The organism is Pseudomonas capeferrum, assembly GCF_013523055.1.
GTDB lineage: Bacteria > Pseudomonadota > Gammaproteobacteria > Pseudomonadales > Pseudomonadaceae > Aquipseudomonas > Aquipseudomonas capeferrum_A.
The window spans coordinates 228,070-285,740 of the sequence record NZ_JAAMQM010000004.1 but is presented as its reverse complement, the minus strand read 5'-3'; the positions used below and the strand labels follow the sequence as shown (position 1 = coordinate 285,740).

Annotated in this window: 50 protein-coding genes, 1 tRNA gene and 3 pseudogenes (2 of these 54 only partly in view); 27 read left to right on the top strand and 27 right to left on the bottom strand. The window is 61.7% G+C overall.

The genetic code is table 11. The annotated features are described in order from the left end of the window. From G7009_RS06940 to G7009_RS06930, 4 genes are all read right to left on the bottom strand, one after another. Positions 1–285, bottom strand: the 5' end (the start) of a protein-coding gene (locus G7009_RS06940) for a tRNA-uridine aminocarboxypropyltransferase (protein WP_181129170.1). Its footprint begins 324 nt before the window's first position; the window shows 285 of its 609 coding nt (coding positions 1–285); its start codon is at positions 283–285; the stop codon falls past the left edge of the window. 207 nt (positions 286–492) lie between these two features. Continuing rightward, on the bottom strand, positions 493–621 hold the full coding sequence (locus tag G7009_RS28020) for a PA1414 family protein (protein WP_308813316.1): 129 nt from the start codon (positions 619–621) through the stop codon (positions 493–495). Positions 622–882: 261 nt separating this feature from the next. After that, entirely contained in the window at positions 883–1,809 is a 927-nt protein-coding gene (locus tag G7009_RS06935; RefSeq protein ID WP_181129180.1) for a DMT family transporter, read from the bottom strand. Between the two features lie 97 nt (positions 1,810–1,906). Continuing rightward, complete coding sequence (locus tag G7009_RS06930; RefSeq protein ID WP_181129169.1) at positions 1,907–2,311, bottom strand: transcriptional regulator; 405 nt, start codon at positions 2,309–2,311, stop codon at positions 1,907–1,909. Between the two features lie 242 nt (positions 2,312–2,553). Between G7009_RS06930 and G7009_RS06925 the strand changes: the two genes are divergently transcribed. Further along, positions 2,554–2,823 (top strand): hypothetical protein, encoded by a 270-nt coding sequence (locus G7009_RS06925; RefSeq protein WP_181129168.1) that lies wholly within the window; start codon positions 2,554–2,556, stop codon positions 2,821–2,823. 360 nt (positions 2,824–3,183) lie between these two features. Here the strand turns inward: G7009_RS06925 and G7009_RS06920 are convergent, their stop codons facing one another. After that, on the bottom strand, positions 3,184–4,503 hold the full coding sequence (locus G7009_RS06920; RefSeq protein WP_181129167.1) for a DEAD/DEAH box helicase: 1,320 nt from the start codon (positions 4,501–4,503) through the stop codon (positions 3,184–3,186). Between the two features lie 140 nt (positions 4,504–4,643). Here G7009_RS06920 and G7009_RS06915 point away from each other — a divergent pair, with 140 nt between their 5' ends. Continuing rightward, complete coding sequence (locus G7009_RS06915) at positions 4,644–5,945, top strand: mechanosensitive ion channel family protein (protein WP_181129166.1); 1,302 nt, start codon at positions 4,644–4,646, stop codon at positions 5,943–5,945. Between the two features lie 111 nt (positions 5,946–6,056). Here G7009_RS06915 and G7009_RS06910 read toward each other — a convergent pair whose 3' ends face one another. The 3 genes from G7009_RS06910 to G7009_RS06900 form a co-directional block, all read right to left on the bottom strand. Next, complete coding sequence (locus tag G7009_RS06910; protein ID WP_181129165.1) at positions 6,057–6,932, bottom strand: carboxylate/amino acid/amine transporter; 876 nt, start codon at positions 6,930–6,932, stop codon at positions 6,057–6,059. Positions 6,933–7,838: 906 nt separating this feature from the next. Continuing rightward, a complete protein-coding gene (locus G7009_RS06905) occupies positions 7,839–8,438 on the bottom strand; it encodes an FMN-dependent NADH-azoreductase (RefSeq protein ID WP_181129164.1) in 600 nt (199 codons plus the stop codon). A gap of 110 nt (positions 8,439–8,548) precedes the next feature. After that, positions 8,549–8,863 (bottom strand): 3-phosphoglycerate kinase, encoded by a 315-nt coding sequence (locus G7009_RS06900; RefSeq protein WP_181129163.1) that lies wholly within the window; start codon positions 8,861–8,863, stop codon positions 8,549–8,551. Between the two features lie 48 nt (positions 8,864–8,911). Here G7009_RS06900 and G7009_RS06895 point away from each other — a divergent pair, with 48 nt between their 5' ends. From G7009_RS06895 to G7009_RS06880, 4 genes are all read left to right on the top strand, one after another. Beyond that, positions 8,912–9,835, top strand: coding sequence for a LysR family transcriptional regulator (locus G7009_RS06895; RefSeq protein ID WP_181129162.1), 924 nt, complete (start codon positions 8,912–8,914; stop codon positions 9,833–9,835). A 13-nt stretch (positions 9,836–9,848) separates the two neighbouring features. Then, positions 9,849–10,661: an alpha/beta fold hydrolase gene (locus G7009_RS06890; protein ID WP_181129161.1), complete on the top strand. Its 813-nt coding sequence runs from the start codon at positions 9,849–9,851 to the stop codon at positions 10,659–10,661. Further along, positions 10,655–11,212 (top strand): peptidylprolyl isomerase, encoded by a 558-nt coding sequence (locus G7009_RS06885; RefSeq protein WP_181129160.1) that lies wholly within the window; start codon positions 10,655–10,657, stop codon positions 11,210–11,212. Before G7009_RS06890 ends, G7009_RS06885 begins: the two co-directional genes overlap by 7 nt. A 62-nt stretch (positions 11,213–11,274) precedes the next feature. Continuing rightward, positions 11,275–13,107, top strand: coding sequence for an ABC transporter ATP-binding protein (locus tag G7009_RS06880; protein ID WP_181129159.1), 1,833 nt, complete (start codon positions 11,275–11,277; stop codon positions 13,105–13,107). 69 nt (positions 13,108–13,176) lie between these two features. On the opposite strand, the gene G7009_RS06875 is transcribed toward G7009_RS06880, so the two are convergent. Further along, positions 13,177–14,310, bottom strand: a complete 1,134-nt coding sequence (locus G7009_RS06875) for a GNAT family N-acetyltransferase (protein ID WP_181129158.1) — start codon at positions 14,308–14,310, stop codon at positions 13,177–13,179. A gap of 235 nt (positions 14,311–14,545) precedes the next feature. Here G7009_RS06875 and G7009_RS06870 point away from each other — a divergent pair, with 235 nt between their 5' ends. After that, complete coding sequence (locus G7009_RS06870; protein WP_181129157.1) at positions 14,546–15,793, top strand: putative porin; 1,248 nt, start codon at positions 14,546–14,548, stop codon at positions 15,791–15,793. A gap of 725 nt (positions 15,794–16,518) precedes the next feature. Here the strand turns inward: G7009_RS06870 and G7009_RS06865 are convergent. The 3 genes from G7009_RS06865 to G7009_RS06855 all read right to left on the bottom strand — a co-directional run bounded on the left by G7009_RS06865 (position 16,519) and on the right by G7009_RS06855 (position 22,851). After that, positions 16,519–17,640 carry a beta-ketoacyl-ACP synthase III gene (locus tag G7009_RS06865; protein ID WP_181129156.1) on the bottom strand — a complete coding sequence of 374 codons (1,122 nt, stop codon included), beginning with the start codon at positions 17,638–17,640 and terminating at the stop codon, positions 16,519–16,521. Between the two features lie 293 nt (positions 17,641–17,933). After that, on the bottom strand, positions 17,934–21,839 hold the full coding sequence (hrpA, locus tag G7009_RS06860; protein ID WP_181129155.1) for an ATP-dependent RNA helicase HrpA: 3,906 nt from the start codon (positions 21,837–21,839) through the stop codon (positions 17,934–17,936). A 133-nt stretch (positions 21,840–21,972) separates the two neighbouring features. Then, positions 21,973–22,851 (bottom strand): LysR family transcriptional regulator, encoded by an 879-nt coding sequence (locus G7009_RS06855; RefSeq protein WP_181129154.1) that lies wholly within the window; start codon positions 22,849–22,851, stop codon positions 21,973–21,975. Between the two features lie 105 nt (positions 22,852–22,956). Here G7009_RS06855 and G7009_RS06850 point away from each other — a divergent pair, with 105 nt between their 5' ends. From G7009_RS06850 to G7009_RS06830, 5 genes are all read left to right on the top strand, one after another. Further along, the gene (locus G7009_RS06850) at positions 22,957–24,147 is read left to right on the top strand and encodes an MFS transporter (RefSeq protein WP_181129153.1); all 1,191 of its coding nucleotides are present in this window, start codon (positions 22,957–22,959) and stop codon (positions 24,145–24,147) included. A 97-nt stretch (positions 24,148–24,244) separates the two neighbouring features. Then, positions 24,245–26,404 carry a TonB-dependent siderophore receptor gene (locus tag G7009_RS06845; protein ID WP_181129152.1) on the top strand — a complete coding sequence of 720 codons (2,160 nt, stop codon included), beginning with the start codon at positions 24,245–24,247 and terminating at the stop codon, positions 26,402–26,404. A 78-nt stretch (positions 26,405–26,482) separates the two neighbouring features. Then, positions 26,483–26,623, top strand: coding sequence for a hypothetical protein (locus tag G7009_RS06840; RefSeq protein ID WP_181129151.1), 141 nt, complete (start codon positions 26,483–26,485; stop codon positions 26,621–26,623). Positions 26,624–26,823: 200 nt separating this feature from the next. After that, a complete protein-coding gene (locus tag G7009_RS06835; protein WP_181129150.1) occupies positions 26,824–26,994 on the top strand; it encodes a hypothetical protein in 171 nt (56 codons plus the stop codon). A 229-nt stretch (positions 26,995–27,223) separates the two neighbouring features. Next, positions 27,224–28,120: a serine hydrolase domain-containing protein gene (locus G7009_RS06830; RefSeq protein WP_181129149.1), complete on the top strand. Its 897-nt coding sequence runs from the start codon at positions 27,224–27,226 to the stop codon at positions 28,118–28,120. A gap of 310 nt (positions 28,121–28,430) precedes the next feature. On the opposite strand, the gene G7009_RS06825 is transcribed toward G7009_RS06830, so the two are convergent. The 3 genes from G7009_RS06825 to G7009_RS06815 are packed head-to-tail and all read right to left on the bottom strand — an operon-like array spanning position 28,431 to position 34,175. Further along, entirely contained in the window at positions 28,431–29,840 is a 1,410-nt protein-coding gene (locus G7009_RS06825) for an efflux transporter outer membrane subunit (protein WP_181129148.1), read from the bottom strand. Further along, positions 29,837–32,986, bottom strand: a complete 3,150-nt coding sequence (locus tag G7009_RS06820; protein ID WP_181129147.1) for an efflux RND transporter permease subunit — start codon at positions 32,984–32,986, stop codon at positions 29,837–29,839. Before G7009_RS06820 ends, G7009_RS06825 begins: the two co-directional genes overlap by 4 nt. A gap of 58 nt (positions 32,987–33,044) precedes the next feature. Continuing rightward, positions 33,045–34,175: an efflux RND transporter periplasmic adaptor subunit gene (locus G7009_RS06815; protein WP_181129146.1), complete on the bottom strand. Its 1,131-nt coding sequence runs from the start codon at positions 34,173–34,175 to the stop codon at positions 33,045–33,047. 237 nt (positions 34,176–34,412) lie between these two features. Between G7009_RS06815 and G7009_RS06810 the strand changes: the two genes are divergently transcribed. Continuing rightward, entirely contained in the window at positions 34,413–35,189 is a 777-nt protein-coding gene (locus tag G7009_RS06810; RefSeq protein WP_181129145.1) for an IclR family transcriptional regulator, read from the top strand. A 34-nt stretch (positions 35,190–35,223) separates the two neighbouring features. Then, positions 35,224–35,853, top strand: a complete 630-nt coding sequence (locus G7009_RS06805; RefSeq protein ID WP_181129144.1) for a TetR family transcriptional regulator — start codon at positions 35,224–35,226, stop codon at positions 35,851–35,853. A 56-nt stretch (positions 35,854–35,909) separates the two neighbouring features. Here G7009_RS06805 and G7009_RS06800 read toward each other — a convergent pair whose 3' ends face one another. The 3 genes from G7009_RS06800 to G7009_RS06795 all read right to left on the bottom strand — a co-directional run bounded on the left by G7009_RS06800 (position 35,910) and on the right by G7009_RS06795 (position 37,975). Beyond that, the gene (locus G7009_RS06800; protein ID WP_308813315.1) at positions 35,910–36,395 is read right to left on the bottom strand and encodes an MFS transporter; all 486 of its coding nucleotides are present in this window, start codon (positions 36,393–36,395) and stop codon (positions 35,910–35,912) included. After that, on the bottom strand, positions 36,386–36,829 hold the full coding sequence (locus G7009_RS27480; RefSeq protein ID WP_219856460.1) for a hypothetical protein: 444 nt from the start codon (positions 36,827–36,829) through the stop codon (positions 36,386–36,388). Before G7009_RS27480 ends, G7009_RS06800 begins: the two co-directional genes overlap by 10 nt. Positions 36,830–37,885: 1,056 nt before the next feature. Then, positions 37,886–37,975 (bottom strand) — tRNA-Ser (locus tag G7009_RS06795). A gap of 290 nt (positions 37,976–38,265) precedes the next feature. Between G7009_RS06795 and G7009_RS06790 the strand changes: the two genes are divergently transcribed. The 3 genes and pseudogenes from G7009_RS06790 to G7009_RS06780 all read left to right on the top strand — a co-directional run bounded on the left by G7009_RS06790 (position 38,266) and on the right by G7009_RS06780 (position 40,257). After that, on the top strand, positions 38,266–38,955 hold the full coding sequence (locus G7009_RS06790; RefSeq protein WP_181129143.1) for a crotonase/enoyl-CoA hydratase family protein: 690 nt from the start codon (positions 38,266–38,268) through the stop codon (positions 38,953–38,955). A gap of 113 nt (positions 38,956–39,068) precedes the next feature. Beyond that, positions 39,069–39,786, top strand: a pseudogene (locus tag G7009_RS06785) (lysophospholipid acyltransferase family protein). A gap of 90 nt (positions 39,787–39,876) precedes the next feature. Further along, positions 39,877–40,257 carry a hypothetical protein gene (locus G7009_RS06780; RefSeq protein WP_181129142.1) on the top strand — a complete coding sequence of 127 codons (381 nt, stop codon included), beginning with the start codon at positions 39,877–39,879 and terminating at the stop codon, positions 40,255–40,257. On the opposite strand, the gene G7009_RS06775 is transcribed toward G7009_RS06780, so the two are convergent. Beyond that, complete coding sequence (locus tag G7009_RS06775; protein WP_181129141.1) at positions 40,258–41,094, bottom strand: CvfB family protein; 837 nt, start codon at positions 41,092–41,094, stop codon at positions 40,258–40,260. Positions 41,095–41,419: 325 nt separating this feature from the next. Between G7009_RS06775 and G7009_RS28175 the strand changes: the two are divergent. The 4 genes and pseudogenes from G7009_RS28175 to G7009_RS06760 all read left to right on the top strand — a co-directional run. Beyond that, a pseudogene (locus G7009_RS28175) lies at positions 41,420–42,193 on the top strand (PAS domain-containing protein); the annotation flags it as partial. 114 nt (positions 42,194–42,307) lie between these two features. Beyond that, positions 42,308–42,739 carry a methyl-accepting chemotaxis protein gene (locus G7009_RS28170; protein WP_375139542.1) on the top strand — a complete coding sequence of 144 codons (432 nt, stop codon included), beginning with the start codon at positions 42,308–42,310 and terminating at the stop codon, positions 42,737–42,739. Positions 42,740–42,844: 105 nt separating this feature from the next. Next, positions 42,845–43,714: a DUF6279 family lipoprotein gene (locus G7009_RS06765; RefSeq protein WP_181129139.1), complete on the top strand. Its 870-nt coding sequence runs from the start codon at positions 42,845–42,847 to the stop codon at positions 43,712–43,714. Positions 43,715–44,050: 336 nt separating this feature from the next. Then, the gene (locus G7009_RS06760) at positions 44,051–44,926 is read left to right on the top strand and encodes a DMT family transporter (RefSeq protein WP_181129138.1); all 876 of its coding nucleotides are present in this window, start codon (positions 44,051–44,053) and stop codon (positions 44,924–44,926) included. A 139-nt stretch (positions 44,927–45,065) separates the two neighbouring features. Here the strand turns inward: G7009_RS06760 and G7009_RS06755 are convergent, their stop codons facing one another. Then, positions 45,066–46,001, bottom strand: a complete 936-nt coding sequence (locus tag G7009_RS06755) for an aspartyl/asparaginyl beta-hydroxylase domain-containing protein (RefSeq protein ID WP_181129137.1) — start codon at positions 45,999–46,001, stop codon at positions 45,066–45,068. Between the two features lie 171 nt (positions 46,002–46,172). Beyond that, on the bottom strand, positions 46,173–47,147 hold the full coding sequence (gene cysK / locus G7009_RS06750) for a cysteine synthase A (RefSeq protein WP_181129136.1): 975 nt from the start codon (positions 47,145–47,147) through the stop codon (positions 46,173–46,175). 127 nt (positions 47,148–47,274) lie between these two features. Between cysK and G7009_RS06745 the strand changes: the two genes are divergently transcribed. The 3 genes from G7009_RS06745 (at position 47,275) to G7009_RS06735 (ending at position 50,521) form a co-directional block, all read left to right on the top strand. Beyond that, positions 47,275–48,348 carry a DUF748 domain-containing protein gene (locus G7009_RS06745; protein ID WP_181129135.1) on the top strand — a complete coding sequence of 358 codons (1,074 nt, stop codon included), beginning with the start codon at positions 47,275–47,277 and terminating at the stop codon, positions 48,346–48,348. A gap of 136 nt (positions 48,349–48,484) precedes the next feature. Further along, positions 48,485–49,330: an AAA family ATPase gene (locus G7009_RS06740; protein ID WP_181129134.1), complete on the top strand. Its 846-nt coding sequence runs from the start codon at positions 48,485–48,487 to the stop codon at positions 49,328–49,330. 12 nt (positions 49,331–49,342) lie between these two features. Beyond that, positions 49,343–50,521 (top strand): vWA domain-containing protein, encoded by a 1,179-nt coding sequence (locus G7009_RS06735; protein WP_181129133.1) that lies wholly within the window; start codon positions 49,343–49,345, stop codon positions 50,519–50,521. A gap of 77 nt (positions 50,522–50,598) precedes the next feature. Here the strand turns inward: G7009_RS06735 and G7009_RS06730 are convergent, their stop codons facing one another. Genes G7009_RS06730 through G7009_RS06720 form a run of 3 tightly spaced genes read right to left on the bottom strand, consistent with a single transcriptional unit; the run spans position 50,599 to position 52,410 of the window. Then, positions 50,599–51,120 (bottom strand): DUF2937 family protein, encoded by a 522-nt coding sequence (locus tag G7009_RS06730; RefSeq protein ID WP_181129132.1) that lies wholly within the window; start codon positions 51,118–51,120, stop codon positions 50,599–50,601. An 18-nt stretch (positions 51,121–51,138) separates the two neighbouring features. After that, entirely contained in the window at positions 51,139–51,912 is a 774-nt protein-coding gene (locus G7009_RS06725; RefSeq protein WP_181129131.1) for a class II glutamine amidotransferase, read from the bottom strand. A gap of 15 nt (positions 51,913–51,927) precedes the next feature. Beyond that, a complete protein-coding gene (locus G7009_RS06720) occupies positions 51,928–52,410 on the bottom strand; it encodes an MFS transporter (RefSeq protein WP_181129130.1) in 483 nt (160 codons plus the stop codon). Between the two features lie 83 nt (positions 52,411–52,493). On the opposite strand from G7009_RS06720, the gene G7009_RS06715 reads away from it, so the two are divergent. Next, positions 52,494–54,545 (top strand): S9 family peptidase, encoded by a 2,052-nt coding sequence (locus G7009_RS06715; protein ID WP_181129129.1) that lies wholly within the window; start codon positions 52,494–52,496, stop codon positions 54,543–54,545. 365 nt (positions 54,546–54,910) lie between these two features. Here the strand turns inward: G7009_RS06715 and G7009_RS06710 are convergent, their stop codons facing one another. Continuing rightward, positions 54,911–55,189, bottom strand: coding sequence for a hypothetical protein (locus G7009_RS06710; protein ID WP_181129128.1), 279 nt, complete (start codon positions 55,187–55,189; stop codon positions 54,911–54,913). Between the two features lie 132 nt (positions 55,190–55,321). Here G7009_RS06710 and G7009_RS06705 point away from each other — a divergent pair, with 132 nt between their 5' ends. Further along, complete coding sequence (locus G7009_RS06705) at positions 55,322–55,690, top strand: YajD family HNH nuclease (protein WP_181129127.1); 369 nt, start codon at positions 55,322–55,324, stop codon at positions 55,688–55,690. A 202-nt stretch (positions 55,691–55,892) separates the two neighbouring features. On the opposite strand, the pseudogene G7009_RS06700 reads toward G7009_RS06705, so the two are convergent. After that, positions 55,893–56,093, bottom strand: a pseudogene (locus tag G7009_RS06700) (GABA permease); the annotation flags it as partial. Positions 56,094–56,387: 294 nt separating this feature from the next. On the opposite strand from G7009_RS06700, the gene G7009_RS06695 reads away from it, so the two are divergent. Further along, positions 56,388–56,735, top strand: a complete 348-nt coding sequence (locus tag G7009_RS06695; protein ID WP_181129126.1) for a YgaP family membrane protein — start codon at positions 56,388–56,390, stop codon at positions 56,733–56,735. Positions 56,736–56,894: 159 nt separating this feature from the next. Here G7009_RS06695 and G7009_RS06690 read toward each other — a convergent pair whose 3' ends face one another. Then, positions 56,895–57,671: the 3' portion of a hypothetical protein gene (locus G7009_RS06690; RefSeq protein ID WP_181129125.1), read on the bottom strand. Its footprint extends 441 nt past the window's final position; only the last 777 of its 1,218 coding nucleotides appear in the window; its start codon lies beyond the right edge, outside the window — the gene reads right to left on this strand; its stop codon occupies positions 56,895–56,897.

Genomic DNA, 57,671 nt, shown 5'->3' with positions numbered 1-57,671 from the left:
CGGCGAATAAGCCTCCAGCGCCCGTGCCTCTTCTCCTGGGAACAGCAGCGCGGCCCGATAGCCAGGCGTTGCCAGTAACGCCGGCAGGTCATCGAAGACTTCGCCGATGCGCAGCTCCGCGTTGACCAACCCCAAGGCGGCCAGACGCGCGGTATTCAAGGCATGGCCGGTTTCACTGGGATGCTGCAGCAGCAGCACACGAGTGCGGCTGCATAGCGTGGGAATCAACGGGCAAAGGCAGTGGTCTTGCGGGCGCTGGCAACGCTCGCAGCGGGGTCTGGACATCGGGTTCTCCTGGCTGGCGCCAGTTTGCCACAGCCTCCGTGGCGGGCCACCTTCCTTGTGTAGTGGTCAAGGTGGTGAATACCAAAAAATGGTAGCCAGCAGGTTCGACAAATGTCGGAAACCGCACCAATCCGCCTGCTCTTCAGGCGAAAAGGCGACCAGACTTCCAGGAAGCCCGGCCAGGATCAACGAAAGACCCTGTGCGACTCAGCGACGCCGAGGTTGGCGCTTGCGCTGCTCCTCATCGGTTGGAATCGGAACCGGCTGTAGCGGAGGTGGGATCAATCCCAAGGCGACAGCGAGGTCATGGAGCCAGTTGTGCATGGAGTTCTTCATAGTGCCCCCTTTACGGGTAAGCCTCACGGCAAATCAATCCTGCGATGCTTCATACAGATCATAGTCCGATGTCCTGCATTGCGCATACGCCTATTCCTACAGATGGGGTAGAGTCTGACTCGTATCAAGCGAAAACAGGAAGCTCCGACGACCGGTTAACTGTTTCACCTTATTGCTAATAAGGACAGGCTCCGGAATCCGGATCATGTCTGACGATACCGGGTAAGCGGACAGCGCCCCCGCCAACGCCCTGCAACCGCTCTATCCCAGTACTCTGCGCAGGTGCTTGCGCACCCAGGGTTCCGCGCTGACCAATACCACGCCCAGCAAGACCAGGAGCGCGCCCAACACGAAGTTCAGGGTCAGCGGCTCTCCCAGCAACAGCACCCCGAACGTCACGCCGAACAGAGGCGTGATGAACGAGAACACGGCCAGGTTCGACGCCAGGTACTGGCGCAGTAGCCAGAACCATGTCAGGTAGCTGATGAAGGAGATCACTATGCCCTGGAACAGGACGCTGCCGATGGCCAACGGAGTCAACGAGACCATGCCGAGCTGCCCGCTGAACAGCGCAACCAGCAGCAGGCCGATGAAGCCGACCATCAACTGGTACCACAAGGTCAGGGTGGCGGGCGCCTCGGACAGCCGCGAGCCCCGTACCACTACCGTGGTCGCCCCCCAGGCCAGCCCTGCCAGCACCCCGAAGGCATCCCCGAGCAAGGTACGGCCATCCAGATGTTCCAGCGAAAGCCCCCCGGCAAACGCCACGGCGATCCCGACGAATGCCAGCAGGATGCCCAACCATTGCAACAGTCGCAGACGCTCGCTGGGCAGCATGAAGTGCAGGCCCAGTGCGGTGAAGACCGGAGCGGTATAGAGGAAGACCGACATGTGCGCCGCCGAGGTCAGCTTCAACCCTTCGGCAATGAACAGGAATTCCACCCCGAACAGCGCGCCTGCCAGCAGCCCGGCGCGCCAGGTGGTGCCGACCTGCCCCCAGCCCTCGCGCCAGCAGATCATCAGCCCCACCAGCAGCGCGGCGATCCCGGAACGAAATGCCGCCTGCATCACCGGAGCGATGTCGACGGCGGCCCATTTGATCAGGACCTGCTGGCTACCCCAGATGAGGCACAGCCCCAGCATGACTTGCAGCGCGAAAGCGTCCGTGTTCTTGCGCGCCATGCTCATTGGCGGGCCTTTGAGGTACTCGATTTCATTGGCAATGCTCGGCAGTGGAGAAGAATCCAATGCCGATTATCGGATTGCCGGGGTCGGTCTTGCCAGCCTAAATTGCGCCGCTGGTGATCTGCGGCTTGGACGAGACCCTTTCGAACGTGGCTTCGTCCAGCGCGTCTTCCTGCTGGTTCAGCTTTTCACGCGCCGGTGCGTCGCCAGGGATGCTGCTGTCGATCAGGCTCAACAAGCGTGAACCGCGCTCGGTCAGGATGAAGTTTTCGCCATTGCCGCCTTCATCTTCGGGTCGGGTTTCGATAAAACCGCGCTCGAGCAGCAACTTCTCGTATTCGCAGGCGCGGCTCTTGAGGTGGTCAAGATCAGGCACGGGATCGCCTTGCGCGGCCTGGGCGGCAGCGTGCTGCTCGGCGTAAGGGCGTGGAGTGAAGCTGTGACCGGCGCTGTTCTGTACCTCGTGCAACAGGCGTTCGATCAGGTCCCAATCGTAAGTGATCATGGTGGCGCGACCTCAGGCTGTGAAGGAGTGGATACACAGCATAGACCGGTACCTTGTCGGGGGTGTTCAGTCAGATTCGTTGCCCACCCTTGCCCGCTCGCCGTACGGGGTCGAAATAGGCGCTAGCCGGCTTGGGAGCGGACGTGGAAATTCGCGGCATGGGCAAGCAACGGGGTGACGCCGCATGAACTTCGCCGCATGGCAGGTATCCATCGAGTATCTCACCGTATCGAGGCCGATCCATGAAGCACTTGTCCCGCATCACCATTGCCGCCACCCTCTTCTGCGCTCTGCCCACCTGGGCGTGCACATTGGAAGAGGCCACGCAAAAGCGCGAGGAACTGGCCAAGCTGGTAACCCACCTGACCGAACAGGACCCGCAGAAAGCCAAGGAGATAAACGAGGAGCTGCAAGGAATGAAGCTGGACACGGCAAGCAAGGACCTGCCGGACAAGTGCCAGCTGATCGATCGTCGCGTGCAGGAGTTGAAGGCGGCAGAAAAGAAAGTCTGAGAAGCCTCGATGGCAGTCACTTGAGCCATCGCCAGGAGATCGCCCAGCCTGCCGGGCTGTGCACTCGCGTAGAGAACAAAGCCCTCAAGGACGGTTATACCTTGGGGGAGCAACTGTCTTGTTCAAAATTCGAAATTCACGCGCTCCCACAGGGTCGTGCTGAATCAATGAATTAGCGTTTCTTCTATAAGAGTGGCGCGATAGGGCCAGAGGCCGCTACGCAGGCTTTACGTCTGATCCGCTAACGTCATGCTAGACCTCCGCCCTGAGAAGGATCGATCTCAAGACCGCTGGAAGCCTGAAAACATCTTGCAGCGGTCATGACATTACTCCGCCCTCACGGCGTCACCACAACCCGCCTCACTCCGCCACAGGCTTGCGGCGCTTGAGCGGCGCCATGCCGTCGGCGCTGGCCAACGGCGCATTGGCCTTGGGCTTGGCCGTCGGCTTGCGCTTGGCGACAGCCTTCTTGTCACCCTTCTTCTCGACCTTTTTCTTCTTGACCCCGGCAGCCTTGCCCGACGCCTTCACCTTCTTCGGACCACTGTAGGTACCCTTGACCTCCTTGATCACCCGACGCTCGAACTGCTGCTTGAGGTAGCGCTCGACGCTCGACATCAGGTTCCAGTCGTTATGGCAGATCAGCGAGATGGCCAGGCCTTCGCTGCCCGCGCGACCGGTACGACCGATGCGGTGCACGTACTCGTCGCCGCTACGCGGCATGTCGAAGTTGATGACCAGGTCGAGGCCTTCGATGTCCAGGCCACGCGCGGCGACGTCGGTCGCCACCAGTACCTTGGAGCCGCCTTGCTTGAAGCGCTCGATGGCCAGCTTGCGATCCTTCTGGTCCTTCTCGCCATGCAGGACGAACGCCTTGACGTCACGCGCGACCAGGTGCCCGTAGACACGGTCGGCCAAAGCCCGGGTATTGGTGAAGATGATCGCCTTCTGATAGGTCTCGTTGGCCAGCAGCCACTGGACGATGGCTTCCTTGTGCTGGTCATGGTCGGCGGTAATGATCTGCTGGCGAGTGCCTTCGGACAGCTGCGAAACGCTGTTGAGCATCAGGTGCTCGGGGTCCTTGAGGACCTTGGCGATCATATCGCGCAGGCCCGCGCCGCCCGTGGTGGCGGAGAACAGCAGGGTCTGTTCGCGGTTGACGCATTCCTTGCACAGCCGCTCCATGTCTTCGGCAAAGCCCATGTCGAGCATGCGATCGGCTTCGTCGAGGATCATGACCTCGACATGGCTCAGGTCCAGGTTGCCGGCGTTGAGCTGCTCCATCAGGCGACCCGGAGTGCCGATCAGCACGTCCGGCACCTTGCGCAGCATCGCCGCCTGCTCCTTGAAGTCCTCACCACCGGTCACCAGGCCCGACTTGATGTAGGTGAACTGGGAAAAGCGTTGCACTTCCTTCAGCGTCTGCTGCGCCAGCTCGCGGGTCGGCAGCAGGATCAGGGCACGGATTTCCACCCGTGGCCCGCCCAGGTCGACCAGGCGATTGAGCATCGGCAGGACGAAGGCCGCGGTCTTGCCGCTGCCGGTCTGTGCCGTGACCCGCAGATCCCGCCCTTGCAGGGCCAAGGGAATGGCCGCTGCCTGCACCGGGGTCGGCTCGACAAAGTTCAGCTCGGCCACGGCTTTGAGCAGGCGTTCGTGCAGGGCGAATTGGGAAAACACGGGTGTACCTCGGACAAGTGCGGAAATTCAGTTGCATAGGGTAACGTTTTCCGTCGCCGGAGCCGAATTTCTTTTGGCCAGCGGCCACTCATACGCGTTCTAATGCCCGCTCTTTACGCAACTGGCTTGTTTCGATCGTCATGGACATGCAACAACTCTGGTACAACGCCCTGGACGCCTGGGGCACACTCGACCAGCATCCCGCGCTGCACGCCGCCCTCGGCCTGGCCGTGCTGCTGGTCATCTCGCTGGTCTTGGGACGCGTCGTCCGCTTTCTGGTCCTGCAGGGCACACGCCTGCTCGCTCGCCAGCAAGCCCTGAAATGGCTCGATGATCTGCGTCATGACAAGGTCTTCCACCGCCTCGCGCAGACCACGCCCTCGCTGGTCGTGCAGTTCGGCCTCAAGCTGGTGCCGGAGCTGAGCGATACCGCCCAGCATTTTCTCGGCAACCTGGCCCTGGCCTTTACCCTCCTGTTCCTCACCCTGGCGCTGTCCTGCCTGCTCGACGCGCTGCTGGACATCTACGCTCGCACGGAGCATGCGCGCACCCGCTCGATCAAGGGTTACGTGCAGTTGGCCAAGATGGCTCTCTTAGTGTTCGGGGCAATCGTCATCGTGGCGACCCTCATCGACCGTTCGCCCTTGCTGCTATTGTCGGGTCTGGGCGCAATGTCGGCGGTGATCCTGTTGGTCTACAAGGACACCTTGCTGTCGTTCGTCGCCAGCGTGCAGCTGACCAGCAACGACATGCTGCGGGTGGGCGACTGGATCGAGATGCCGCAAGTCGGCGCCGACGGCGATGTCGTGGACATCACCTTGCACACGGTGAAGGTGCAGAACTTCGACAAGACCATTGTCTCCATCCCCACCTGGCGCCTGATGAGCGAGTCGTTCCGCAACTGGCGCGGCATGCAGCAATCGGGCGGGCGGCGGATCAAGCGCAGCCTGTCCCTGGACGCGAGCAGTGTCCGTTTCCTCACGCCCGAGGAAGAGCAACGCCTGGGCCAGGTGCGTTTGCTCGGGGACTACCTGGCGCTCAAGCGACAGGAGCTGCACAGCTGGAACCAGGCGCAGGGCGCGAGCGCGGAGTTGTCGGCGAACCGTCGCAGACTGACCAACGTAGGCACCTTCCGCGCCTTCGCCCTCGCCTATCTGCGCGATCACCCCGATGTGCAGCAGAACATGACGTGCATGGTTCGCCAGATGCAGACCAGCGCCCAGGGCGTGCCGCTGGAGATCTATTGCTTCACCCGCACCACCGTGTGGGCCGAATACGAGCGTATCCAGGGGGATATCTTCGACTACCTGCTGGCGGTGCTTCCGGAGTTCGACCTGAGCCTGTACCAGCAGCCGAGCGGGAGCGATCTGCGTGCTGGGTTGTTCTCGGCAAGGGCTACCGAGGTTGAGCGAGCACAGGCCGCCGAGCCCCTCGAGGCCTGAGTATCCTTCCCTTGCTTGCCGAGTCGCTCGGCAAGCAAGGGGCCGCTCCGAGCCATGCAGACCTGGCGATCATGCCGAAGGCCGAGCAGGGACAACTGAAGCTACCCGCCGCTATGCCCTGCCACCCACGGCAACTTCCTTGCGATCACCCAGCCGACTCAACCACACCGAGCCGAGGATCACGGCCCCGCCCAGCAACAACCGTCCGAGCGGCTCATTCTGATTCCAGATCAACAGGTTCAGTACCAGGCCAACCGGCACGTGCAGGTTGTTCATCACCGCCAGGGTCGCCCCAGGGACCAAGCAGGCGCCCTTGTTCCACCAGTACAGGCCCAGCGCGGTCGGGCACAGCCCTAGGAACAGCAGGACCAGCCATTGCACGTCGGTACTGGGCAGATGCTGGCTGTTGCCGAACAGGAGGAACGCCGGCAGCACCACGAGCAACGCGCCTAGGTAGAAATGACCAAACCGCTTGTAGTGCGGCAGGTCGCTGGGGTGGCGGGCGACCAGATGGCGGTACAGCACCTGGCCTGCGGCATAGGTGAAGTTGGCCAGTTGCAGGAGCAGGAAGCCGATGAAAAAGTCACCGCTGATGGTGTCGAAACGAATCACCGCCGCGCCCGCTACCGCTACCAGTGCGGCCACCAGCGCCCAAGGGTTGAAGCGACGGTTGAGTGCATCCTCGATCAGGGTCACGTGCAGCGGGGTGAGAATGGTGAAAAGCAGCACCTCGGGGACCGTCAGCACGCGGAAACTCAGGTACAGGCAGACATAGGTGATCCCGTACTGCAGCGCACCGATCAGCAACATCGAACGCATGAACCCCGGCTCGACCTGCCGCCAGCGAGTCAACGGCAGGAACACCAGCCCCGCGAGTATCACCCGCGCCAGCACGGCGAAGTAGCTGTCGACCTGTCCGGCCAGGTATTCGCCGATCAGGTTGAAGGAAAACGCCTGGATCAGCGCGACGATCAATAAGTAGCCCATGGTTGCCTCTCGAGAATCAAGGCGGCGACCTTAGCGGCTGGCCCGTTCGTGGGCAACCGTTGCGAAGGCAGGCATGCGATATGCGATGGCGACAGCACGCGAAGAGAGCATGAAAAAAACCGGCCGAGCGCATATGCCTGTCGGTTGGGAACATTCGACTTTCAAGTGCTGAAGCTGGTCTTTCGGCTTTCGAGATTTTCTGTGAGGCTGATGGCCTCGTCGCGGGGCAAGCCCGCTCACCACTGGTACGTGTCGCAGCAAAGACATGGTGACAAGCCTACTCACCACCGTCATATGCCGCAGCAAAGACATGGTGGCAAGCCTACTCAACACCGTCATATGCCGCAGCAAAGACATGGGTGACAAGCCTACTCACTACCGTCATATGCCGCAGCAAAGACATGGTGACAAGCCTACTCAACACCGTCATATGCCGCAGCAAAGACATGGGTGACAAGCCTACTCACCACCGCCATATGCCGCAGCAAAGACATGGGTGACAAGCCTACTCACCACCGTCATATGCCGCAGCAAAGACATGGTGGCAAGCCTACTCACCACCGTCATATGCCGCAGCAAAGACATAGTGACAAACCTACTCACCACCGTCATATGCCGCAGCAAAAGACATGCTGACAAGCCTACTCACCACCGTCATATGCCGCAGCAAAAGACATGTGACAAGCCTACTCACCACCGTCATTTGCCGCAGCAAAGACCCGGTGGCGAGCGGGCTTGCCCCGCGACGAGGCCATCAGCCTCACCGAAAGTCCGTGAGCTGACGGATAAGCTTCAGCATCCAAAAATCGCACATTTTCCTTAACTGACTGCCATTAGGCCGAGCGCAAGGCTTCGGCCGGTGGCACACCCAAGGAGAAGGTGTCAGGGTCGGGTATTCATTGCGGCTCAGGCCACCGCGGCGAGCTGGGCCTTGGCCTGGTTGAGGCCTTGCTCGTGGAAGTCGCCGCTCATGTTCAGGCCTTCGGCGTGGATGAAGGTCACGTCATGGATGCCGATGAACGCCATGACCTGGCGCAGGTAGGGTTCCTGATGATCGGTGACAGCGCCCATGTGGATACCGCCGCGAGCAGTGAGGACGATGGCGCGCTTGCCCGTCAGCAGGCCTTGTGGCCCTGTCGGGGTGTACTTGAAGGTGATGCCGGCGCGCAGTACATGATCGAGCCAGGCCTTCAGGGTGCTGGGAATAGTGAAGTTGTACATGGGCGCGGCCATTACCAGCACATCGGCGGCCAGCAGCTCGTCGGTCAGCGCATCGGATCGCGCCAGGGCGTCCCGCTCGTCGCTGCTACGCTGATCCTCGGTCTTCATCCAACCACCGATCAGGATGCTGTCCAGGTGTGGCAGCGGATTGGCGGCCACGTCGCGTACGTTGATCTCGTCTGCCGGGTGCGTGGCCTTCCATTGCGAGATGAAGGCCTGGGTCAACTGACGAGACACGGAGTCTTGCTGACGAGCGCTGCTTTCGATGATCAATACACGGGACATGGAGGCCTCCATCGGCTCAAAGGGGGTGCGATTCGATGGAGGTGATAGTAATGGTTGACCTATCGATAAAATAGCGTAGAAACTGGGTCAATCTTATCGATTAATCGGTTCTATCCGGGCTTGCAGCTCAGGCCGATACGCAGCTTGATGATCTGCCGATTGAATTTCGCGGTCACGTCCACGTGCTTGCCGGCAGGTACCTGCACTCTTCTGACCCGCGGAGCCTCGGGGCCGTTGCGGAAAGTCACCTTGCACGAGGCGGGTACCTCGCCGTAGTTGTTCAGAGTGATCGAGCCCATGTCGTAGTGAGTGTCATAGGTGTCGTAGTCGAGCTTGACCCCTTCGACCTCCTTTTCCACGTCGATGGGATACGCCACGGCGCCGAGAGGAAGGCACATCAGCAATACCGCACAGTATTTCTTCATAGGGCGCTCTCCTTGAAAGAGCGCAGCTTAGGACAACAGGAGCCAAAGATGAAAGCGCCGCGCGTGACCCTGGATCAGTGGCGAACCCTGCAGGCCGTGGTCGATCATGGGGGCTTCGCCCAAGCCGCCGAAGCCTTGCACCGTTCCCAGTCGTCGGTGAGCTACACCGTGGCGCGGATGCAGGATCAACTGGGCGTACCGCTGCTGCGCATCGATGGACGCAAGGCAGTGCTCACCGAAGCCGGCAGCGTTTTGCTGCGGCGCTCGCGCCAGTTGGTCAAGCAGGCCAGCCAGCTCGAAGACCTCGCCCATCACATGGAACAGGGTTGGGAAGCCGAAGTCCGCCTGGTCGTGGACGCCGCCTATCCTAGCGCGCGCCTGGTGCGTGCCCTCAGTGCCTTCATGCCGCAGAGTCGCGGCTGTCGGGTGCGCCTGCGCGAGGAGGTACTGTCAGGTGTGGAAGAGGTCCTGCATGAAGGTATTGCCGACCTGGCCATCAGCGCCGTCAGCATTCCGGGCTACCTGGGCAACGAGCTGAGCAGCGTGGAATTCGTCGCCGTCGCGCATCCTGAGCACAACCTGCATCGTCTGGGTCGGGAGCTGAACTTCCAGGACCTGGAAAACCACTTGCAGATGGTGATCCGTGATTCCGGGCGTGCCCAGCCCCGCGACGTCGGCTGGCTGGGCGCCGAACAGCGCTGGACGGTCGGCAGTCTGGCCACTGCTGCTACTTTCGTCGGCAGCGGCCTGGGGTTTGCCTGGCTGCCCCGCCACCTGATCGAGCGCGAGCTGAACAATGGCCTGCTGAAGCCTTTGCCGATGGATCAGGGTGGCAGCCGGCACTCGGTGTTCTACCTTTACTCCAGCAAGGAAAAGACCCTGGGTCCGGCCACGCAGATTCTCATCGACCTGCTGCGCAATTTTGATACCGCGCCACTGGACGTACCTTTCGCAGCTCCCGCCCAAGCCTGACAGGACCGCGCCCATGGCCTACTTCAATCATGACGGATGCTCGCTGCATTATCGGCAATACGGCCAGGGCGACCCTCTGGTATTGCTGCACGGTCTCGGTTCCAGCAGCCAGGATTGGGAGCTGCAGGTCCCGGTGCTCAGTCGTCACTACCGCGTCATCCTCCTGGATATCCGCGGTCATGGGCGTTCCGACAAACCGCGTGACGGCTACAGTATCGCCACGTTCAGCGAAGACCTGCTGGCCTTGCTCGAACATCTCGAGACCGGACCGGTACACCTGACAGGTCTCTCCATGGGAGGGATGGTTGGCTTCCAGTTCGCCGTGGACCACCCTGGCTGGCTACGCAGCCTGTGTATCGTCAACAGCGCCCCCGAGGTCAAGCGGCGCACCCGCGAAGACTGGATCTGGTGGGCCAAGCGTTGGTCGCTGGCCAGGGTCCTGAGCGTCGAGACCGTCGGCAAGGCGCTGGCCGAGCGCCTGTTTCCCAAGCCCGAGCAAGCGCAGCTGCGCGTGAAGATGGCCCAGCGCTGGGCGCGCAACGACAAACACGCCTATCTCAAGAGTTTCGATGCGATCGTCGATTGGGGCGTGGCGGAACGCATTGCCCGGATCAACTGTCCCACGTTGGTGATCAGCGCCGACCAGGATTACACCCCGATACAACTCAAGGAGCGCTATGTCGCCCTGATGCCTCAGGCACGACTGGCGATCATCGAAGATTCCCGGCACGCTACGCCGCTTGACCAACCCGAGGTCTTCAACCAGACACTGCTGCATTTCCTGGCAGCTGCATCCCCCTCTCAAGGATCATTGAGCCCATGCTGAAAAAACTCCTGCTCACCGCCTGCTCGCTCGCTTTCGCAACCCACGTGATGGCGTCCGACAAAATGCCGCACGTTCTGATGACCACCAGCTTCGGCGACGTGGAAATCGAGCTGAACGCGGAAAAGGCGCCGGTCAGCACGAAGAACTTCCTCGAATACGTGGACAGTGGCTTCTACAACAACACCGTCTTCCACCGCGTCATTCCCGGTTTCATGGTCCAGGGGGGCGGCTTCACCGACCAGATGGTGCAAAAGGACACTCGCGATCCGATTCGCAACGAGGCCAGCAATGGCTTGCGCAACACCCGCGGCACGCTGTCCATGGCTCGCACGTCCAACCCCAACTCCGCTACCAGCCAATTCTTCATCAACGTGTCCGACAACGCCTTCCTCGACCCGGGCCGCGACGCCGGCTACGCCGTCTTCGGCAAGGTGACCAAGGGTATGGAAGTAGTGGACCAGATCGTCAATTCGCCGACCACGATCAAGAAAGGCATGCGCGATGTACCGGCCGATCCGGTCTACATCAAGTCTGCCAAGCGCATCGACTGAATGAGGGCCTCACAAGGACGTGACCCGACTTTCAGTCGAGCTGAACAGGAGTCCCGATTCTCATGCTGTATCGCCGTTTCGAGCAACTGATCGATATCTTCCGCGAGGCGCCCACCGAGGCTCCTCCCAACGACGTCCTGCGGTTCTATCTCTACTACCTGCGTCAGGTCTGGCCCACTTTCGTGGCCCTGCTCGTGGTCGGCCTGGTGGTCGCACTCATCGAGGTGGCGCTGTTCAGCTACCTCAGCCGCATCATCGACCTGGCCCAGGCAAGCTCCGGGGAACGGTTCTTCCGGGAACACGGCGGCGAACTGGCGTGGATGGCGGGGGTTGCCCTGCTGTTGCGGCCGATCTTCGTCGGCCTGCACGACCTGCTGGTGCACCAGGCCATCAGCCCAGGCATGACCAGCATGATCCGCTGGCAGAACCACAACCATGTGCTCAAGCAGAGCCTGAACTTCTTCCAGAGCGACTTTGCCGGGCGCATTGCCCAACGCATCATGCAGACCGGCAACTCCCTGCGCGACTCGCTGGTACAGGCCATGGATGCCCTCTGGCATGTGCTGGTCTATGCCATCAGCGCCCTGGTGCTGTTCGCCGAGGCCGACTGGCGCCTGATGCTGCCGCTGATCGTGTGGATCTTCTGCTACAGCGCCTCGCTCTACTACTTCGTGCCTCGCGTCAAGGAGCGTTCGGTGGTCTCGTCCGATGCCCGCTCCAAGCTCATGGGCCGGATCGTCGATGGCTATACCAATATCGCCACCCTGAAACTCTTCTCCCACACCGATTTCGAGCAGCAGTACGCGCGCGAAGCGATCACCGAGCAGACTGAAAAGACGCAGCTGGCTTCCCGGGTGATCACCAGCATGGACGTGGTCATCACCTCCCTCAACGGCCTGTTGATCGTCGGTACCACGGGCCTTGCCCTGTGGCTGTGGAGCCAGTCGCTGATCACCGTCGGCGCCATCGCCCTGGCCACCGGCCTGGTGATCCGTATCGTCAACATGTCGGGCTGGATCATGTGGGTGGTCAACGGCATCTTCGAAAACATCGGCACGGTCCAGGATGGCCTGCAGACCATCGCCCAGCCCGTCACCGTCATCGACAAGCCCAATGCGCCGGCGCTCAAGGTTTCGCGCGGCGCGGTGCGCTTCGAGAACGTCGACTTTCACTATGGCAAGGGGCGCAAGATCATCGATTGTCTCGACCTGGATATTCGCCCGGGCGAGAAGATCGGCCTGATCGGCCCGTCCGGCGCGGGCAAGTCGACCTTGGTCAACCTGCTGCTGCGCCTGTATGACCTGGAAGGGGGTCGTATCCTCATCGATGGCCAGGACATCGCCGGTGTCAGCCAGGCCAGCTTGCGCGCCCAGATCGGCATGATCACCCAGGACACCTCGCTGCTGCACCGTTCCATCCGCGAGAATCTGCTTTACGGGCGACCTGATGCCAGCGAGGAGGCACTCTGGGAAGCGGTATGCCGCGCGCGTGCCGATGAGTTCATCCCGCTGCTCTCCGATGCGCAGGAGCGCACGGGATTCGACGCCCAGGTCGGCGAGCGTGGGGTCAAGCTATCCGGCGGGCAACGCCAACGTATCGCCATCGCCCGGGTACTGCTGAAGAACGCGCCGATCCTGATCATGGACGAAGCCACGTCAGCGCTGGACTCTGAAGTCGAGGCCGCGATCCAGGAAAGCCTGGAAACCTTGATGCAAGGCAAGACCGTCATCGCCATCGCCCATCGTCTATCCACCATCGCTCGCATGGATCGCCTGGTCGTGCTGGACAAAGGGCGCGTGGCCGAAATCGGCAGCCATACCGAACTTCTGGCCCAGCAAGGGCTGTACGCGCGGTTATGGCATCACCAGACCGGCGGGTTCGTCGGGGTGGATTGAAGACGCTTCTCGAGCGAACGCATTGCCCGCACCGCTGCGCCCCCGTGGCGGTGGCGGGGGTTCATCCGCTCAGGACTCGCCCTTGCGGTATGGCAGTGCCTCCCACGCTTCTTTCGCATAAGCCTGCACGCCCGAGCGCTCGTGCTCGAGGAATTCCTCCACCGCCTGCTTCAATCCGGGATGGCGCAGGTAATGCCAAGAGCGCGTCAGTACGGGCTCGAAGCCTCGGATCAGCTTGTGCTCACCTTGGGCACCCGCATCGAAGCGCCGCAGCCCCTCGGCGATGGCGTAGTCCATGCCTTGGTAGAAGCAGGTCTCGAAATGCAGGCGATCGAAGCTGTCGATACACCCCCAATAGCGACCATACAGACTGTCACCGCCGACCAGGCTGAAGGCCATGGCCACCTCGCGCCCCGACTGCCGGGCCATTACCACGCGGATCGATGCCGGCATGCGTTCGGCCAGCAGGCTGAAGAATGCGCGGGTCAGGTAGGGCAGCCGACCACGTTCCGCGTAGGTGTTGGCGTAGCAGGCGTAGACGAAGTCCCATTGCGCTTCGCTGAGCTCTTCCCCCCGATACCAGCGAAACTCCATGCCCTGACCCGCGACCTGCTCACGCTCCTTGCGCATCTGCTTGCGCTTGCGCGAGCTGAGGGCGTCCAGGAAGTCCTGAAAATCCCGGTAGCCACGGTTATGCCAGTGATACTGGCAGCCCAGACGCTCCATCCAGCCAGGCAGGCCGCGCAATTGGCGATCCAGGGCCGGATCGGTGAAATTGATGTGCGCCCCTGAAAGCCCAGCCTTGGCCAGGTATTCAGGTATCGCCTGCAGCATCAGCAGACCGTCGGCGGGATCGGCGGCGAGCAAGCGTGGCCCGCTGACCGGGCTGAACGGAACCGCGCCGAGCAGCTTGGGGTAATAGGCGATCCCGGCCCGCTGGCAGGCATCGGCCCAACCGTGATCGAACACGTACTCGCCGAACGAATGCCACTTGCGATAGGCCGGGAGTAACGCGCGAACCTGCCCGTCACGCTCGAGGACCAGATGTTCGCTGGCCCAGCCACTCTCTGGCGAAAGACTGGCGCTGTCCTCCATGGCACCGAGGAATGCATGCCGCAGGAAGGGTTGACCGGCTGGCACCAGGGCATCCCAGGTGGAAGCTGGCAGGTCGCGCAGATGAGCAAGGGTATACAGGCTGGTCACGATGTCGACTCGCTGCAATGAGGAAGCCAGTGTCCCAGAAATCTGCCGTGACACCCAAACGGAGGTGAGCCACTTAACAAGAGTGCCACCAATTAGACATTATTCTGTCATCCACCCCCGCAATACTTGCGCCTGTTTTCCGGATCCCAAGAACCTGTCTATTCAGGCCCTTCCGAAGACTTGCCAACTCGGGGGCGGGCGTAAGCCTCCCCATTTTTCCAACAGGGAGAACCTTATGCGTCTTGTTTCTACACTAACCGGAGCGAGCCTTTGCACAGGCATGATGCTGGCTCTGAGTGCTCCGGCCAGTGCTGCGGTTGACGCCAAGCTGCTCGAGATGCTTCGCGCCAACGGCTCGATCAACCAGGCGCAATACAGCGAACTGCAGGCCGACCTGGCTAAGGAAACCCAGGACCAGGCTGCCCAGAAGGCCCAGTCCGAGCGTCTGAGCTCCTTCGAACAGAAGCTGGCCTGGGCTGCCAAGACCCAGTTCAAGGGCGATATCCGCCTGCGTCATGAAGATGTCGACGCCGACGAATCGAACTCCAGCCGTGGTGACCAGGACCGTCAGCGCATCCGCGCCCGCTTTGGCATGTACAGCCAGATCAACCCGCAGGTCGACGCCGGCATCCGTGTGGCCACTGGCAGCAGCAGCGACGCCCGCTCCACCAACCAGAGCATGGACAACTACTTCGACAAGAAGCAGCTGTGGCTCGACCTTGCCTACATCGACTACCACCCTACCGCGCTGCCCAACCTGCACCTGATCGGCGGCAAGATGAACCAGCCGTGGGTGAGCATGGGTGATGTGATCTGGGACAGCGACATCAACCCCGAGGGCTTGGCAGCCACTTACACCGCCGACCTCGGCGGCGCCGAACTGTTCACCAACGCCGGTTACTACGTGCTCAAGGACAACGTCGACGGCGACGGCGTGCAGTTCCGTCACGACCTGCGCCTGTACAGCGGCCAGCTGGGCGCGCGCTTCGCCCCCATGGACAACCTGAAGGTCACCCTCGGCGGCAGTATCTACAGCTACGACAACGACAAGGACAGCGCCGCGCTTGCGGTGAACGGCAACACCACCAATGAGTTCACGCTGTACGAAGGGTTTGGTCAGATCGACCTGACTGGCCTGGCTATCCCGCTGTCGGCATATGGTCAGTATGTAGTCAACGGTGAGACCGACAGCGATCAGGACACTGCCTGGCTGGCCGGTCTGAAGACCAAGCTGGGTGCGTTCAGTCTCGACTACAACTACCGCGACGTGCAGCGCAACGCGGTGGTGGGCGCCTTTACCGACTCCGACTTCGGCAACGGTTACACCGGCGCTCGTGGTCACAAGATCAAGGTCGGTTACGAAATCGACAAGAACTTCTCGGTGGGCGCGGCCTACCTGATGGCACAGTCGGACAGCTCCAACCTGCCGAGCACCGATACCGACGTCGATACTTTCCAGTTGGATCTGGAAGCCAAGTTCTAAGTTGACATGCCGTAGTGTCAGGAGCGGGAACCGCCGAGTTAGTGGGCGGTTCCCGCTTTTTCCGTTAGTGCGCGGCTTTTGTGTAAGGATCGCGCAGAGAGCAAAGCCGCAAGCGCAGCGCATGCACTATGGGAGCGGGTTTACCCGCGAAACAGGCGCCGCAGCGCATGCACTGTGGGAGCGGGTTTACCCGCGAAGCAGGCGCCGCAGCGCATGTACTGTGGGAGCGGGTTTACCCGCGAAGCAGGCGCCGCAGCGCATGCACTGTGGAAGCGGGTTTACCCGCGAAACGGGCACCGCAGCGCATGCACTGTGGGAGCGGGTTTACCCGCGAAACAGGCGCCGCAGCGCATGCACTGTAGGAGCGGGTTTACCCGCGAAACGGGCGCCGCAGCGCATGCACTGTGGGAGCGGGTTTACCCGCGAAGCAGGCGCCGCAGTGCATGCACTGTGGGAGCGGGTTTACCCGCGAAGCAGGCGCCGCAGCGCATGCACTGTGGAAGCGGGTTTACCCGCGAAACGGGCACCGCACCGCATGCACTGTGGGAGCGGGTTTACCCGCGAAACGGGCACCGCAGCGCATGTACTGTGGGAGCGGGTTTACCCGCGAAACGGGCACCGCGGTGCATGGCACCGGCTTCGCCGGTGTTCGCGGGTAAACCCGCTCCCACATTGTTCTCTGCACGACAGCGCAGCGCGGCGGGCTGAGCGATTCCCTCCACGCATCAACGCTTGCGCAGAATCACGCTGCCAATCGAATACCCTGCTCCGAACGAACTCAGCACCCCCAGCGCACCCTTCGGCAAATCGTCCTGGTACAGATGGAACGCGATCACCGAACCTGCCGAACTGGTGTTGGCATAACGGTCGAGGATCACCGGTGCCTGCTCTTCCGACACGTCGCGACCCAACAGCCTCTTGACGATCAACTGGTTCATGCTGAGGTTGGCCTGGTGCAGCCAGAAGCGTTGGACGTCGGTGGCCGCCAGACCGTTTTCTTCGAGGTGCTTGCCGATCAGTTCGGCAACCATCGGGCAGACTTCGCGGAAGACCTTGCGGCCTTCCTGGACGAACAGCTTGTCCGGCGCGTCGATACCCTCCTCCGCCGCGCGGTTGAGGAAACCGAAGTTGTTACGGATATTGTTGGAGAACAACGTCAGCAGCTTGGTACCGACTATTTCGAACTGATGCGCCGAGACAGCCTGGTCGGCACGCTCGACCAGGACCGCGGTCGCCGCATCGCCAAAGATGAAGTGACTGTCACGGTCACGGAAATTCAGATGGCCCGTGCAGATTTCCGGATTCACCACCAGCACCGCACGCGTTTGACCCAGCTGTACGCTGTTGCTGGCCGTCTGGATGCCAAAGGTGGCCGATGAACAGGCCACGTTGATGTCGAACCCGAAGCCATCGATGCCAAGCGCCTGCTGCACTTCGATGGCAATGGCCGGATAAGGTCGCTGCAGGTTGGAACAGGCGACGATCACGCCATCCACATCCGCGGCCGTCCGCCCAGCGCGTTCCAAGGCCTGCCTGGCAGCAGCCACGGCCATTTCGCACAGGATCGACGGCTCGTCGTTGGAGCGTTCGGGAATGCGTGGGCGCATGCGCCGTGGATCGAGAATGCCGGCCTTGTCCATGACGAAGCGGCTCTTGATGCCTGAGGCTTTCTCGATGAACGCAGCGTTGGACTCGGCCAGCGCCTCGACATCGCCACGCGCGATGGCCTCGGCGTTCTCGGTATTGAATTGCTGTACCCAGGTGTTGAAAGACTCAACCAGCTCTTCGTTGGAGATACTCTGGGCCGGGGTATACAGGCCGGTGCCGCTGATCACGACGTTATGCACGGTCGTTCCTCTGGTCTGGAGGCCGTTGCCTTGGGCACTGGCCTGGGTAGGGCAAGGTAATGGCACTTTAGTGCCAGTTCTCGGGCGTGTTCCACCTGCCGCAGATGGCATCGAACACGCTGTTTTACCGCGGCAATGTCCCTTTCCCTAGGGAGGCGCTGCGGTCTGAATCCGTTCTCGCTACCGTGGTGAGCCTGGCGCTACGTCCAGGCTCACCACGTGAGGTCATTAGTGTTTGCACGGGGTGGGCTTTCACCGCCAATCACCGCCAAGTGTGCCACAGCTCGAGAAGTTTAGCCTTCCACCTGGCTCCACTGCTTGCTCAGGCGCTTGTCCGACACCGCCACCTTGGTACCCAGCTGCTGGGCGAACAGGGACACGCGATACTCTTCCAGCAACCAGCGGTACAAAGTCAGCTGTTCGTCGCGCTTGCCCTCCTGAGCATGCTTGTCGGCGCGTGCCTTGTACTGGGCCCAGAGGTTGCCGAGCTCCGTGCTCCACACCCGATCCTTCTGCACCTGCGACCCCAGCTTCTCCAGGCGTAGCTCGATGGCCTTGAGGTAGCGTGGCAACTCCTTGAACCACACCGCAGGCGTCTCGCGGACAAAGCCCGGATACACCAGGTTCGCCAACTGTTGCTTGATGTCGTTGAGCGCGACGGCCTGGCTCAGGTCGATCTTGCCCTTGAAGCGTTTCTGCAGGCCGTGCCACAGCTTGAGGACTTCCAAGGTCAGGCGCGCCAGGCGCTCGGCGTGTTCGCTCCAGCTGCCACGCTTGCGTTCGGCCAACGATGCCAGGGCGGCACCGTCTCGCGGCAGGCTGGTCTCCCCTTCGAGAACGCAGCTGTCCAGACTGGCCAGCAAGATATCCTCCACCAGTGCCTCGACCCTGCCCAGCTCACGGTACAGCAGACCCAGTTCGGTCATGCCCGGCAACTTGCCCCGCAGGAACTTGGCAGGTTCAGCCAGTTGCTGCAGCAGCAGGCGCTGCAAGGCTCGGCGGTGCTGGAACTCGGCCTCGGACTGGGTCGAGAAGCGGCCCTCGCGTACCGTGCCCTTGTCCTCGACCAGCGCCGGATAGACCGTCAGCGACAACCCGGCGATCTTCTGTTGGGCGGTCTGCGCGACCTGGGCGAAGGCCTTGGCCTGCACGGGCTGGTCGCTTTTCTCGGTGCGCGGCATGGCCAGGGCGGCCTGGCTGGCGGCGGCGAAGCGGGCGGTCAATGCCGCAAGATCGCGCCCCTCGCCAAGAAACTTGCCTTCGCCGTCGACCACTTCGATGTTCATCCGCAGGTGGCTTTCCACCAGCCCCGCCGATTCGGCCCACGCTTCGTCGCTGATCCGCGCGCCCGTCATGCGCAACAGCTCCTGACCCAGTGCCTGGGGCAAGGCGCCCTGGCCGAAGGTCATGCGCTGCAGAGCGGCCTTGACGAAATCCGGCACCGGTACGAAGTTCTTGCGCAGGGCCTTGGGCAGGTTGCGCACCAGGGCGATGCACTTGGCTTCCAGCAGACCGGGCACCAACCACTCCAGGCGTTCGCTCGGAAGGTTCGGCAAAAGCGGCGCCGGTACCCGTACCGTGACGCCGTCACGCGGATGATTGGGCTCGAAGTGATAACTGAGGTTCAAGCGCAGATCGCCCACCTGCAGGCTGTCCGGATACTGCGCGGCGGTGACTTCGCTGGCTTCGCGGGCAAGTACGTCTTCTTCGCGCATGATGAGCAGGTTCGGGTCTTTCTGGCTGTTGACCCGGTACCAGCTGTCAAAGGTCGCGGTCTGGTGGATCTCCGCCGGGAGACGCGCCTCGTAGAAGCCGTACAGGGTTTCCTCGTCAGCCAGAATGTCGCGACGGCGGGCCTTGGCTTCCAGCTCGTCGAGCTGTTCCAGCAGGCGCTTGTTGGCCGCCAGGCATTTGGCCCGCGACTGGATCTGGCCACCGACCAGCCCCTCGCGGATGAACAGCTCGCGGGAGACCACCGGATCGATCGGCCCGAAATGCACGGGTCGGCGGCCCACCAGGATCAGGCCGTAGAGGGTGATCTGTTCATAGGCCACCACTTGCCCGCGCTTCTTCTCCCAGTGCGGCTCGAAGTGGTTCTTCTTGATCAGGTGCCCTGCCAGCGGCTCGATCCAGTCCGGCTCGATCTTCGCTACCACGCGCGCATAGAGCTTGGTGGTCTCGACCAGCTCGGCGGCCATCACCCACTGCGGACGCTTGCGGCCGATGCCGGACGAGGGATGAATCCAGAAGCGCCGCTGCCGTGCTCCTTGATAGTCGCCCTCTTCGGCCTTGTGGCCGATCTGGCTGAGCAGGCCGCTGAGAATCGCCTTGTGCAGGCGCGGATAATCGGCGGGCTCCTTGTTGATCGCCAACTGCAGGTCGCGGCAGATCAGCGCCAATTGCCGGTGGGCATCGCGCCACTCGCGCAAGCGCAGGTAGTTGAGGAAGTTCTTGCGGCACCAGTTGCGCAACGGGTTGGCGGTCAAAGCCTGGCGTTGCTCCTCGAAACCGCGCCAGATGTTGACCAGGGCCGCGAAATCCGAATCCGGGTCCTTCCATTGAGCATGCGCCTGGTCGGCGGCCTGCTGGCGCTCGGGCGGGCGCTCGCGCGGGTCTTGCACCGACAGGGCGCTGGCCACGATGAGCACCTCCTGGAGCGCGCCCTGGCGCGTGCCTTCGAGCAACATGCGGCCCAGTCGAGGATCGATCGGCAGGCGCGCCAGCTGCCTGCCAAGCGGCGTCAGCTGGTTCTCGCGATTGACCGCCGAGAGCTCCTGCAACAGATTGAAACCGTCGCTGATGGCCTTGCCATCCGGCGGCTCGATGAAGGGGAAGGCATCGATGGCGCCGAGGCGCAGGTGCAACATCTGCAGGATCACCGCGGCCAGGTTGGTACGCAGGATTTCGGGATCGGTGAAGGCCGGCCGTGCGTTGAAATCCTCCTCGCTGTAAAGGCGTATGCAGATACCCGGCTCGACCCGCCCGCAACGGCCCTTGCGCTGGTTGGCGCTGGCCTGGGACACCGCCTCGATGGGCAGGCGCTGGACCTTGGCACGATAGCTGTAGCGGCTGATGCGTGCCGTGCCGCTGTCGATCACGTAGCGAATGCCCGGCACGGTCAGCGACGTCTCGGCGACGTTGGTCGCCAGCACCACGCGTCGTCCGGCGTGCGACTGGAAGATCTTCTGTTGCTCGGCCGGCGACAGGCGCGCGTACAGCGGCAGGATCTCGGTGTGGCGCAGCTGCGCCTTGCGCAGAATCTCCGCGGCATCACGGATCTCGCGTTCGCCCGGCAGGAATACCAGAACATCGCCCGGCCCCTTGCGCTCCCGGCGCTCGTGCTCGGCGATCTCGTCGAGCGTGGCCAGGATCGCCTGATCGACCGTGAGATCGTCTTCGACTCGGTTACCCTCTTCGTCCTGCTCGCTGGTCAGGGGGCGATACCAGGTGTCCACCGGATAGGTGCGACCTGAGACTTCGATGATCGGCGCGCCGTCGAAGTGCTTGGAGAAACGCTCCAGGTCGATGGTCGCCGAGGTGATGATCAGCTTGAGCTCTGGGCGGCGATGCAGCAGGGTCTTGAGGTAGCCGAGCAGGAAGTCGATGTTCAGACTGCGCTCGTGGGCCTCGTCGACGATGATGGTGTCATAGCGTTCGAGGAAGCGATCATGCTGCGTCTCGGCCAGCAGGATGCCATCGGTCATCAGCTTGACCAGGGTATTGGCATCGCTCTGGTCCTCGAAACGCACCTGATAGCCCACCAGGCCGCCCAATGGCGTGCCGATTTCCTCTGCTACCCGCATCGCGACACTGCGCGCGGCGATTCGGCGTGGCTGGGTATGGGCGATCTGGCCATGCTGGCCGCGTCCCATCTCCAGGCAGATCTTCGGCAACTGGGTGGTCTTGCCGGAGCCGGTTTCGCCGGCGATGACCAGCACCTGGTGTTCGGCAAGGGCCTTCTTGATCTCGTCACGCTTGGCGGCGATCGGCAGGCTGTCGTCGTAGCGGATACGCGGGACACTTTCCCGGCGCGCCGTGACCTGGGCGCAGGAGGCCTTGACCTTCTCCACCCATTGGGCCAGGCGTGCCTCGTCCGGGCGCTTGCGCAGCTCGTGCAGTTGCCGCCGCAGGCGATGGCGGTCGGCGATCATGGCGTGGTCGAGGTTTTTCAGCAGTTGGTCGATGGCGTGGTCTGTCATGGGCTTTCAGGTGGCGCAGGTGACCCTGCTTTTTCATGATCGGCATTCGAAGGGCTGCAATTGTCGCAGATTTGACGGGGTTCGGCACGGCAGGCCTGTCCTGCGGGCTATCGCGACCCCTCTGGGCAAGCGCTCACGTGTCGCCCAGACTGCGCTCGAGCATGTCCAGAAATACCTGGGCAGCGGGCGTCGGGTTGGATGACCAGATGGCATAGAGATGGCGCACTGGCGCATCACTGAGACTGATGGCCTTGACACCCCGGAACTGGCTGGCGACCGGTTCGGGCACCAGGCCGATGGCCAGGCCACGCTGGACGAACTTCTCCACCAACAGGACATGGCCTATCTCGAACTGCACACGATGGCGCAGGCCTGCCGCCTGGAAGGCCTCATCCGTCTGACGACGGGCACCGGTTCCCACAGGGAAATCCACCAATACTTCATCTTCGAGGCTGGCCAGGGACAAGCGCGACCGGCCCGCCAAGGCATGCTCGGGATGAACCACCGCTACCAGCTCTTCCCGGGCAAGCAGGCGATACGCGACACCTTGCACAGGCTCGCCTTGCCACAAGCCGATGAAGCCGACATCCAGGCTTCGCTCCCTGACATCGACGATGAGCTTCTCGCTCTTGGCCGTCAACCAGCGCACGTCCACCCGCGGATACTCACGGTGAAAGCCGGCCAGCAGGTCGACCAGGTCCAGCGCGGTCAGGGAGCTGATCTCGCCGATCGACAGCCGGCCGCGTACTTCCCCGCACGCCGCAGCAACGTCATCGGCGATCCGCCGAGTAGCCTCCAGCGCCACCCGCGCACTCTGCACGAATGCCTCTCCGGCCGGGGTCAGACGCACGTGCCGCGAGTTGCGTTCGAACAGGGTCACTCCGAGGCGCGCTTCCAGCCGAGCCACCTGATGGCTGAGCGCCGACTGGACAACGTGGCAGCGTTTGGCGGCACGGGTGAAACTGCCGGTGTCCGCGACAGCCAAGGCATATTCAAGCTGCTTGAGGTTCATCGATCTATCTGTTTCCCAGATGGACAAGTTGAAAACTATACATTGGCGTCATGCTAGCGCATTCCCGATACTCACCGCCTGTCACTGCCCATCATGAGACCTGCCATGCATACCCCTCCCTTGAGCCGCGCGCTGATCCTGCTGATGGCCACCGCCACCGGCCTGGCCGTGGCCAGCAACTACTACGCGCAACCCTTGCTGAACAGCATCGCCGAATATTTTGGCCTCGGTACCGTCAGCGCAGGGACCGTCGTCATCGCTGCCCAGCTCAGCTACGGCATCGGCCTGCTCCTGCTCGCGCCGCTCGGCGATCTGTTCGAGCAGCGCCGACTGATCGTCAGCATGATCGCCATCGCCACCGTGGGGCTGCTGATCAGCGCTTGCGCCCCGAGCCTGCCGTGGCTGCTGGTCGGTACGGCCTTGACGGGGCTGTTCTCGGTCGTCGCCCAGGTGCTGGTACCCATGGCAGCGGCGCTCACGGCTCCGGACCAGCGCGGACGAGCTATCGGTACGCTGATGAGCGGACTGCTGCTGGGCATCCTCCTGGCGCGTACGGCCGCCGGATTCATGGCCGAACTGGGCGGCTGGCGCAGCATCTATTTCCTAGCCGCCGCGCTGATGGCGATTTCCGCCATCGCCCTGTATCGCGGCCTGCCTCGTCATCACAGTCACGCCGGCCTCAGCTACCCGGCATTGATCGGCTCGGTGTTCCGTCTCTTCGTCGAGGAACCGGAGCTGCGCCTGCGCTCGCTGCTGGGGCTGCTTTCGTTCAGCCTGTTCGCGCTGTTCTGGACGCCCCTGGCCTTTCTTCTGGCCCGCGAGCCCTATCACTACTCCGACGCGGTGATCGGCCTGTTCGGCCTGGCGGGCGCTGCCGGCGCGCTGGCGGCCAACTGGGCCGGGCGGCTCGCGGACCGTGGCAGAGGGGCTTTTGGTACCACCGTCGGCCTGGTCATTCTGTTGCTGTCCTGGGTCCCGCTGGGATTCGCCGGACACTCGCTGGTGGCCTTGCTGGTCGGCGTGCTGTCGCTTGATCTGGCGGTGCAGCTGGTTCACGTCAGCAATCAGAACGCGGTGATCGCCCTGCGTCCGCAAGCGCGTACGCGCCTGAACGCAGGCTATATCACCTGTTATTTCATCGGCGGCGCGCTGGGATCGTTGCTCGGCACCCAGCTGTTCCAGCGCCATGGCTGGACAGGCATTGTCGTCGCGGGCTTGTCGATCGGCGCACTGGCCTTGCTGACGTGGGTCCTGGCGCGGCGCAAGGCCGCCACGCGCCTGCCTGACGCCTGCTAACATGCGCTCCCGCACCTGACCGACGCAATGTCGCCAGATCATCCCACCCGACATACCTGCCGACCATCATGGCGGGCGGAACCCAAGGAGCCCTTGCATGACCCTGCCTCACCCGCGCCTGCCCCTGAGCCTGCTCAGCCTGGGCCTCGCCCTGCACAGCCCCCACGGTCTCGCCGATCAGAGCGTGACCCTCGATCCGCTGCAGGTTTCCGACACTTACGGCGGCGACGGCTACCAGGTACGTCAGGCCGCCGTGGGCAGTTTCCGTGAGGCACCCTTGCTCGACACTCCGGCGTCGATCAGTGTGTTCAGCGAACAGCTCCTGCAGGACCGTCAGGTGCGCAAGCTCAGCGAGGTACTGCAGAGCGATGCCTCGGTGGGCGAGAGCTATGCACCGATCGGCTACTACGAGAACTTCAATGTGCGCGGCTTCGAACTCAATGCCGCCAGCAGCTACAAGATCAATGGCCAGACCGTGGCCGGCGAGCAGAGCGTTGCCCTGGAAAACAAGCAGCAGGTCGAGCTGCTCAAGGGGTTGTCCGGCCTGCAAAGCGGCGTGGCCGAACCGGGCGGCCTGGTCAACTATGTGACCAAGCGTGCGGCCGATGTCCGCAGCATCAGCCTGTCGACCAATGAACAGGGTGAGCGCTACCTGGCCACCGACCTGGGCGGCTGGTTCGGCAGCGAGCGCCAGTTCGGTCTGCGCGCCAATCTGGCCCATGAGGACATCCGCTCCTATGTCGACCATGCCGACGGCAAGCGCGACTTCGCTTCCCTGGCCTTCGACTGGCAGCTGAGCCCCAACGCTACCCTGCAGCTCGATGCCGAGTACCAGCATCGCGAGCAGCGCTCGGTCCCCGGTTATCAGCTGCTGGGAGGCAACGACCTGCCCCATGGCATCGATCCCGATGATCGCCTGGCTTATCAGCAGTGGGCCAAGCCGGTACGAAGCGATTCGCTGAACCTGGGCGGGCGCTTCGAGTACCGCTTCAATGACAACTGGACCGGGACCCTGGCCGCTTCGCGCAGCAAGGTGGTGATCGATGACTACAGTTCGTTCGCCTGGGGCTGCTATGGCTCGGCCAGTTGTGAAGGCGTAGCGGTGCCCAACTATTTCAGTGCCGAGGGCGATTACGATATCTATGACTTTCGTAGCCCCGATGACACGCGGCGCATCGATGAATCCCAGGCAACGCTCGATGGCCGCTTCGAAGCCCTGGGGCTGAGCCACGAGCTGACGATCGGTGCCAGCGCACAACGCCGTACCCTGGACCAGCGCCCGTACTACAACGAGTGGCAGGGCAGCGGCAACATCGACACCGGCGCTCCCGGACTGGACCCGTCCGAGCGTGCCGTGGGCTCCAGCACCCGTCGCCTGGATAGCCGCCAGTACGGCGTATTCGCGAGCGATCGCATCAGTTTCAACGAGCAATGGCAGACCGTGATCGGCGCCCGCGAAGTGCGTCTGGACGAGCAGACCTGGGACGAGAACGGGACAGCCGGACGCCACACGCGCCAATACCAGTTGCTGCCCAATGCGGCGCTGATCTACAAGCCGCGCCCGGACACCACGCTCTACGCCAGCTATAGCAAAGGCTTGTCGGCGGGCGGTACCGCGCCCTGGTTCGCGAGCAACGCAGCGCAGATACTCGCCCCGACCCTGTCGCGCCAACTGGAACTGGGCATCAAGCGCGACTGGCAGGGCCTGAGCCTGAGCGCGGCGCTCTTCCAGATCCGCCAGGCCTACCAGTACGCGCGCCCCGAAAGCGACGGCACCTTCCTCTATGTGCAGCAAGGCCAACAGAAGAATACCGGCCTGGAGCTTGGCGCCAGCGGCTGGGTCACCTCGCGCCTGCAGGTGCATGCCAGCGCCGCCGCCATCCGCGCCCGCGTGTCAGGCAGCGGTACCGAGGCCTATGAAGGCCATCAGGCGATCAACGTGCCCAACCTGCGTGCCTCGCTGCAGGCCGACTACAGCCTGCCGATTCCGGGGCTCGCCCTGCTCGGCGGTGCCCGCTACAGCGCCAGCAAGTACGCCGAGCAAGGCGGCAACGTCGCGGTCGGCGGTTACACCGTGTTCGACATCGGCAGCCGGTACCGCACCCGTATCGGCGGTCATGACACGGTCTTGCGCCTGACCGTGGACAACCTGTTCGACAAGCGCTACTGGCGTGACGTGGGTGATTACCTGGGCGACAACTACCTGTTCCAGGGTGCCCCGCGCACGGCGCGGTTGTCGGCGTCCGTGGAGTTCTAAGGTCTGTGTTTTCTTTCAACTGTCGAGAAAACCGCCAAGGGCATCCGCTACTCCACAACGTTCGAGGGTCAGAAATTCGTGGTATTGATTCTGCGCAATGGATGCGGCGAGCTGTACCTGCCGGGCGAAGCACAGCCGCTGAATGTCGGTTATGACAGATCCCTGTCCAATCCGAGCAATGCTCAGGCGTTTCTGACCGACCACCTCAAGGCGGACTAAACGATGGGTCGCGCGCGAAGGTTGAGGTGGGCACTGACGATGCTGCTGCCGCTGGCCCTGACAGGCTGGGACCAGCCTCCAGGGCAGGCGTGCCGGCAGCGTGTTGGAGGAGGCGCAGGTCATGCGCCAGTGGTTCGCCAATCCGAGCGATACGTTACTGCAGCAGCTGTCGATCAGCGAGCGCAAGCAGGTAATGACGCGTGATCGCCCACCCGTTCGATACTCACCCGCTCACGGCGCTGCGCCTGCAGCACCTGGGCGTGACCCTGGACGAGCGACTGCTGGCCCAGGCCACACGTGCACCCACCGACGCCGACCGCCTAGACTCCTTATGCGCCGGCGATATCAACGCCTTCCGTGGGAGTCAGTGAACGAAGTCAGGAGATCTTCTCCACGTCATCTGGCGGTATGTTGAGGCAAATCCACTATTTGATCATGTTGGACATTGGCGCGACGAAGATTGGGATGTCGTCAGTGTTGTGGGCGACAGGCAGGCAGTCGTTCAGGACAGTACAAACGGCTGACTTTTCACTCTGGTGAAGAAGAGTGAATGAGATATCTTGTCGAGCTGTCGATCCGCTCAACATTCCAAGGACGCCAATGCTCAGTTCACTCGTATCAAATGGTCAGCCACAAACGCCTGATCGATTAGAACTAATGGTCCCCTGGTGGAGTTTTACGAAAACAGTCTTGGCTGCGACAGCCCTATCGTTGGTGCGTGACGGGCTGATCCGATTGGACGACCCAATTCTTGCTCAGCCTTTCACGTTACGCCAGCTTCTGCGGCATGAGGCGGGTCTGGCTGATTACGGCGAACTTGCGGAGTATCACGCCGCCGTTACGAACAGTGAGCCAGCCTGGTCGGCAAATGAAATGATGCAACGCCTTGACGGTGCTCGACTTCGATACAGTCCCGGAACGGGTTGGCGTTACTCGAATGTGGGCTACTTACTCATCGGCAGGCTAATTGAACGGCTAACTGATCTGACGCTTGATGAAGCGGTGATTCAACGGGCACTTTCCCCTCTGGGTCTGTCGAACGTTCGCTTTGCTAAAACGCGAGCAGACTTACAAACGACTCATCTTGAAAGCACCTCAAATTATGACCCCGCCTGGGTTTATCACGGCCTGTTAATCGGCCCAATTTCTCAAGCAGCGCTATTTCTGGATCGACTCCTCTGCGGAGACCTGCTCTCCACGGGCTTGCTCCAGGAAATGCAGACAGCACGAATATTGGGCGGCCCGATTCCCGGGCGCCCATGGATCACGCCGGGCTATGGCCTAGGTGTGATGCAGGGATCGATTGATGGCGGATATTCCCTATGCGGGCACACAGGCTGCGGGCCAGGCAGTGTCATTGCTGTCTACCGTATTTGCGACGGCGATGCATCGGCTTGTTGCGCTGCTTTTGAGGCGGGCGCCAGTGAAGGTGCTGTCGAAGCCATCGTTGTTGGACAGCTGATGCAAATTCTGCGGCAGGGGGCTGAAGGCGTCTAAGTCCTTTTGGCGTCGGCCTCATGATTCGCAAGATGACTGCTTTGGGTTGATAGCAGCCCCTTGCGAGTGCCTGATATCGGCCAGAAGCAGCCATTCGGGTGTGCCGATGAAAGCCTATAACGGACACGAGAATAAAATGGATTTCATCTCAGACGCCTTATCAACCTGTTGGCTCATCGTATTGGCGGTTGCGCACTGGTGGGTTGCGAATGTACTGCTGACAAACCAGGAACAAAAAAGGGCCCATGGCAAAGAAATTCATGGGCCCAAGGGAGGAAACGCTCGTGGAGAGTTTCAGGGAGAAAGATACTTAGAGATTGATGTCCGCGCCCTCACCTCCGCCCAATGCCTTGTACAGCGACACTAGATTGTTGATCCGTGACAGCTTGGTGGTGATCAAGCTCTGCTGGGAACTGAACAGATTGCGCTGGGCGTCCAGCGAGTTCAGATAGGTATCGACGCCCTCTTTATAACGACTGTCAGCCAACTTGTAATTGCGCTGATTAGCCTGCACTAGGAGGGTTTCGGCGATCACCTGGGTGTTGAGAGAGTCGCGCGCCGTCAAGCTGTCCGCGACTTCGCGGAACGCCACCTGAATCGCCTTCTGATAGTTGGCGATCTCGATGGACTTCTGCACCTTGGCAACATCCAGATTGGCTTGGTTGCGCCCGGCATTGAAGATCGGAATGTTGATCGACGGCACGAAGCTCCACACCCCCTGCCCGCCCGCAAACAACTGCCCCAGGTCAGCGCTGGCCGACCCGGCCGACGCAGTCAGCGTGATGCTCGGAAAAAACGCCGCACGCGCCGCACCAATGTTGGCGTTCGCAGCTTTAAGCTCGTGCTCCGCACTCAGGATATCCGGTCGGTACATCAGCAGATCGGAGGGCAGGCCCACGGGGAGCTGCTCATCGACATGCAACGCATCCAGATCTATCGCCGCGAAGTATTCCGGCGCCAATGGTTTACCCACCAGCAATACCAAGGCGTTCTTGCCCTGGGCCACCTGACGCTCGTAGCGCGCCTGTGCAGCCTCGGCCGTGCGCACGGTGCTTTCGGCCTGACTCAGGTCAAGTTCGGTCGCGACCTCCTGATCGTAGCTGCTTTTCACCAGCGCATAGCTGTCTTGTTGACTGGTCAACGTCTGGCGTGAAATGGCCAACAATTGCTGATCGGCCTGCAGCTGGAAATACGCGCGGGCAACCTCGGCGATCAGCGCCACCTTGACGCTGCGCTGGGCCCCGACCGTCGAGAGATAGCGTTCCAGCGCCTGTTGATCGAGGCTGCGCACACGGCCAAAAAAGTCCAGTTCGTAGGCGGTAAAACCGACACCTGCGCTGTATTGATGAGTGATCCGGTTATCGCCCGTGGTACTCAGGTCCTCCGGAACACGCTGGCTGTCACCCGCACCTGAAGCGATGATGGTCGGCAGGAGGTCAGCCCGGGAAATCCGGTACTGGGCCTGGGCTTTCTCGATGTTCAATGCCGCGACCTGCAAGTCGCGGTTATTGGTCAATGACTGGTTGATCAGATCCTTGAGCACCGTACTCTGGAAAAACTGCTCCCAGTTCAAGCGGTGGGCGTTGGCTTGTGCGTCAGCGGGCATGTCCCAGGTCTGATCGACCGGGGCTTGCGGACGTTGGTATTGGGGAATCAGGGAGCAGCCGCTCAGGCCGATCAGCGCTACCAGCACGGCAGCGCTCAGACGACTGGTTTTCATGGCTGCTCTCCCTGGATTTGCGCCTGGTCATGGGGCTGGTCTGGTGTCTTCTTGCCAAACAGCTTGCAGATCACCACGAAGAACATCGGCACGAAGAACACCGCCAGGAACGTGGCCGTGATCATGCCGCCGATCACACCGGTACCGATGGAGTGCTGGCTGCCGGAACCGGCACCGTTGGAAATGGCCAAGGGCAACACGCCCAGCATGAACGCCAGCGAGGTCATGATGATCGGCCGCAAACGCAGGCGCGCCGCTTCCACAGCCGCTTCCATCAGCGGTTTGCCTTGCTCTTCATGCAATGCCTTGGCGAACTCGACGATAAGGATCGCATTCTTGGCCGAGAGTCCGACGGTGGTCAGCAAACCCACCTGGAAGAACACGTCGTTGGACAGCCCGCGCAACAAGGTCGCGACGACCGCGCCGATCACACCGAGAGGAACGACCATGATGACGGACACCGGCACCGACCAGCTCTCGTAGAGGGCCGCCAGACACAGGAACACGATCAAGATCGAAATCGCGTACAGCGCCGGCGCCTGAGAACCGGACATGCGTTCCTCATAGGAAATACCGGTGAAGCGTACGCCCACACCATCGGGCAGCTGTCTGGCGATTCGGTCAACTGCCGCCATGGCATCCCCGGAGCTGTAGCCCGGTGCAGGCTCGCCCATGATTTCCACACCAGGCACACCGTTGTAACGCTCAAGCTTGGGCGATCCGTAAGTCCAGTGGCCCGAGGCGAAGGCCGAGAACTTGACCATCTGCCCTTGCGCGTTACGCACATACCATTTGGCGAAGTCTTCCGGCGCGATACGCCCGTCGATCGTGCCCTGCACGTAAACCTTCTTGACCCGGCCACGGTCGATGAAATCGTTAACGTAGGACGATCCCCACGCCGTGCTCATGGTGTCATTGATGTCACTGATACTGACCTGCAGCGCGCGGGCTTTTTCCTTGTCGATGGTGATCTGATACTGCGGCTCGTCGTTCAGACCGTTAGGCCGTACACGGACCAGCGTCGGCTCCTGCGCGGCCAGCTGCAGGAACTGATTACGCGCCTCCATCAGTTTTTCGTGACCCATGCCCACGTTGTCCTGCAGGTACATATCGAAACCGCTGGCGTTACCCATCTCCAGGATGGCCGGTGGGACGATGGCGATGACTGTGCCATCCTTGATCTGGTTGGCGTGAGCCTGAATGCGTTGGCTCAGCGCGAACACCGACGTTTCGGCACCGCTGCGCTCTTCCCATGGTTTGAGGCCGACGAACAGCATGCCCGAGCTCTGTCCGCGACCGGCGAAGTTGAAACCGTTGACCGTGTACGCCGACTCGACGATGCCCGCCTCCTGCTTCAATACGTAATCGCGTACGTCGTCCAGAACCACTTGTGTCCGTTGTGCTGAAGTATTCGGCGGCATCTGCACCTGAACGATCATGGTGCCTTGATCCTCATCCGGCAGAAACGCAGTGGGAATTTTCAGAAACAGCAGCGTCATCGCCACCACCACGCCCAGATACACGAGAAGGAACATCCCCTTGCGTCGAACGATCCCGGCAACCCCGGCCTTGTATTTATCGGCCCCGCGATCAAAGGTGCGGTTGAACCAACCGAAGAAGCCTTTCTTTTGGTGGTGATCGTGACTGACAGGTTTGAGAATGGTCGCGCACAGCGCAGGGGTGAAGATCAGCGCCACCAACACCGACAGCGCCATGGCCGAGACGATGGTCACGGAAAACTGCCGATAGATGATCCCCGTCGCGCCCCCGAAAAAGGCCATTGGCACGAACACCGCCGACAGCACCAGGGCGATCCCCACCAACGCCCCCTGAATCTGGCCCATGGATTTGCGTGTCGCTTCCTTGGGCGAGGATCCGTCCTCGGACATGACCCGTTCGACGTTTTCCACCACCACGATCGCGTCGTCCACCAGCAATCCGATGGCCAACACCATGCCGAACATGGTCAAGGTATTGATGGTGAAACCGAAGGCTGCAAGAATCCCGAACGTACCGAGCAACACCACCGGAACTGCAAGGGTCGGAATCAGCGTGGCACGGATGTTCTGCATGAACAGGTACATGACCAGAAACACCAGCAGAATGCCTTCAAGCAAGGTCTTCACCACCTCATGAATCGAGGCGCTGACCACGGGCGAGGTGTCGTAGGGAAAGACGACCTTCAGCCCTTTGGGAAAGTACGGCTCCAGCTCGGCAACGGTCTGACGCACGCCCTTCACGGTTTCCAGCAGGTTGGCACCGGTGGCGAGACGCAGCGCGATGGCTGCTGCGGGCTTGCCGTTGTAGGTACCGGAAATCGAGAAGTTCTCCGCGCCAAGGCTGACTATCGCGACGTCTTTCACCCGGACCTGTGAGCCATCCGGATTGACCTTAACCAGAATCTCGTTGAACTCTTCGGCGGTTTTCATCCGTGAGCTGCCCAGCACCGTAGCGTTGAGCTGTACTTGCTTACGCGTCGGCAGGCCGCCCAGCGAGCCGGATGACACCTGCACGTTTTCCGACTGCACGGCGTTGATCACGTCTTGCGGAGTCAGCTGATAGCTTTCCAACTTCGCGGGATCGACCCAGATGCGCATCGCGTATTGCGCCCCGAGCAAGAGGAAGTCGCCGACACCTCGGGTACGCGTGATCGGGTCTTTCATATTTGAAGCGATGTAGTTGCCGATGTCGAAATCGTCCATCGAGCCGTCTTCGGAATACAGCCCCACGATCAGCATGAAGTTGATCTGGTACTTAGCCACCCGCAGACCCTGTTTCTGCACTTCCTGAGGCAGCAAAGGCGTGGCCAATTGCAGTTTGTTCTGCACCTGGACCTGGGCAATATCGGGATTGGTTCCCTGATCGAAGGTCACAGTGATGTTGGTGCTGCCATCGCTGTTGCTCTCAGATGACATGTAACGCAGGCCATCGAGGTTGTTCAGTTGCTGTTCGATCACCTGAACCACGGTGTCCTGCACAGTCTGTGCTGACGCCCCCGGATAAGTGACGGTGATGTTGACCGCAGGCGCGGCGATGTTGGGGTACTGGTTGACCGGGAGCTTGAGGATTGCCAGCCCGCCAGCCAGCATGATCACGATCGCGATCACCCAGGCGAAGATCGGCCTGTTGATGAAAAAGTTAGCCATGAAGAGTTACCTGAAAAGCGTGGAACGCCGCAGCGTCATTGCGTGAAACGCGGATGTATCAGGGTGCTGAACTGGCCATCGCCGGATTGGCGGCGACGTTGCGTGCGGCGACAGGAATCAATTCCATGCCGGGCTTGACCCGCTGCAAGCCCTCGGTGATGACCCGATCACCGACATTCAGTCCCGACTCCACCAGCCATTGATTGCCGATGGTGCGCATGACGTTGATTTCCCGCAGTTGGGCTTTGTTGTCGGGCCCCACCACCAGCGCGGTCGCCAGCCCCTTGAGGTCTCGGGTCACGCCCTGTTGCGGCACCAGAATCGCCTGCTCGCGCATGCCTTCAGCGAGCCTTGCGTGGACGAACATCCCCGGCAGCAGAATGTTGTCCGGGTTGGGAAACGCGGCGCGCATGGTCACGGCACCGGTGCCCGGATCGACCGTGACCTCGGTGAATTTCAGCGCTCCCGACTGGCCATACGCAGTGCCGTCTTCCAGCGTCAGTTGCACTTTTACCTGATCGGGACCCGCCATGCTCAGTTGCCCCGACGCCACTTCGCGTCGAAGGCGCAGCATCTCGGTGGACGCCTGTGTGACGTCGACATAGATCGGGTCGAGCTGGTTGATCGACGCCAGCGCGTCAGTCTGATTGGTGCTGACCAGCGCACCTTCGGTGACGCTCGAGCGGCTGATGCGGCCATCGATGGGGGCCAGGACCTTGGTGTATTCCAGGTTGATCTGAGCCATTTTCAGGTCGGCCTGGGCCTGACGGTAATTGGCATCGGCGTCGTCGAACTGCTGACGGCTGATGGCCCGGCTTTCCACCAGTCGCTTGTAGCGTTCGGCCAGATTGCGCGTGGTGTCGAGGTTGGCCTTGGCCTTGTCATAGGCCGCCTGATAACTCGACGGATTGATCTGATACAGCTGCTGCCCCTTTTTGACCACCCCGCCTTCATTGAACAGCCGCTTCTGAATGATGCCGCTCACCTGCGGGCGAACTTCGGCCACCCGGAAGGCGGACGTGCGGCCAGGCAGATCGCTGCTCAACAGCACCGGTTCGGACTTGAGGGTCACTACTCCTACCTCCGGCGTCTCGATGGCAGCGGCTTGTTCCGGTTCCTTGCACCCGGCCAGTAACAGCACCGCCAAGGGCAGAGCGCGATAGACGCTTCGGTCGGTTTTGATCTTCATGTCGAACTCCTGCGAAACACAGCCATCCGGTCGTCGTGAAACGGCACGAAGACGGTAGCAATTTTCAATATAAGGATTTAATTAACCACAATGCGATGCGGTGTATCATAATGCGGTCACTGCAAATCACGCAACGAGCATTTCGATGGCTGACTGATTTGCGGAGTCTGTAAACTTCGGCGCGAGCCCCGATCACGCATCGCGGATCGACAGCGGACAGCCGAATCGAGGAAGGCAATGAGTAACCTGAAAGACAGCAACGACAACGACGAATCGCGCTCGGGCGGCATTCAGGTGATCGCCCGTGCCAGCGCGGTCATGCGCGCGCTGGGCCGCAATCCGCAAGGCTTGAGCCTCGCCGCCATCGCCCAGGACGTCGGCCTGGCCCGCTCCACGGTGCAACGCATCGTCGCGGCGCTGGAAACCGAACAGATGGTGGAAGCCATGCGTCCGGGTAACGGCTTTCGTCTGGGGCCGGCGCTGGCCCAACTGATCCACCAGACCCATACCGACATCATCTCCATCGCGCGCAAATCTCTGGAAACGCTGTGCGACCACCTTCAGGAGAGCGTCACGCTGTCATGCATCAGCGGCAAACATACGGTGGTCATCGACCGGGTCATTGCCGAACGCGAATTGCGCGTGGTGTTTCCCATGGGCCAATCGCTGCCGATGTACGCCACCGCCGACGGCAAAGCACTGCTTTCCACGCTCACCGACGAACAGGTGCGCGAATGGCTGGGTGACAGACTCGACCCGCTGACCGATGCCACCCACGACATCGAATCGCTGCTGGTCGAACTCGCGCAGATTCGCGCCAACGGCTTTGCCCTCGACCATCAGGAACACACCGTAGGCATCAGCGCCTGCGCGATTCTGATTCCGACCTTCATGGGCCCCCATGCCGTGGCCGTGGTGGCACCGACCTCGCGCTTTCAGATCCGCTCCTTCGAGTTCAAGCAGGCGCTGAAAGAATGCAAGGAATCAATTGCCAAACTGGCGGGCGGCAACTGAGAAAATACGTGCAAGGCGCTACGGAGAAACCGGGATGGCGAGAAAGTGCAAGGAAGAAGCGGACAAGACCCATGGTCTGTTACTGGATGCCGCCGAACAGGTGTTCAGCGAGAGAGGCTATGCCCATGCGACCTTTCACGACATCGCCGAGCGCGCCGGACTGACGCGAGGTGCGATCTACTGGCACTTCAGCGACAAATATCAGTTGCTGGAGGCGGTATTGGATCGCGGCCAGCTGCCTTGGGACCGACTGCCGGACCACTTCACCTCACGGTCGCAAGCGCCCTCGCTGGCCGAACTGAGCGAGGCCATCGGTGACGCCCTGCATGAGATCGTCAATGATCCGCGCCAGCACCGCATCACGTTGATCCTATTGCACCGCACGGAACTGGTGACCGACAACCATCAGGTGTATTGCCGGCTAACCACCATTCTTCACAGGATAAAAAGCTACCTTGTCGCCGCATTGACCTGGCGTTACCAGGACACCAACGGCAGCCCGCACCGCAACATCCAGGCCGCCGCCACTGCCGTCAACGCGTTGCTCACCGGCATGGTCTACGAATGGCTGCTGAATCAGGCCGAGATCGACCTGATGCAGGTCCCGCAAACCGTGCAGCGCCTGATTTCAAGCTTTCTCGAGAACGACTCGCTGACGGCCTGATGCCGTTTCCTTCAGCGCCAGCGCCACCAGCAGCCCCAATGCCACGCCGCCCAACGTCAGATACAAGGTGTTTTCGATGCCGTGATGTTGAGCGATGAAGCCGGCGATGGCGGGCGCGATACCCCTCCGAAAATCTCGCCGATTCCCACCACCAGCCCCGTCGCAGTGGACGTCAACGCGACGCACACCGACTCACGGGTCAGCGGGCCGACGGTCATGCAGATCATGCTGAAGTTGCAGAAGGTGGGGAGGAACAGCAGCAGGAACAATTTCATCGGCTCGGCCCCGGTGTGGATCATCAGCCACAGCGACAGCCCGGTGGCGAGGAACGAGATGATCACCAGCGTCTTGCGCCCGATCCGGTCAGACAAGGCTGGCATGATCAGTTGCCCGAGAAAGCCACCGAGCCCGATGGCCGTCATCACGAAGCCCATCTGCTGCACCGACAGCTTCAAATAATCGGTCAGGTAGTTGGGCATCATCACGCTGACCACGAAAAGGCTGGTCAACACGCAGAGCATACCGATGATGTTCAGCGGCACGTTGCGATAACGTAGCGTCGCCGGCCAGTTGCCGTTTTGTGCGTCTGCTGCGACCGCTTGCGGCGGACGGGTTTCCTTGAGGTAGCGATAGCGAAGCCAGGCCAGTACGAGGTCGATTTCAGCGGCTTGTCGATGAATATATGAAAACCGCCGAACTCCGGGCCTTCGTCCGACATCCCGGTCAGCGGCAGGTTGCTCTGGCCGTCTTCGCGTTCGTCGTGGATCGAGCGGTTATTTCTGACGTAGGCCAGGTCCGGCAGGCCCGAGACGGTGATCCCGTAATCACGCTCCAGACTCGGGCCGAACAGCCCGCGAAACAGCGACCCTTCTCCAGGTTCCGGTTTTTCCTGCGAGTGCGCGCTGACCGTTGCGAAGGCGGCAAAACCGCACCAAGTGCTTTTACCTTGCTGCTTTTTACCAGCTAGTGCTGACAAGGCAGTATCCAGCTATAGCTATGTGATCTGAGCATTTTCGCACCGGTAAGGACCAAGACTGGTCGCTTCGCGTCGATACCATTCCGCATCTCGGCATGTACGTGGAGCCGAACGCTTCCAGATCGGATCATCCGAGCTGCGCGCGCTTTGATTTCAGGAGTTCGTAGGGTGCGTATACAAAGCTTGGTTAGTCTTCCCTGCCAGTTTTCACGGAAGTTTCACAGGCTACGTTTTTTTCAGCGTGAGGCGCTGCATGCGCACTCAAGCGATCGCATTCTTTGCTTCAGATTCGAACTATTTTTAAGTCGATATCAAATATAGCGACCTCCCACCCCAAGTGGAATTCGCCATGAAAGAATGTTGCTCTCGATGCTGCTCTCGCAGGACTATTTCCATCACCTGCGCAGAACGATTGATTTTCGCTGCAAAGGCAGTCAACCGGACAATCATCCAACTCATCGCCAATAAGCGCGGGTCTACCAAGACGCTGCCCGAGCTTGAAGAGTTCGCAGCGCGTTTGCTTGAGGCACTAGTAGTTGCGATAAAGATAAAATACAGCCCGCATCCAACGGCGGTAGCGCCTACACATGCTCGTTTGAGAGGTGGTTCGCTTCGCTATCCCCTTGCGTTAACAAACTGAACGTATAGCAACCCTTCTTCAAGGAGCACCACCATGTCGCACGAAATTGAAAACATGGCCTATGTGGGGGTTACTCCATGGCACGGCCTTGCAAACGTACCCGCCTGCATGAGGGCGGGTGTTATGGCCGCCTCTGTTCGCGCTCATGGTCGCATCGTACTCAGTGACGCTTTTCGTGGTCGTGAAGATTAACCTCGCCGTCGCTGTGATGTGCCTTGCTGGTGACGGCACTACTCACCAGCCTCCTGGGCGCCCCTGTAGACCAGTAAAGGCAGAGGAAGGTAGCCGTAGCTCAGCGACGCATTGAGCGAATGCATCTCCACTGCAACGCAATATCGAAGTGGGGACCCAGATGGGGGAACAGCTGACGCCAAAAAGCAGAAAGCCCCGCATAGCGGGGCTCTCTGGGCACAATATGGCGGTGAAGAAGGGATTCGAACCCTTGATACAGTTTCCTGTATACACACTTTCCAGGCGTGCTCCTTCAGCCACTCGGACACTTCACCGTTTCTCTTCAAGCTGTTCAGCCTGTCGAGGCGCGCTAATGTAGTCGAAAGCGTTTCGGATGGCAAAGGTTTTTTTCAGAATTTTCATGCGCTTAAGCTGTTCCTTCATAACGCGGGGGTCTTGCATGGCAATGCTGCCAATCTCTCCGGTGCTTCTGCTATGGCTATCTGCCTGCCACCGGGGAATCCGGCGAAGCGCGCGGATCGCTGACCGGCCGGTCAGCCTTGGCGCTTTACCTGGCCGCCCGCGCTGGGTAACGTCGTCTCCACGTTACCTAAAGGATCCTGCCATGAGCGAGCTGATTACCTACCATGCCGAAGACGGCATCGCGACACTGACCCTGGACAACGGCAAGGTCAACGCCATCTCGCCGGACATGATCGCCGCGTTCAACGCGGCGCTGGACCGGGCCGAACAGGACCGCGCGGTGGTGATCATCACCGGTCAGCCGGGCATCCTGTCAGGAGGTTATGATCTCAAGGTGATGACTTCCGGCCCCAAGGAGGCCGTCGGCTTGGTAACGGCAGGCTCTACCCTCGCCCGCCGCTTGCTGTCTCACCCCTTCCCCGTCATCGTTGCCTGCACCGGCAATGCCGTGGCCAAGGGCGCGTTCCTGTTGCTGTCCGTCGACTATCGCATCGGCGTCGAAGGCCCCTACAAGATCTGTCTGAACGAAGTGCAGATCGGCATGACCATGCATCACGCGGGCATCGAGCTGGCCCGTGATCGCTTGCGCCGCTCGGCGTTCCACCGCTCGGTGATCAATGCCGAGGTGTTCGATCCGCACGCGGCGGTGGATGCAGGGTTCCTGGATAAAGTCGTCCCTCCCGAGCAGTTGCAGGACGCCGCGCATAGCGCCGCGCATGAATTGAAGAAACTCAACATGCTGGCGCACCGCAACACCAAGCTCAAAGTCCGCAAAGGCCTGCTGGACGCCCTGGACCAGGCTATCGCTCGCGACCAGGAACATCTGGTCTGAATGTTTTCCTGACAAAGAGCCCGGCCTGCGTCGGGCTCAACCGGTACAGCAAGGATTGTCGCTAAAGTGCACACTTGTACACTGGAATGCGTCTGCCTGGTGTGAGTCATGTCATGCTTTACCTGATCCGCATGCTCCTGTTGGGGAGCACTTCTTGCTCGCAGGCCTGCTGGGCCTGCTTATCGGCCTGTGTCGACCTTTCAATCCGGATAACAGCCGTTTCTTTGCCCGTCTCTACAGCTTGCCAGCGACCTGGCTGATGCGGCTGCGCGTCAGGCCGAGGTCGGTCCCCTGCGGGATCAGCCTCCGGGGTACGTGATCATCGCCAATCACCCATCCAACTTCGATCTGTTCGTCATGGGTCATGTGGTGCCACGGCGCACCGTGGCGATGGGTAAGAAAAGCCTCGGCTGGATCCCGCTGTTCGGCCAGCTGTTCTGGCTGGGCGGCAATGTGCTGGTCGACCGGAGCAACGCGTACCAGACACGCAAGGCGCTGCAACTGACCACGCGGATCCTGCGCAACGACACCTCGATCTGGATTTTCCCGGAGGACGCGCGCAACCCTTCCGATCGGTTGGTGGATTTCAAGAAAGGTGCATTCCATATGGCTATCGAGGCTGGCGTGCCCATCGTACTGGTCTGTGTCAGTCGTTACGCACGGCGCTTGAGCCTGAACAGTTGGCGCCGACGGACAGTGATTGTCCGTTCGTTGCCACCGATCGCTACCGTCGGCCTGGGCAAGCAGGATATCCCGGACCTTGTCGAGCACTGTCGCAGCCAGATGCAGCATTGCATCGAGCGCATGGAGCGTGAGCTTGAAATCGGCTGAAGCTGTGAGCGCAGCGCTCGGCAGTCTTGTGTCGCGCCCGGACGCCCCTCAGAATGGCAGGCCTTTCAAGCGTCACACGCAGGAACCTGCATGAAACTCGACAAACCCTCGGCCATCGCCCGCCGCAACGAAGCGCTGCCCCGGCCGGTGCTGGACCGCGACAACACCCTGTTCGCCATTCTCGATACCAAGCGCAACCTGTGGTGGTTCGAAGTGCCGGTGGCGCTGCTGCACAAGGGGCAGCCGGATTGGGTCAACCTGCTGCTGCATACTCCGGAGACCGACGAGCTGCAGCACCTGAAGGTGCCGGTCAACTTCCTGCGCGCCCACCAGGAGCGCATGGAAGTACGCAACCCTGGCAAGCGTCGCTCGACCATCAGCCTGGCCCTGAGCGCCGACCGCGACTCACTGCTGCGTGACACGCGCCCCGGCGGCGATCAACTGGATTTCAACAGCTTTCTGCAGGTCTGATCAGGCCCGTTCGATACGGTCGTCATGGATGACGATCCTTCCCTGTTTGAACAGGGCGCCGATTGCCTTCTTGAAGTTGCCCTTGCTGACGCCGAACATCCGCGTGATGACTTGCGGATCGCTCTTGTCGCAGACCTCGAGCATGCCACCCGCCTCCTCCAGGCGCGCCATGATCTGCTCGGGCAGCTCGCCCGCCAGGGCCTGTCCCACCGGCTGCAGGCTCAGGGCAACCTTGCCGTCACCGCGCACTTCCTTGATGAAGCCCTGCTCGCGCATGCCGGAGCGCAGGAACTTGAAGACCTCGTTCTTGTGGATCAGCCCCCAATGGCGATTTTCGATGATCGCCTTGAAGCCCATGGGCGTCTGCCCGGCGACCAGCAGTTCCACGGACTGACCCGGCTTGTAGTTGGCCGGGGTCTTGTCCAGATAGCGGTCGAGGCGCGCGGTTGCAGTGATCCGCCGGGTGCGCTTGTCCAGGTAGGCATGCACCACGCAATAGTCACCGATCTTCAGCGGCTGCTGCTCTTCCGAGTAGGGCATGAGCAGGTCCTTGGGCAGGCCCCAGTCGAGGAAGATACCCGTGTTGTTGATGTCCTTGACCTTGAGACTGGCGAATTCGCCGACCTGCAGCTTGGGCCGCTCAGTGGTGGCGATCAGCTGATCCTCGCTGTCAAGGTAGATGAAGACGTTGAGCCAGTCCTCGACCTCGCTCGGCGAATCCTTGGGGATGTACCGCTTGGGCAGGAGGATCTCGCCATCGGCGCCACCATCCAGGTACAGACCGAAGTCCGTATGCTTCACGATTTGCAAAGTGTTGTAACGCCCAATGAGAGCCATTTCCGCAGTTCCTCGAGACAAGGTGGCTATTTTCCAGACATACCGCTCCCGGTGTCAAAGCCTCAATCGCCAACGTAGCCCTGACGGCCTTGGCCTCGCACGCCTTTTCCACACAACGCTGTGAGACAAGGGTCCAGGCGTGTTCGTCCGATCATCGGCACTGCCCCTGTCTATGGCTGCAATAGAGGCGAATGGCTGGCTTCCCGCTCACCGCCCGCAGTAGCATCGTGCCACTCGTCAGGCTTGTACAAATTTTACTACCGTGTATAAGTTTTTTGCCGATGCATTGGTCACCCTCCTTCCTGCCTCCGTCCAGGTGCGCGATATGCTTTTCAACAAACAGAACAAGGCTGAACTGGCTTTCCTTCGTAATGAACTCGCCTCGAGCGCGCAAATCCGCCAAGGACTGGATGAGGACATGCTGGTCATGCGGCTCGACGCCGCTGGCCGTATCGAACACGTCAATGCCAACTTCGAGCGAGAAATGCTGCACCGCGTCAGCGATCTGCAAGGTCGACCACTGGCCGATCTGGTGCCGGACGACGTGCGTCATGACGACTTTCACCGCCGCATCTGGGCATCGCTACGGACGGGCGACAACTTCAGTGGCGCGCTACGTATCCTGCGCAAGGATGGCAAGGAGGCGTGGTTACGGGTGCTTCTGCATCCGATCCGCACCGCGGACAACACCGTGGCATCGTTTGTGGTCTACGCCAGCGACCTCACCCGCACCATCGAGACCTCGCGCGAGCAGGAGGCCCTGATCAAGGCCCTGATGCGTTCCACGGCGGTGATCGAATTCGATCTTCAGGGGCACGTGCTCACTGCCAACGACCGTTTTCTCGAAGCGATGGGTCTTCGTCTCGACCAGATCAGGGGCAAGCACCACCGCCAGTTCTGTACGCAAGAGGAGTCCGGCTCGCCGCAATACCGGGAATTCTGGGAGCGACTACGTCGCGGCGAATTCATCGCCAGCCGCTTCAAACGCCTGGATGCCTCAGGCCGCACCGTTTGGCTGGAGGCCTCCTATAACCCGGTTTTCGACACTCGTGAACGGTTGGTGAAAGTGGTCAAGTTCGCCACTGTCATTACTGATCAGGTCAACCAGGAGATCGCCGTGGCCGAGGCCGCGACCGTCGCCTATTCCACCTCGGTGCTCACTGACAGTACCGCGCAGCGGGGCGCGGATGTGGTACAGCAGACTGTCGCGGTAATGCGTGATCTTGCGCGCCATATGCAGGACGCGGTCGAGGGGATCGAAGCGCTGGATAAGCAGAGCCAAGTCATCGGCACCATTATCAAGACCATCAGCGGCATCGCGGAACAGACCAATCTGCTGGCCCTGAACGCGGCGATCGAGGCTGCCCGTGCCGGCGAGCAAGGCCGCGGCTTTGCCGTGGTGGCCGACGAAGTGCGGCAGCTGGCTTTCCGTACCACCCAGGCGACGGCTGAAATCGCTGGGGTGGTGCAGCAGAACCAGCGCCTGGCCTCGGATGCGGTGGCGGTGATCGGCACCGGACGCCGCCAGGCCGAGAACGGGCTTGACCTGGCGAACCAGGCGGGCTCGGTGATCGTGGAAATTCAAGACGGCGCGCAGAAGGTGGTCAGCGCGGTAGAACAGTTCGCCACTCGCCTCAATCGCTGAGACAACCGGCACCGACCGCCCGTGGAGCTGGCTGCATGATCCGCAGGGAACCGGCGCATGGGCCTTGCGTCTACATTCTGGCACGCCCTCAGCAAGGATTCGCTCATGCCTGACTGCCTGACCAAAGCCCTGCGCCCGTTGCTGCTGACCCTCGCCTTGGTTCTGGCACTGGTGTCCTGCAGCCGTATCGACGTGGCCTATCGCAATCTGGACGTCCTGGTACCGTGGTCCCTGGGCGATTACCTGGACATGAACCGGCAGCAGAAATCCTGGCTCGACGAACGGCTCAAGGAGCATCTGGCCTGGCATTGCCAGACACAGCTACCGGGTTATCTCGACTGGCTGGATCAGATCCGCCGGATGGTCGCGCGTAACGACATCACCGATCAGCAGCTGCGACAGCGGAGCATCGAGGCGCGGCAAGCCATTGGCCGCGTGGCCGAGACGATCACCCCGTCCGCCGCCGAGTTGCTGCGTGGCATGAGCGACGAGCAGGTCAGCGAAATGCGCGAAGCGTTCGGCAAGGACATTCGCGAGCGGCAGGCCAAGTACGTGGACACGCCGTTGGCCGAGCAGATCGAACGCCGCGCCGAACGGATGGAGAAACGTCTCAAGCCTTGGCTCGGCGACCTGGAGCCTGCCCAGCGCCAGCGGGTGAAGGCCTGGTCCGAGGCACTGGGCGAGCAGAATCGCCAGTGGATTGCCAACCGTGCCCATTGGCAGCAACAGTTGAGCCAGATAGTGGAACAGCGCAAGAGCGACACCTTCGAGCCGCGGCTGGCGCAATTGCTGCAACAGAAGGAAAGTTTGTGGACACCGGAATACCGCATCGCCTTCCAGAATGCCGAGCAGCAGACCCGTGGGCTGATTGTCGATCTGATGAAGGCGAGCACGCCAGCGCAACGGCAATTCCTCGAAGGTCGCCTGGCCAAGGTGCGGGCGAATTTCAGTGAATTGAAGTGCCTTGGGGGGTGAGGGAAAACAGGTTGGAGGTTTACCGGTATTGAGCCGGTTTACCCACTCCTATCCTGAGGATTTGACGGTCTGCATTGCCAGGCGAGCCCTTCGGCCTCGATCGCGGGGCAAGCCCGCTCGCCACCGGTATCTTGGGCGATACAGCCTTTGGTGGCGAGCGGGCTGGTCCCGCGATCGAGGCCGAAGGGCTCGCCTGGCAACGCAAGATATCCATCTCACGCATTAAGCCGCAGTTACCTTATACCCAGGCCCCTGGCATCACACCGCAAGAAAGGACAAGAATCACCCCACCCCCTCGCGTACACTCGCGCCCCTGCCTATCTGCCGGAGACCCGCGTGAGCGCCATTGCCCTGACCCGCCTGCTGACCCTTGCCGCCGTATGGGGCGCCAGCTTCCTGTTCATGCGTATCATCGCGCCGGTGCTCGGTACCGTGCCGACGGCCTTTTTGCGTGTGGCGATCGCCTGCCTGGGCCTGATCCTGATCCTTGGGGCGATGCGGGTGCGCTGGGACTTCAACGGCAAGCTCGGCGCATGCCTGGTGCTGGGCATGATCAACTCGGGCATCCCGGCAACCTTTTACTCCGTGGCGGCACAGGTGCTGCCGGCTGGCTATTCGGCCATCTTCAACGCCACCACTCCGCTGATGGGCGTACTGATCGGCGCGCTGTGCTTCCGTGAACCCATGACCGCGGCCAAGCTGGGCGGTATCTTCCTCGGCCTGCTCGGCGTCGGCATTCTCAGCGGCGCCGGGCCCGTGGCATTCGACATGGCCTTGTTGCAGGGCGCGCTGTCCTGCCTCGCGGCGACGACCTGCTACGGTTTGGCCGGCTTTCTCGCACGGCGCTGGATCGGTGGTCTGGACAGCCGCCTGTCGGCCCTGGGCAGCATGCTGGGCGCCACGTTGATGCTGGTGCCGCTGTTCGCCTGGAGCGTGATCACCCAGCCACCGGCCAACTGGGGCGGCTGGTCTGTGTGGTTGTCACTGCTGGGGCTGGGCCTGGTATGCACGGCTTTCGCCTACATCCTGTACTTCCGCCTGCTGACCGAGATCGGGCCGATCAAGGCCAGTACCGTGACCTTCCTCATTCCGGTCTTCGGCGTGCTGTGGGGCGCTTGGCTGCTGGACGAGCCGTTGTCCATGGCGCATGTGTACGGAGGGATGCTGATCGCCGTGGCACTCTGGCTCGTGCTGCGCCCCGCAAGCCGCTGAGAGCGTGCGGAGCAAGTGTGCGATTTCAGCTCGCGCGGTGATCTACTAGCATGCGCCCTTGAGGCTGTGCGCAGGAGCTGGTTTGCCGAGGCGCCGCACCGCTTGCGATCGAAGCCGCAGCACTCGCACCACGCAGGACTCAGAACAGCCAGCGGTACACCAGGTACGCCACCACGATCGCCAGCACCGGCCGCAATATTCGGTAAGCCTTGGGGTTGGCACGCTTGAACCGCTTCACCCGACCACTGATGACATTGCTGAAGCGCTTGCTCCACGCGTACGCCTGGTTGATGCCGCCCACACGCTCGTCATCGGTGTTCTGCGGCGCCGTCGCGCGGCCGAGGAAAGCGCTGACCTTGCGGTTGACGCGGGTCATGAACGGGCTGCTGAGCGGCCGTTCGATGTCGCAGAAGAGGATCACGCGGGTGACGTCGGTCTCGTTCTTGACCCAATGCACGAAGGTTTCGTCGAACATCACGTCCTGACCGTCGCGCCATGCATAAGGTTCGCCATCGACGTAAATGCGGCAGTCGTCGGAGTTCGGCGTCGACAGCCCCAGGTGATAACGCAAGGACCCGGCGAAAGGGTCGCGGTGCGGGTTGAGATGGCTGCCCCCGGGCAACAGGGCGAACATCGCGCCCTTGACGCTGGGAATGCCACTGACCAGTTCGACGGTTCGCGGGCACAGCGCCTCGGCCGAGGGCAGTGGCTTGTCGTACCACTTGAGGTAGAAGCGCTTCCAGCCTTTCTTGAAGAAGGACCCGAAGCCAGCGTCATTGTCCTTTTCGGCGGCGCGAATATAGCCTTCGTCGAACAGGCGCATGGCCTCCTCGCGAATTTCCTGCCAATTGTCCTTGAGCACGTCCAGTTCAGGGAAGCGACTACGGTCCAGGTACGGCTTGGAAGGCACGCCCGAGAACAGGTACATCAGGCTGTTGTAGGGAGCGAACAACGCCGAATGGTTGACGAACTGGCGCAGCACCGGCAGGCGCGCCTTGCCGCGCAGATGCACGTACAGCACGCTGCCGAAGAACACCAGCAGGACACCTGCCTTGGCGACAAAGGAAAAGGTCATGCAACACTCCTTGGAAAGGGTTCAGGCCATCGCTGCCGATCAGGTAGGAAACCGAGCCGGACATGATAAACCCATCCAGCCCCGGTAAAAACAACCGGGACCGGACAGCAGTGTTGAGGATTGTGCAACAAAGGTTGCCGCCAAGCACTGCGCCGGATCAGCGGCGCGCGATCATTGCTGGTTTTCCTGCTCGGTGAAGAGGTCGGCGAACAACATGCTCGACAGGTAGCGCTCACCCGAATCCGGCAGGACGACCACGATGGTCTTGCCCTGCATCTCCGGTTTCTCGGCCATGCGCACGGCGGCGGCCATGGCCGCGCCACAGGAAATACCGCAGAGAATGCCCTCCTCCTGCATCAGGCGCAGGGCCATGGCCTTGGCCTCTTCGTCTGTCACGGTCTCGACCTGATCGACCAGCGAGAGATCGAGGTTCTTCGGCACGAAGCCGGCGCCGATGCCCTGGATCTTGTGCGGACTCGGTTGCAGCTCCTGCCCGGCCAGGGTCTGACTGATCAACGGCGATGCCAGGGGTTCGACCGCCACCGAGAGGATCGCCTTGCCCTGGGTCTGCTTGATGTAGCGCGACACACCGGTGATGGTACCGCCGGTGCCGACACCCGCGACCAGCACATCGACGGCGCCGTCCGTGTCGTTCCAGATCTCCGGCCCGGTGGTTTTCTCGTGGATGGCCGGGTTGGACGGATTGTCGAACTGACCGGGCATGTAGTATTGGTCGGGAGCGGAAGCGACGATCTCGCCGGCCTTCTCGATGGCGCCCTTCATGCCTTTGGTCGGTTCGGTCAATACCAGTTCGGCGCCCAAGGCCTTGAGGACCTTGCGACGCTCGATGCTCATCGAAGCGGGCATGGTCAGCATCAGCTTGTAGCCGCGGGCGGCGGCGACGAACGCCAGGCCGATTCCGGTGTTACCCGAGGTGGGTTCGACGATGGTCATGCCAGGCTTGAGCTTGCCGGTGCTTTCGGCGTCCCAGATCATGCTCGCGCCGATACGACACTTGACCGAGTAGCCGGGGTTGCGCCCTTCGATCTTGGCCAGGATGGTCACGCCGCGAGGGGCGATGCGGTTGATCTGCACCAGCGGCGTGTTGCCGATGGAGTGCGCGTTGTCAACATAGATGCGGCTCATGGCAGAGTCCTTGTAACCGTGCATGGAAAGGTCCAAGGGTAAGCCTGCCTTGGAAGGCCGTAAAGCCTGTTAGAACTCAGCGAGCCACCTTGCGGTCAACCGGACAACCCCTACTGGAGAGCCTTCGATGAAAGGTCGCTATCGCTGGCCACTGGTCGCTCTCGCCAGCCTCGCCCTGCTGTTGCTGGCGCTGCACCTGGCCCTGCCGTACCTGGTACGCAACTATCTGAACGACAAGCTGGCCGACATGGGTGATTACCGCGGCCAGGTCACCGACGTCGACCTGGCCTGGTGGCGCGGCGCCTATCAGATCAATGGGCTGGAGATCGTCAAGACCAGCGGCAAGGTGCCGGTACCCTTCCTGCAGGTGCCCTTGATCGACCTCTCGGTCAGCTGGCATTCGCTCTGGTACGACCAGGCGGTGGTCGCCGAAGTGACCTTCGTGCGGCCCGAGCTCAATTTCGTCGACGGCGGTAGCAAGCAGGCTTCCCAGACCGGTCAAGGTACCGACTGGCGCCAGCAACTCGACAAACTGTTGCCGATCACGCTCAACGAAGTGCGCATAGAGAACGGCACCCTGACCTTCCGCAACTTCAGTTCCAAGCCGAACGTGAACCTCAAGGCTACCGATCTGCAGGCGAGCATTCGCAACCTGACCAACGTACGTGACCAGAAAGGCCGCCGCGATGCCAGCTTCGAGGGTAACGCCAACCTGTTCGGCGATGCTCGCGTCGAAACCCATGCCACCTTCGATCCGTTCAGCGATTTCGACGATTTCGAGTTCCGCCTGCGGGCGACCGGCATTCAGTTGCGCCGCCTCAACGACTTCGCCAGCGCCTATGGCAAGTTCGACTTCAATGCGGGCCACGGCGACGTGGTGATCGAGGCCCAGGCGGAAAAAGGCCGGCTCAACGGCTACATCAAACCCCTGCTACGCGATGTGGACGTGTTCAACTGGCAACAGGATGTCGAGAACAAGGACAAAGGCTTCTTCCGCTCCATTTGGGAAGCGGTGGTCGGTGCGAGCGAGACGGTGCTCAAGAATCAGCCGAAGAACCAGTTCGCTACCCGCGTGGAGCTTAGCGGCAGCGTGCACCAGCAAGACATCAGCGCCTTCGAGGCCTTCCTGCAGATTTTGCGCAATGGCTTCGTCCAGGCCTTCAGCGCCCGCTACGAGCAGCCACCGCCGGACAAGAACTGAGTCAGGTAGCGACGTGCCATCCGGATACTGAATACCGGGTCTGCGTTTCCACCCGATCAAGTCGCGCGCTATAGTCCCGGAAGACAATCTTTCCGCCGGCGGCCCTGCTCGCCCGGCCACTGCAGAGGATCGGTTCATGAAGTTCGAAGGCACCCGCGATTACGTCGCGACAGACGACCTGAAACTGGCGGTAAACGCGGCAGTCACCCTGGAGCGACCTCTGCTGGTCAAGGGCGAGCCGGGAACCGGCAAGACCATGCTGGCCGAGCAGCTGGCGCAGTCTTTCGGTGCCCGTTTGATCACCTGGCACATCAAGTCCACCACCAAGGCGCACCAAGGCCTTTATGAATACGATGCCGTAAGCCGCCTGCGCGACTCGCAACTCGGCGTGGACAAGGTCCACGACGTGCGCAACTACCTCAAGAAAGGCAAGCTGTGGGAGGCGTTCGAGGCCGAGGAGCGGGTGATCCTGTTGATCGACGAGATCGACAAGGCCGACATCGAGTTCCCCAACGACCTGTTGCAGGAACTCGACAAGATGGAGTTCTACGTCTACGAGATCGACGAGACCATCAAGGCCAGGCAACGCCCGATCATCATCATCACCTCGAACAACGAAAAGGAGCTGCCGGACGCGTTCCTGCGTCGTTGCTTCTTCCACTACATCGCCTTCCCGGATCGCGACACCCTGCAGAAGATCGTCGACGTGCATTTCCCCAGCATCAAGCAGACCCTGGTCAGCGAAGCGCTGGACGTGTTCTTCGATGTGCGCAAGGTGCCGGGCCTGAAGAAGAAGCCCTCCACCTCCGAGCTGGTCGACTGGCTCAAGCTGTTGATGGCCGACAATATCGGCGAAGCGGTATTGCGTGAACGCGATCCGACCAAGGCCATTCCGCCGCTGGCGGGTGCGCTGGTGAAGAACGAGCAGGATGTGCAGCTGCTCGAGCGCCTGGCCTTCATGAGCCGACGCGGCAACCGCTGACGGGAGAGGTCCATGCTGCTCAATCTGTTCAACGAGATGCGCGCGGCCAAGGTGCCGGTATCGGTCCGCGAACTGCTCGACCTGCTTCACGCCCTGGAGCAGCGCGTGGTATTCGCCGACATGGACGAGTTCTACTACCTGGCGCGAGCGATCCTGGTCAAGGACGAGCGTCATTTCGACAAGTTCGACCGTGCGTTCTCCGCGTACTTCCAAGGCCTGGAACACCTCGACCGGCACCTCGAGGCACTGATCCCCGAAGAGTGGTTGCGCAAGGAGTTCGAACGCTCGCTCAGCGATGAAGAGCGGGCGCAGATCCAATCCTTGGGCGGCCTGGACAAGTTGATCGAGGCGTTCAAGCAACGCCTGGAAGAACAGAAAGGTCGACATGCCGGAGGCAACAAGTGGATCGGCACGGGCGGTACCAGCCCGTTCGGCTCCGGCGGCTACAACCCCGAAGGCATTCGTGTCGGCGACGCCGGCAAGCGCCAAGGCAAGGCGGCCAAGGTCTGGGACCAGCGCGAGTACAGGAACCTCGACGACCAGGTCGAGCTCGGCACGCGCAACATCAAGCTGGCCCTGCGGCGCTTGCGCAAGTTCGCCCGCGAGGGTGCGGCCGAGGAACTGGACATCGATGGCACCATCGACCAGACGGCCCGTGACGCCGGCCTGCTGAACATCCAGATGCGACCGGAACGCCGCAACACCATCAAGTTGCTGCTGCTGTTCGACATCGGCGGTTCGATGGACGCTCATGTGCGGATCTGCGAAGAACTCTTCTCCGCCTGCAAGACCGAGTTCAAGCACCTGGAGTACTACTACTTCCACAACTTCGTCTACGAATCGGTGTGGAAGAACAACCTGCGCCGCACATCCGAACGCTTCTCCACCTTCGACCTGCTGCACAAGTACGGCGACGACTACAAGGTGGTGTTCGTCGGCGATGCCGCCATGGCGCCCTACGAGATCACCCAGCCGGGAGGCAGCGTCGAACACTGGAACGAGGAAGCCGGATACGTGTGGATGCAGCGCTTCACTGAAAAATTCCGCAAGCTCATCTGGATCAATCCATATCCGAAGGAGACCTGGAACTACACCGCTTCGAACCAGCTGGTGCGCGAACTCGTCGAGGAGCGGATGTATCCATTGACCTTGCAGGGGTTGGAAGACGGGATGCGGTTCTTGTCGAAATGAGAGCGCCTGTCTTGGAGCCTATGGCGTATGCATGGTCGAGCACCGCTTTCTGCGCAGGGCGCTCTTTCCTCGACCACTTATCTCCAGCTTTCCTTCACTTCTCTGCGTCGGCTGCCCAGTATTATTCGACCGATCGCCAATAGCAGGCTCTCGACCACCAGCGCCAGTACCAGGCCACATCCAAGCCCCCAGGCGACGGCTTCGGGCGACAGGAGTATCTGGTAGCTGTAACCCTTGAGGGTCTCTTCACGCAGCTGAGCATCCGGGGCCACCAGCACATGCCAGGTGCGGCTCAGCCATGGCCCCTGGAGAATCTGCCATTCGCGCTCGAAGGCCTGGTTGCGTACCAGCAGGCTTTCGATGCTGTTGGCATCGCTGTTGAATACCGGATCGTCGCTGGTGCGGTAGTGTCGAACCAGAGCTTGCAGGTCGCCATTGAAGAAGCGTTGCGCGGTCTGCTGGAAGCCCTTGAGCGCCTCGCGCGATTCCAGCAGATGCGCCTCGACCCGTTGGCTGTAGTCAGTGATTAGGCCAGGGACCTGGACGCCGGCCAGCACGCCGAAGGTAAACAGCAGCAACCGCAAATAACTTCTCAACATGACGCGACTTCCCTGGCTTCAGCTCTGCCCTTGGGCGACGCACTCGCCATGCCGCCACAGGGCCCATTGACCGGGCGTATAGCGATGCCAGGTCTCGTTTTCGGTAAGGGCCTCGGTAGCGATTACCGTGACCACATCGTTAGGTGTGGTTTCGGCCTGGAAGTCGACGATCATGTCGAAATCCTTAAGCCGCGCAGGGCCGAACGGTGCGCGCCGAGTGATGTGGACCAGCTTGGTCGAGCAGAAGCAGAACAGCCAGTCACCATTGCTGAGCAGGCAGTTGAACACGCCCTTGCCACGATACTCGGTACAGGCTTCGACCAGCACGGGCAGCAGCTGTTCCACGGCGACGGGCTCGGGAAACGCGCTGCGCACGCGGTTGAGCAGGTCGCAGAACGCGGCCTCGCTGTCGGTATCGCCCACCGGCCGATAGAAGGTGATCGAGCTGTTCAGCTCGGCCAGTTGGCCATTGTGCGCGAAACACCAGTTGCGGCCCCACAGCTCGCGCACGAATGGATGAGTGTTGGACAGGCAGACATTGCCGACATTGGCCTGGCGGATGTGGCCGATGACCACCTCGCTCTTGATCGGGTAGCGCTGCACCAGGTTCGCCACTTCCGATTCGCTGCTCGCTGCGGGATCCTGGAACAGGCGCAGGCCCCGTCCTTCGTAGAAGCCGATGCCCCAGCCGTCGCGATGCGGACCGGTACGCCCGCCACGTTGCATGAGCCCGGTGAAGCTGAAGACGATATCGGTCGGCACGTTGGCACTCATGCCCAGCAGTTCGCACATGCACAAGACTCCTGCTTACAAGCGTGGCTCGACGCGACCGCCGGCAGGCGCCAGTGGCTGGGGATCACTGTAACGGTCACGCCGGTCGGCGGCGAAGGGTTGGTCGTCGACCTCTTCCTGTGCCGCCGCCTGGCGGGCGGCCTCGGCCTTTTCGCGGCGCTCGCGGCCGCGTTTTTCAAGCGGCCAGCGCACCAGCACGAACAGGAAGTACAGTGCGAAGGCGATCAGCCCGTAGGTGGCCAGGTCGGAAGCGGCGCGCAAGGCGTTGTTGCCGACCTTGAACATCAAGTCCAGGGCGATGACGGCCACCGCCGGGGCGAAGCTTTCCTTGAGCGGGTCGATGATGGTCGGTGTCAGCAGCAACACGGCAAGCACCACGCGCAGTGGCTCACGCAGCCAGCGCCACATCCAACGGGTCAGACGAAAGCCCACCAGCAGGCAACCCAGGGCGGCCAGGGCGTAAAGGCCCCAGGCCAGCAGATAGTCGTTCTCGGTCATGGTGTTCGTGCAAGCCAGGCGAAGAGACGCTTATGATAAACACTTTTCCGCGCGCAGGCGCCCCCCAGCCGAGAGAACCCCGCATGCCAGCCATTGCCAATGCTTCCCGCGCCCCGCTCGCCCGCCAGGATCAGGGGGCCGATCCCTATGCCTGGCTGCAGGCGCGTGACACGCCCGACGTGATGGCCTATCTGGAGGCAGAGAATGCCTACCAGCAAGCCTGCCTGGCCGACCAGGCGCCCCTGCGTGAAGCGTTGTTCGAGGAAATCAAGGGACGCATCCTGGAAACCGACCTGTCGCTGCCCTCGCCTTGGGGCCCTTACCTGTACTACACCCGCACCACGGCAGGCGACGAATACCCGCGGCACTATCGCTGCCCGCGTCCGGCGGACGACTCCAATAGCGTCGACGAGCACCACGAAGAGCTGCTGCTCGACCCCAATGCCCTGGCCGATGGCGGCTTCCTGTCGCTGGGCGCCTTCAACATCAGCCCCGATCATCGCCTGCTGGCCTACAGCCTCGATACCTCTGGCGACGAAATCTATACCCTCTACATCAAGGACCTCGCCACAGGCGTTGTCAGCGGCCTGCCATTCGAAGACTGCGACGGCAGCATGACCTGGGCCAATGACAGCCAGACCTTGTTCTTCGCCCAGCTCGACGATACGCACCGGCCCTGGCGTCTGCTTCGCCACCGCCTGGGTCAGGCGGGGGCCGAGCAGGTCTTCGAAGAGCCGGATGGACGCTTCTTCCTGCACTGCTACCGCTCGAGCTCCGAGCGCCAGCTGATCCTGCTGCTCAACAGCAAGACCACCAGCGAGGCGTGGGTGCTGGACGCCGAAACCCCGGATGCCGCCTTCACGTGCCTGGCTCCCCGCATGGAGGGTCACGAGTACTTCCCGGACCATGGTCAACTGGAGGGGCAATGGCAATGGTTCATCCGCAGCAACCAGCACGGCATCAACTTCGCCCTGTTCCACGCTCCTTCCGATCAGGTCCCCACGCGCGAGCGGTGGCAGGTGCTGGTGCCCCACCGCGAGACCATCATGCTCGAAGACCTGAGCCTTAATGCCGGCGCCCTGAGTCTGAGCCTGCGCGAAGGTGGGTTGCCGATCATCGAAGTGCACCCCCAGGGGCAGGCCGCCTATAGAGTCGAATTGCCGGATGCCGCCTACAGCCTGTACGTGCAGGACAGCCTGGAGTTCGCCAGCACGCGCATACGCTTGCGCTATGAAGCCCTGAACCGCCCTGCCCAGGTTCGTCAGCTCGAGCTCATCGACGGCGCTCAGCAGGTACTCAAGCAGACGCCCGTGCTGGGTGAGTTCGATGCCGACGACTACGTCAGCCAGCGCCTCTGGGCCACGGCGCAGGATGGCACGCAGGTACCGATCAGTCTGGTACGTCGGCGCAGCGACCTGGGTCGTACTGTCCCGCTCTACCTGTATGGCTACGGCGCCTACGGCGAAAGCCTCGATCCATGGTTTTCCCATGCGCGCCTGAGCCTGCTGGAGCGTGGCGTGGCCTTTGCCATCGCCCACGTGCGCGGTGGCGGCGAGCTCGGCGAAGCCTGGTATCGCGCCGGCAAGCAAGAGCACAAGCAGAACACGTTCGACGACTTCATCGCCTGCGCCGAGCACTTGATCGCCGAAGGCGTGACCTCTCGCGATCGGTTGTCGATCAGCGGCGGTAGCGCCGGGGGCCTGCTGATCGGCGCGGTGCTCAACCAGCGTCCGGAGCTGTTCCGCGCGGCCATCGCCGAGGTGCCCTTCGTCGACGTGCTCAACACCATGCTCGACCCCGACCTGCCGCTGACCGTCACCGAGTACGACGAATGGGGCAACCCGCAGGAGGCCGAGGTGTACCAGCGAATCAAGGCCTATGCCCCCTATGAGAACGTCAAGGCCCAGGCTTATCCGGCGATGCTGGTGGTGGCGGGCTATAACGACAGCCGTGTGCAGTACTGGGAAGCGGCCAAGTGGGTCGCTCGCCTGCGCACTCGCAAGACCGATGACAACTTGCTGTTGCTGAAGACAGAAATGGGTGCCGGGCATGGTGGCATGAGCGGCCGCTATCAGGGGTTGCGCGACGTGGCGCTGGAGTATGCGTTCGTGCTGAACGAGTTGGGGGTGGTGTAGATCGTCTGGATTGTGGCTGTCTGAAGTGCGCCCCGGATGTTGGACACCCGTCCATCACTCGTGGCAAGGCTCGAACCCGCGTGCAGGCGCAACTGTCTTGCTCAACATTCGAAATGCACGCGTTCCCGGTGGGAGTGGCGGTTCGCCGATGCGATTTACCCGCAAAGCAGACCAAGCGGTGGATGGCACGGGCTTCATCCGTGCTCGCGGGCAAACCCACTCCCACAGGGTGGACTGCCCCCAAGGGTTGGATTGGTGTCCGACTTCTTGGGGGCAATCCAGGGAACGCATGCATTTTGAATGTTGAGCAAGACAATTGCTCCTGCATGCGCGTTGAACTCAGGAAGTGTGTAAACCCCTCCTCCTCACGGTTCTTTCGGCGGGCTTCTTGGCGGTTCTGCCTCTATCCCTGGCAAAGGCTGGTCCTTGGGCGGCCCCGGTAGCGGGATGGGTGGCAGCAGTGGCGCGCCGGGCGTGTTGTCGCCTGCCCTCGGCGGGGTCGTAGGCGTGATCTGCGGATAAGGAGTAGGCGTAGCCGTACCAGGCGCACCCGGTACCGGCGCAATGATGCGTGGTTGCAGTCCGGCGGCCTGTGCCGTCGGCAGGCCAGCAAGGATCAGTGCGGCGAAGATCGCATGGAACATCAGCAGCCTCCTGTCGGGAACCTGCCTACAGGCTACCTGCTCTTGCATGGTTTTGCCTGTCCGCCATGGCCCTGGCCGCGCTAGACTCCAAGATACAACCGTCATCAGCCACACCATAAGAAAGGTAATCCCATGAGTTCGGCTTCCTCCGCCGCCGCCACCGCCCGCCTCGACCGCATCCTCGCCGACGCCAAGCGTGACAAGGAAATGGGCTATCGCGACAAGGCCTTGAAAATGTATCCGCATGTGTGCGGACGCTGCACCCGCGAGTTTTCCGGCAAGCGCCTCAGCGAGTTGACCGTGCACCATCGCGATCACAACCATGACAACAACCCCCAGGACGGCTCGAACTGGGAGCTCCTGTGTCTTTACTGCCATGACAACGAGCACTCGCGCTACACCGATCAGCAGTACTTCAGCGAAGGCTCGTTGAGCAGTCCGACCATCGCCAAGGCCACGCACAATCCGTTTGCCGCATTGGGCGATCTGCTGAAGAAATAAGCGCGGGCATACAGCGGCGAGCGGGCCTGGCAGTCAGGTCGGCGCGTCCGGATGCACGGCAAGTGATGCCGGATCAGTTCTTATCAAGACAGATCCGGCATCCGCACGGGTCATCTGTGAAGCGGTTCGTACCGAAAGCCACGCTTGCCGCCCGCCGCCTCCCTTATGCCAACCGTTCACTCGCCGGTTCGCCACGTGCCGACAGGACCGTTGCCAGGATGATCAGCGAGGCGCCGACCAGCGCGTAGGCGACGATCGCCGCCGGTTCCGCGGCGACGATGGCGTGTCCGGAGGCGAACAGGCCCGCGCCTATGACTCCGGCGATGGAAAGCATGGTCACCTGCCGTGGCTTGAAACCTTGAGCCAACTGATTACCGGTATTCCCAGCCTGTGCAATGGTCATCCTGACCCCTCTTCTTTTTAGATTTGTTCTGGGCTGGCGAAGCGGCCATCGGACAGAGAGCATCAGTGGCTGAGCTCCATCCCGGATGAGCTTCGCGCCAGGCCAACTGAGTGCACCCGGCAGGCGAATCAGTTGGCCAGGAAAGACCTGGCGTTGGCCCTGACGGACCTTTATCCGCTCTACAACGCGCAGGGTGACGCGTCTCTGTCGACGTGCGTCCGCTGGGCTGCACAAAGAATGAACAGTCGCGCAGGGTCGAAGGTCTGCTCTCTACCAACCAACAGGAGACCTACCATGCTCGATATCCATTCGAAGCCAGACGCCAGTGAGCACAACGTTCATGGCTTGGAACGCGCCAGTTCCCTGGCGGGCGGCGCGTTCATGATCAGCAAGGGCCTGCGTCATGGCGGTCTGGCCGGCATACTGCAAGTGGCGGTGGGCGGCCTGGCGCTGATGCGTGGCGTCAAAGGCCACTGTTCGGCAAAGGCCTGGCTGCAACGTCATCGCAACGAGCTGCATGACCTGCGCTCGGACATCGAAGGCAAGGCCGCGGACTTGGCAGCGTTGAAGGCCAATGCCGATGTCGCGACACGCACCGTCACGGTCACCGGCAACGATTCGCTGAACAGCCCCAAGCTTTGAAAGCCATCGCTCAGGCGCTCGCTTGAGCCGACGCAAGATCGATGCGCGTCCGGTAACGAGGCAGGTGTGAAACGCAATCGGCGACAGCCCTGGCCAGGGCTGTCGCCGATTGCTTTGTGGACGACGGAATATCAGGCTGCCCTTCAACGCCTGCCAGCGCTATCGCAGCAGCTTGTCCTGCAAGACCTCCGACCGTCGGCCCAGCACGTTCTCACTGATCTGCACGAACTCTTCGGTACTGACACTGGAAAGCCGCATCAGCGCCTGAGTGACATCATCCAGCGAACGTTGACCATGACTGTGCAGGCGGATCTCCGCATCCAGTGCCTGCAATACCTGCACGCCACGGGCGACCTGCGCCGCGCTGGCGATATCGCCCTGCAGGCGGGTGACCTTGGCGCCCTCCTTGAGCAGACGTTCCTGCACCGCCTGGTAGCGGTCGTCACTCATGCCACCGGCACGGCGCAACAGGGCGGTGGCGTAGTAATCGGCCAGACTCTCGCCAAGCCAGTCGCTACCTGCGCGGCTGTCGATCCGGGCGAACAGCTGGACCAGCTCGCGGAGCAGCGCACTGCTACCGTTCTCGCCGACCAGTGGCAGGTTGCTGTGCAGGTACAGCGACTGATGACCGGAACGGGCCCCACGCCACATCTCGTCCCTGGCGCCGACCAGCAGCAACTTTGACGGGTTGCGCGGGAATACCGCTTGCAGGTGCGGCCAGATGAATGTCAACAAGGTCAGGGTGTCCATTCGGCGCATGCCCTGGCTCCGAGGCGCCGCCACCGTCACATCGGTCTCGCCCAGACGTGCCCGGCGGCTACCGACGCTCCCGGCCAGCATCCAGCCAGTGGGTCGGTCGAACAGCCGCGAGACGTTGTCGATGCGAAAGCGCTGCTTGCCGATGCGCGGCCATGCGGTCTCGATGCTCTTCCAGCC

Bases quoted from the DNA above. Each gene is read 5' to 3' on its own strand.
- G7009_RS28020 (WP_308813316.1), bottom strand. From the start codon at position 621: ATGAAGAACTCCATGCACAACTGGCTCCATGACCTCGCTGTCGCCTTG.
- G7009_RS06935 (WP_181129180.1), bottom strand. From the start codon at position 1,809: ATGAGCATGGCGCGCAAGAACACGGACGCTTTCGCGCTGCAAGTCATG.
- G7009_RS06930 (WP_181129169.1), bottom strand. From the start codon at position 2,311: ATGATCACTTACGATTGGGACCTGATCGAACGCCTGTTGCACGAGGTA.
- G7009_RS06925 (WP_181129168.1), top strand. From the start codon at position 2,554: ATGAAGCACTTGTCCCGCATCACCATTGCCGCCACCCTCTTCTGCGCT.
- G7009_RS06915 (WP_181129166.1), top strand. From the start codon at position 4,644: ATGGACATGCAACAACTCTGGTACAACGCCCTGGACGCCTGGGGCACA.
- G7009_RS06910 (WP_181129165.1), bottom strand. From the start codon at position 6,932: ATGGGCTACTTATTGATCGTCGCGCTGATCCAGGCGTTTTCCTTCAAC.
- G7009_RS06905 (WP_181129164.1), bottom strand. From the start codon at position 8,438: ATGTCCCGTGTATTGATCATCGAAAGCAGCGCTCGTCAGCAAGACTCC.
- G7009_RS06900 (WP_181129163.1), bottom strand. From the start codon at position 8,863: ATGAAGAAATACTGTGCGGTATTGCTGATGTGCCTTCCTCTCGGCGCC.
- G7009_RS06895 (WP_181129162.1), top strand. From the start codon at position 8,912: ATGAAAGCGCCGCGCGTGACCCTGGATCAGTGGCGAACCCTGCAGGCC.
- G7009_RS06890 (WP_181129161.1), top strand. From the start codon at position 9,849: ATGGCCTACTTCAATCATGACGGATGCTCGCTGCATTATCGGCAATAC.
- G7009_RS06885 (WP_181129160.1), top strand. From the start codon at position 10,655: ATGCTGAAAAAACTCCTGCTCACCGCCTGCTCGCTCGCTTTCGCAACC.
- G7009_RS06880 (WP_181129159.1), top strand. From the start codon at position 11,275: ATGCTGTATCGCCGTTTCGAGCAACTGATCGATATCTTCCGCGAGGCG.
- G7009_RS06870 (WP_181129157.1), top strand. From the start codon at position 14,546: ATGCGTCTTGTTTCTACACTAACCGGAGCGAGCCTTTGCACAGGCATG.
- hrpA (WP_181129155.1), bottom strand. From the start codon at position 21,839: ATGACAGACCACGCCATCGACCAACTGCTGAAAAACCTCGACCACGCC.
- G7009_RS06855 (WP_181129154.1), bottom strand. From the start codon at position 22,851: ATGAACCTCAAGCAGCTTGAATATGCCTTGGCTGTCGCGGACACCGGC.
- G7009_RS06850 (WP_181129153.1), top strand. From the start codon at position 22,957: ATGCATACCCCTCCCTTGAGCCGCGCGCTGATCCTGCTGATGGCCACC.
- G7009_RS06845 (WP_181129152.1), top strand. From the start codon at position 24,245: ATGACCCTGCCTCACCCGCGCCTGCCCCTGAGCCTGCTCAGCCTGGGC.
- G7009_RS06830 (WP_181129149.1), top strand. From the start codon at position 27,224: ATGCTCAGTTCACTCGTATCAAATGGTCAGCCACAAACGCCTGATCGA.
- G7009_RS06825 (WP_181129148.1), bottom strand. From the start codon at position 29,840: ATGAAAACCAGTCGTCTGAGCGCTGCCGTGCTGGTAGCGCTGATCGGC.
- G7009_RS06820 (WP_181129147.1), bottom strand. From the start codon at position 32,986: ATGGCTAACTTTTTCATCAACAGGCCGATCTTCGCCTGGGTGATCGCG.
- G7009_RS06815 (WP_181129146.1), bottom strand. From the start codon at position 34,175: ATGAAGATCAAAACCGACCGAAGCGTCTATCGCGCTCTGCCCTTGGCG.
- G7009_RS06810 (WP_181129145.1), top strand. From the start codon at position 34,413: ATGAGTAACCTGAAAGACAGCAACGACAACGACGAATCGCGCTCGGGC.
- G7009_RS06805 (WP_181129144.1), top strand. From the start codon at position 35,224: ATGGCGAGAAAGTGCAAGGAAGAAGCGGACAAGACCCATGGTCTGTTA.
- G7009_RS06790 (WP_181129143.1), top strand. From the start codon at position 38,266: ATGAGCGAGCTGATTACCTACCATGCCGAAGACGGCATCGCGACACTG.
- G7009_RS06780 (WP_181129142.1), top strand. From the start codon at position 39,877: ATGAAACTCGACAAACCCTCGGCCATCGCCCGCCGCAACGAAGCGCTG.
- G7009_RS06775 (WP_181129141.1), bottom strand. From the start codon at position 41,094: ATGGCTCTCATTGGGCGTTACAACACTTTGCAAATCGTGAAGCATACG.
- G7009_RS28170 (WP_375139542.1), top strand. From the start codon at position 42,308: ATGCGTGATCTTGCGCGCCATATGCAGGACGCGGTCGAGGGGATCGAA.
- G7009_RS06765 (WP_181129139.1), top strand. From the start codon at position 42,845: ATGCCTGACTGCCTGACCAAAGCCCTGCGCCCGTTGCTGCTGACCCTC.
- G7009_RS06755 (WP_181129137.1), bottom strand. From the start codon at position 46,001: ATGACCTTTTCCTTTGTCGCCAAGGCAGGTGTCCTGCTGGTGTTCTTC.
- cysK (WP_181129136.1), bottom strand. From the start codon at position 47,147: ATGAGCCGCATCTATGTTGACAACGCGCACTCCATCGGCAACACGCCG.
- G7009_RS06745 (WP_181129135.1), top strand. From the start codon at position 47,275: ATGAAAGGTCGCTATCGCTGGCCACTGGTCGCTCTCGCCAGCCTCGCC.
- G7009_RS06740 (WP_181129134.1), top strand. From the start codon at position 48,485: ATGAAGTTCGAAGGCACCCGCGATTACGTCGCGACAGACGACCTGAAA.
- G7009_RS06735 (WP_181129133.1), top strand. From the start codon at position 49,343: ATGCTGCTCAATCTGTTCAACGAGATGCGCGCGGCCAAGGTGCCGGTA.
- G7009_RS06730 (WP_181129132.1), bottom strand. From the start codon at position 51,120: ATGTTGAGAAGTTATTTGCGGTTGCTGCTGTTTACCTTCGGCGTGCTG.
- G7009_RS06725 (WP_181129131.1), bottom strand. From the start codon at position 51,912: ATGTGCGAACTGCTGGGCATGAGTGCCAACGTGCCGACCGATATCGTC.
- G7009_RS06720 (WP_181129130.1), bottom strand. From the start codon at position 52,410: ATGACCGAGAACGACTATCTGCTGGCCTGGGGCCTTTACGCCCTGGCC.
- G7009_RS06715 (WP_181129129.1), top strand. From the start codon at position 52,494: ATGCCAGCCATTGCCAATGCTTCCCGCGCCCCGCTCGCCCGCCAGGAT.
- G7009_RS06710 (WP_181129128.1), bottom strand. From the start codon at position 55,189: ATGTTCCATGCGATCTTCGCCGCACTGATCCTTGCTGGCCTGCCGACG.
- G7009_RS06705 (WP_181129127.1), top strand. From the start codon at position 55,322: ATGAGTTCGGCTTCCTCCGCCGCCGCCACCGCCCGCCTCGACCGCATC.
- G7009_RS06695 (WP_181129126.1), top strand. From the start codon at position 56,388: ATGCTCGATATCCATTCGAAGCCAGACGCCAGTGAGCACAACGTTCAT.